Here is a 41,689-nt window from a genome sequence, read left to right on the forward strand (position 1 = left end):
TCCATTCTAGATATTTTCCTTTCCAAAAATTGACCTGATTATGGAGCAAAGGGCCATGACCAACAGCTATTGTTTTTAATTCAGGTAGTTTATCTATTCTTTTAATTGCCTGCATAACGCTTCTAGCGTTTGGACCCATGAGGCAATCGTAATAAAAACGGAAATCATCGTATATTTCTTTTTGATCAGTGTCAAAAAATTCGTCAGAACAATAATGGAGTCCAAAAGCATCGCATGTATAGAGAACATTTGTGCTGTGATCATATGAAAATATGGTATCTGGCCAATGCAAATTTGGTGCACTTATAAATTCAATATTATGTTCTAAACCACTATTAGGATTAGTTCCGAGATTTAAAAACTCTCCACTCTTAACCTCTAGACGTTTAAAGGGAATATGTATTTGGTCTTCAATAAATTTAAGAGCTAATTTTGATCCAACTACTGTGATATTTTGGTTTAATTCTAAAAGATTACCTATTAAACCAGAATGATCAGGTTCTGTATGGCTAGTAATTAGATAATCAACTTCTTGCGGATTTACCTTTTTCAGTAATTCTTCAAACCATAATTCTTCGAACTTTGCGTGACTAGTATCAATGATTGCTAGTTTCTCGCCTTTAATAATAAAACTATTGTATGTAGTTCCATTTCTTAAACCAAATTCAATATCAAATCTACTGCGATCCCAATCCAAAGATCTTATGGCACAAGAATCATCAGCAAAGTTTTGAGATTGAACCGTCAACTTGTTATTAGTTTGTGCCAATTTAGAATTACTTGTCTGGGCAGAGGCTATCATAGAATAATCAGCTTTATAAATTTACTTTAGTTATATAGAATATAAATTCGCGTGATTATCTTTGCGAAATAACCGAAATTACGCTTTTCTTTAATTTTTAATCTTCTTATTCTGGATAAATGACATCTCAATTAATTAAACAAATAGTTACTGGAGATGAGATAAGAAATGCTTTTTTAAAATTTTACAGTGAAAAATTACATAAAATCATTCCAAGTGCATCTTTGATTCCAGATGACCCTACGGTTATGCTCACAATTGCTGGAATGCTACCTTTTAAACCAGTTTTTTTAGGTTTAAAAGAAAGACCATCAAAAAGGGCTACATCTAGCCAAAAGTGCATCAGAACAAACGATATAGAAAACGTTGGAGTTACAGCTAGACACCACACTTTTTTTGAAATGCTTGGTAATTTCTCTTTTGGAGATTATTTTAAACGAGAGGCTATTCAATGGGCTTGGGAATTAGTTACTAATATTTATCAACTTTCTGTTGAAAATATAATTGTGAGTGTTTTTCACGAAGACGAAGAGTCTGTAAAAATTTGGAGAGATGAAATTGGTATCCATCCAGATAGGATAGTCAAACTAGGTGAGGAAGATAATTTTTGGTCATCTGGCAAAACAGGTCCATGTGGACCTTGTTCAGAACTTTATTATGATTTTCATCCTGAAAAGGGTCTGAAGAATATTGATTTAGAAGATGGAGATCGTTTTATTGAATTTTATAATCTTGTTTTTATGCAATATAATCGTGATCCTAATGGTAAATTGACAGATTTAAAATTTAAAAATATTGATACAGGAATGGGTCTTGAAAGGATGGCTCAAATACTACAAAAAAAGCAAAATAATTATGAGACAGATTTAATTTTTCCTATTATTCAAAAAATTTGTGAGATTGCAAATATTGATTATTTTTCTTCAGATGATAAAAACAAAATTTCTTTAAAAATCATTGGTGATCATACAAGAGCTGTTATTCATTTAATTTCTGATGGAGTATCAGCAAGTAATCTCGGTAGGGGATATATATTAAGAAGGCTTATTAGAAGAATGGTCAGACATGGCAGATTATTAGGTATAACAAATGAATTTTTACCTCATATTGCTACTGTCGGAATTAACTTAATGCAAAATAATTATCCTGATTTAAAAAATAATAATGATTTAATTTTGAATGAGATAAAAATTGAAGAAATAAGATTTAGGGAAACTCTTGAAAGAGGAGAGAAATTGCTAGATGAGTTAATTTCTTCAGGGCAGAAATTAATTTCTGGTTTTAAAGCTTTTGAACTTTATGATACTTATGGATTTCCTCTAGAACTTACTGTAGAAATTGCTGAAGAACATAGTATCAGTGTAGATGTAAAGGGTTTTGAAGAAGAAATGAATGTACAAAAAGAGAGAGCTAAAGCTGCTTCAAGTAATATTGATTTGACATTGGAGGGATCATTAGAGCGAGAAATAGATCTTTTTAACAAAACTGTTTTTAATGGTTATAAGTCACTCCTTTCGGAAGCTGAAATAAAGGGTATATTCTTGGATTCAACATTAGTTAAGGAAGCAACTGAAGGTCAGAAAGTTTTAATTGTTCTTGATCAGACAACTTTTTATGGAGAATCTGGCGGGCAAGTTGGTGATATTGGAACGATATTTTCAAACGATGTTGAGGTCTTGGTTGATAATGTCATGCGAAAGAAAAATGTTTTTTTACATTATGGAACGATCAAAAAAGGAAAATTAACTATTGGACAAAAAGTTAAGACTAATGTTAGCTCCTCTAATAGAGCTAAGGCTGCTGCAAATCATACAGCTACTCATTTATTACAATCTGCACTTAAATCAGTTATTAATGAAAGTGTTGGACAGAAAGGTTCTTTAGTAGCCTTTAATAAATTACGATTTGACTTTAATTCCTCTAATCCTATTTCTAAAGATCAAATTTCTAAGATTGAGACTTTAGTTAACTCTTGGATTATGGAAAATCATGCCCTAGAAATAAAAAATATGTCTAAGAGTGAGGCTCTTGAAAAGGGCGCAGTCGCCATGTTTGGAGAAAAATATGATGATGAAGTGCGCGTCGTTAATGTACCAGGAGTTTCAATGGAACTTTGTGGTGGCACACATGTTAAAACTACATCCGAATTAGGTTCTTTCAAAATAATTAGTGAGGAAGGAATCTCAGCTGGAGTCAGAAGAATCGAAGCATTATCAGGCCAATCAGCATTAGATTATTTCAGTGATAGAAATGCATTAGTAAACCAACTAAGTGATTTGTTAAAAGCAAATCCTAATCAACTTTTTGAAAGGGTTAATAATTTGCAAGCAGAGCTTATTAATAAGAATAAAGAGATACAAAAAATGAAAGATGAAATTGCATATTTTAAATACTCTTCTATAAAATCATCCGCAGAAATAGTAAATTCTTTTTCAATTTTAGTAAATCAGATTGATGGCTTAGATGGGAATTCTTTGCAATCTGCAGCACTTAATTTAACTTCTCATTTAGGAAATAAAGCAATAGTGATTCTTGGGGGAATACCAAATCCAGAAAATAGAAAGTTGTTATTTGTAGTTTCTTTAGGTGATGATGTAGTAAAAATAGGATTGCATGCAGGTAAATTAATTAATGAGATTGCAAGAATTTGTTCAGGAGGTGGAGGAGGAAAGCCTAACTTTGCTCAAGCAGGTGCTAAAGATATTGATAAGTTAAGTGATGCTTTAGATTATGCTAAAAATTATTTGCAAAAAACATTAGCTAATCATTCTGATAAATAACTACTTTTTCTGAGACTAATTTCGATTTGATCCATTAATTTCCTTGCTTCTTCAATAGTTAATTTTTTTTGATCAATTGCTGATTCAGTATTAATTCTTATAGATTCAACCAAAGAAGCTGAACTGTAATCTAATAATTGTAAAATTTCAGATTTACTGTCCTCTTTAATAATATTTCTGACTTTATATGAATTATCTTGATTTATGTCTATATGAACTACGTTGGTATTGCCAAATAAATTGTGCAAGTTTCCTAATGCTTCTTGATAGGCTCCAGTCATAAAAATTCCAATTAGGTAATCTTTATCTTCTTCTGGCTTATGCAAATTTAGTAGTGATTTAATTTTTCCATTATCAATAAAATTATTTAGTTTCCCATCTGAATCACAAGTTAAATCTGCAAAGTTGCCTTTGCAGAACGGCTCCTCTAAGTGCCTATGTATTGGTACTATTGGAAAAATCTGATTTATTGCCCAGCTATCAGGAATAGATTTAAAGATAGATAAATTTGCATAATAAGTTGATGCAAGAGTTTCTGTAATTTCAGATAAATCAGGGTGATTGATTTCATCATTATTCAGGTTATTAGAAATTTCTTTTGCACAAGCCCAAGTAAGTTCTTCGGCATAAGCTCTTTCTGCCAAACTTAAAAATCCTAATCTAAAAGCGACTAAGCAATCTTCTTTAAACTTTTTTGCATCATTCCATAGTTCAATTATTTGAGATAAATTTATTTTTTTATTTTTAAGTTTTTTTAATTCATAGAAAGTATCAAGTAAATTTGAAATTATTAATTGTTGATTTTTTTTATCAAAAATTTGTAGTTTGGAACTGACATGACTTGTTCCTAAGACATTAAAAATTAAAACTGAACAATGACTAATTATTGCTCTTCCACTTTCTGAGATTATGGTTGGATGCTTGATATTATTTAATTCACATGAATCCTTAATAGTTGCAATTACATCGTTAGCATAATTTTGGAGCGAATAATTAGTAGAAGTGTTGGAGGAGGTTTTAGTTCCATCAAAATCTATTCCTAATCCACCCCCAACGTCGATATATTGCATTGGGGCTCCTAGTTTGCATAGTTCAACATATATTTGACTCGCTTCTTGTAATGCGTCTTTGATCACAGCAATATCACTTATTTGACTGCCTATATGAAAATGGAGCAATTTCATTTCATTGATAAGATTTGCTTCTTTTAGTTCTTTTATTGTCAACATAATTTCTGGGATTGATAATCCAAATTTGGAATTATCTCCAATAGATTTACCCCACCTACCACTACTTTTACTTGATAACTTTGCTCTTATTCCTATCAATGGAGTCGCGTTAAGTTCTTGAACTGCTTGGATAATTCTTTTTACCTCGTCTCGTTGTTCAATAACTATTATTGGATTTTTGCCGAGTTTTCTGGCCAAAGTAGCAATCTCAATATATTTTTTATCTTTATATCCGTTGCATATCAATAATGAATTTTGGTTTTCAAGAAGTGCAAGGCCAATTAATAGTTCTGATTTACTTCCTACTTCTAAACCAAAATTCCATTGGCTACCAAACTCTATTATCTTTTCTAGGACATTTTTCTGTTGATTACATTTGACAGGAAAAACGCCTTGATAAATGTTCTTATATTTATAGGTTTTTATTGCTTTTAAAAAAGAGTCATGTAATGCATTAATTCGATCCTTCAAGATATCATTAAATCTTATGATTAATGGAGGATTTATTTCTCTACTCTTAAGTTCTTTCACAAGCTTAAAAAGATCAATCTTATTTTCAGATTTTATATCTTTAGTTACTGATATATTTCCTTTGGAATTTATAGAAAAATATTTATCTCCCCATTTGTCTATGTTATAAGTCGCAATACTATCTTCAATAGTCCAAATATTCTTTAATTTTTTCGGCTCAAAATTGGTCAATTTATGTCTTAGTGATTAATAAATGTTTTTGAAAATAACTTAAAACAATATCTTTTATTTTAATGATTACTTGCCAAGTTACCACCCAAAAGTTGAATATACATAGAGTGATTATTAACTAAATGACTAAAGAGAGAACCTTTATTGCAATTAAACCAGATGGAGTTCAAAGAGGATATGTTTCTGAGATTATTGGCAGATTTGAAAAAAAAGGATTTAAATTGGTTGGATTAAAGCAATTAATTCCTTCAAAAGAACTTGCTCAAAATCATTATGGAGTACATAGAGAAAGACCCTTTTTTGGTGATTTAGTAGACTTTATTTCAAGTGGTCCTGTTGTAGCAATGGTGTGGGAAGGCGAAGGAGTTATTTTGAGTGCAAGAAAACTAATAGGTGCAACAAAACCTCTGGAAGCAGAGCCTGGAACAATTAGAGGTGATTTAGCTATTGATATTGGGAGGAATATTATTCATGGTTCTGATGGAGAAGATACAGCAAAATTTGAAATTGATCTATGGTTTAACGAAGAGGAATTATGTGAGTGGGAAACTTCTGATTCGAAATGGCGATCTGAAAATTAAAATTTAAATCGCAAATCTATCTAAACTAAATTTTTCTAAAAAGCTTTTCTCTATTTCTTTGAGATTTTTATTTTGAACTATTTTCAAAAGAAGATCACTTGTTATTGCAGAAAATAAAACTCCATTTCTGTAATGTCCTGTAGCTATATAAAGATTTTCAATTTTTGATTTTCCAATTATTGGTTTTAGATCTGGTGTGCAAGGTCTAAAGCCCCACCAATGTTCCATTTGTGGCCAATTAATAGCTTCTGGCAATAAAGAGCGAATGCCTTCTTGCAGTTGTTTTATTCCATTAGGAGTATTACCTTGATTAAATTTTGAATCTTTTTCAACTGTCGCTCCAACTATAATAAGTCCATCATCACGCGGAACTAGATAAGTTTTTGGACCAAAAATAACCCTTTTCAAAAAATTTGTTGGACCTTGTATTGATAGCATTTGTCCCTTTACAGGAAAGACTGGAATCTTATTAAAAATTTTTTTGCTCCACGCACCGCTGCATATAATTGCTTTTTCGCAGTTAATTTTTTTTATTTCCCCAGTGGCACATAAAACTGTTGCACCTGTAATTTTGTTTTTTTCGAATGTCAAATCCTCTACTTCTGATCCCTCTTGAAATTCGACTCCATTCAAGGAGCATGCTCTCTCAAGAGCACGCATCAGTTTTCTTCGGTTATCTATTTGACCATCTTGTTCAAAAAGTAAACCATGTTTCCAAATAGAATTCATTCCATTGATTTCTGTTTGAAGATCTTTGTGATTTAAATATTTTCCATATTTATAAGTGGGAAACTCTTCAAGATCTTCTTTGTTTTTAAAAGGAACTACTATGCCACATTTTTTTAAACCGCATTTAATATTACTATCTTGTTCAATACTTCGTATCCACTTTGGAATTAGATTTTGACTTTCTTGGCCAAATTTTAGTAATTCATCTTCGAGCCCTTCGGCATGAGTAGCTAACATTCCTGCAGCAACAAATCCAGCTGATTCATTTCTGTTTTTGCTTAAAACTAAAACTTTGAAGTTATTTCTAGAAAATTCATAAGCAATGGATAAACCTAAAAGTCCACCTCCAATTATTAATATTGAATTTTTGGTTTCTTGTGCCATTTAAAAATTAATATTTTTATTTGTGTTTTGGTCCTCTTTTCCTTTATATCCAATAATATTAATAAAGAGACTTTTAATAATGAACAATTTGGAATCTTGGGAAGCTGTGATTGGTTTGGAAACTCATGTACAGCTTAATACGAAAAGCAAAATATTCACATCTGCGTCAACAGCTTTTGGTGATGCACCTAATACCCATATAGATCCTGTAGTTTGTGGGTTGCCAGGAACTCTTCCAGTTCTGAATGAGACTGTTCTTGAGTATGCTGTAAAAACTTCGTTAGCATTAAATTTAAACGTTGCAGAACATTGTAAATTTGATAGAAAACAATATTTTTATCCTGATCTTCCTAAAAATTATCAAATTTCACAATTTGATGAGCCACTAGCTGAAAATGGTTGGTTAGAAGTTGAAATAATTGAAAAGGACAAAGAACCTTATATCAAAAAAATTGGTATAGAAAGGCTACATATGGAAGAAGACGCCGGAAAACTAGTTCATTCAGGAAGTGATAGATTAGCCGGCTCTAAGTATTCTTTAGTTGATTATAATCGTGCCGGAATAGCACTTTGTGAGATTGTAAGTAAACCAGACATTAGATCAGGTAAAGAGGCATCTGAATATGCTTCAGAGATTAGAAGAACAGTTAGATATCTGGGGGTATCAGACGGAAATATGCAAGAGGGTTCATTACGCTGCGATGTCAATATTTCAGTTAGAAAAGGACCCAATGCTCCTTTTGGCACCAAAGTGGAAATAAAAAATATGAATTCATTTTCTGCAATTCAAAAGGCTTGTGATTATGAAATAGCAAGACAAATAGAAGTTTATGAAAATGGAGGAAAAATTTTCCAAGAAACTAGGTTATGGGATGAAGCTAAGCAATTAACGAAAAGTATGAGATTAAAAGAAGGTAGCAGTGACTATAGATATTTTCCTGATCCTGACTTAGGTCCAATTGAAATAACAAAAGCCCAACAAGAAATATGGTTTAAAGAACTACCAGAATTACCTTCAAAGAAAAGATATAAATACGTAAGTCAATTTGGGTTGTCTGCATATGATGCCAGGGTAATTTCTGATGAAATAAGCATGGCAAACTTTTTTGAACAAACAGTAGCAAATGGTGCTGAGGCTAAATTAGCTTCAAATTGGGTAACAAGTGATATTGTGGGCTATTTAAAATCAAACAAACTAAGTTTTAGTGAATTAAAGCTTAGTCCTGAAAATCTTGCTGAAATGATTAACATGATTTCAAAAAATATAATTAGTGGAAAAATTGCAAAAGAAATTTTACCTGAACTTATTCAAAAAAATATTTCCCCAAAAAAATTAGTTGAAGAAAAAGGGTTGGCAATGATATCTGATTCTTCAAGTATTTCACCAATAATTGATGAACTTATAAATGAACATCCAAATGAAGTTCAAGCATTTAAAAATGGCAAAACTAAGTTACTTGGTTTTTTTGTTGGGCAACTTATGAAAAGAACAAAAGGTAAAGCTGACCCTAAACTTGCAAATAAACTTCTTATGGAAAAATTAAATAGCTAAAGCTTAAAGAAGCTCTTTTATCGTATTGATCCATTTATTTTGATCATCTGAATTCTCTAAAATAATATCTGAGAATTTTCTTTTTTCTTCAAAACTTAATTGAAAATTTATCAATTCATATGCTTCTTTTTCACTAATTTTATCTCTTGTTATAAGTCTGTTTTTTTGTATTTCTTTAGGACATTTAACTAACCATATTTCAGTGCAAATATCTTCAAATTTTGCTTCAAACAATAATGGAATAGCCAATACTATAGTTTGATTATTTTTGTATTGACTGCATTCTTCTATCATTCTTTCTTTAATTAAGGGGTGAAGTAGTTTTTCAATCCATTCCTTGCTTGCTGAATGTTTAAAAATAATGTTCCTTAAAAGTTTTCTGTTTATTTCCCTTTCTGAATTGCTTTTATTATCAATAATTTTATTTCCAAAATAATCTAAAATTTTCTTATATCCATATGTGTTTGGTTTGATTAATTCTCTTGAAAAATGATCTGCATCTAATATTGGTATGTTTTTATGTTTTCTTATGTAATTAGTTATGGTTGTCTTACCACTTGCAATACCTCCTGTTAAACCAATCCTTCTTTGGTTGTTTTTTAATTTTTGAAGAATATCCATATAATTAATAATAATCTAATTACTTAGTTTCTTTAGTATTAAAGAGTAGTTAGTATGAATTAAAATACCAAAAAGCTTGAGCCAGTTAGATTCCAATTGGTCGTTTGTTGATGACAGTAAGGTGACACCCAAGGGGTTTCTTTTCGCTGGGATATCTGCTGGTTTAAAAGCTTCTAATAAAAAAGATTTAGCACTAATACTCGCTCCTGAAGGAAGTATTTTTAGTGGGATGTTTACCCAATCAATAGTTCGAGCTTCTTGTGTGGATATTTGTGAGGAAAGGATTAAAACAACTTCAGGTTTTGTAAGAGCAATACTAATTAATTCTGGTCAAGCAAATGCATGTACAGGAAATCTTGGTATTCAACATTTTCAAATTGCTACAGGAAAGATTGCGGAACTTTTAGGAATAAAAGAAGAAGAAGTTTTAATGTGCTCAACTGGTGTAATTGGTGTTCCAATAAAAATAAATGATTTAGTAAAAAATTTACCGAATTTAGTTAGTGATTTAAAGGGTAATAATTTTGAAAATGCAGCAGAAGCAATTTTAACTACTGATTTGACTTTGAAAAAAGTGTCAATAGAGACGATTATTCAAGGTAGAAAAATAAAAATAGCAGGATTTGCAAAAGGTTCAGGAATGATTTACCCCAACATGGCTACAATGCTTGCTTTCCTAACCTGTGATACGGGCATTCAAAAAGAAGAATGGGACAAAATGATTGCTATTGCGGTTCAAAAATCTTTTAATGCAATATCAGTTGATGGAGAGACAAGCACAAATGATTCTTTTGTTGGAATAAATGCAGGAGAGAAAATTGAAAAAAGGTTTTTTCCAATTATCCAACAAGGGATTGATATTGTATGTCAGAACTTGGCAAAAAATATTGCAAGGGATGGAGAGGGAGCAAATTGTTTATTAGAAGTTTTGGTTCAAGGAGCAAAAAATACAGATGATGCAATTATGCTCGCGAAATCTATTTGTAATTCTGCCTTGGTAAAAACTGCGATACATGGTTGTGATCCAAATTGGGGACGAATCATTTCTGCTGCAGGTAATTCTGGAGTTAAATTTAATTTAGATGACGTTGACTTGTATATAGGAAACGCTCACATTTTGGAAAAAGGCCAGTTAAATAAATATGATCCACAAAGAGTCACAGACTATATTAAGTCCAGAATGAAAGGTAGATATTTGGTAGATGATATTGTAAAAATTATGCTTAATCTAAATTCTGGCGAATCGAAAGGCACAGCTTGGGGATGCGATCTTTCTAAAAAATATGTTGAAATCAATAGCGAATACACTACCTAACCCCAAACTGTAGTCATAGCAATAGATTACAAGGATACTAAAAACCATATAACACCAATATAACACTAGATTTCTATTTGAAATATTCGTAAAGATTACGATTTAGTAGACTGCAAATTATAATGAAAATTTTTTATTAAACAATTTATATGAAAGAAGATTCATCTATTTTTTTAAGGAAAATACGCTCTTTAAATTTAAAAATGTGTGATATGTGGGTAAATGAAGCATTATTTGGTTTTTTTCATATAAAAGAATATTGTAAAAAACTTAAAAAAAATGATAATGTTTTAGAAATTGGTTGCGGTAGTGGCATACTGCTAAATTTATTATTAGAAAATTTTAAAGATATAAATTTTGAAGGGATAGAACCCTTTGGAGATGGATTCAGTTCTCTAACTAAATTGAATTCATTATCAAAAAAAAATGGAGTATCAATTAAAAATATTGGATATAAAGAATTATCCTATAGTCGTAAATATGATCTAATTTTTTGCGTCAATGTTTTTGAACATCTTTATGATTGGCGGAACTTTTTAGACAAGATTAGTTGTCTTTTAACACAAGATGGAAAAATTATAGTCCTATGCCCAAATTATGGTTTTCCATATGAAAGTCATTTTAAAGTTCCTATTTTATTTAATAAAGGAATAACATCCTTCATTTTTCAAAAATATATTAGAAGTTATGAAAAGAAAAACGAATGTATTGGCTTATGGAAATCACTTAATTTTGTAAAAAAAAGAGAGGTTATTAATCATATTAAAGATTCAATTCATACCAAAAATCTAAAAATTTATGATAATTTATCAATCTTAGATTTTTTGGTTGAAAGAATCATGAATGATCGAGAATTCAGAAAAAGACAAAAAATAGTAGGTGCAGTTGCAATTTTCCTTAAAGGTTTAGGGATATTGAATATTTTTAAACTTTTTCCAAATTTTATACCTTATATGAAATTGGAATTTTCTAAGAAATAATTCTTGGTTTAATTATAAGTTGTGTTGACTCCTGCTTGGCCTTTTTCGGTGTATAACTTCCGCATAATTCTTTATATCTTCTTCCGTTTGATTTATCTCTCTAAATGTAACTAACTCAAGAGGTCTTTATAACTTTTTTATAACACTACTCTAGTCATATCAGTGTGTTTTGTTAGTTGACTGAAACTTTGTAACACCTGTATAACACTAATTTTGTAGTAGTGATGCTAGTCATACCAATTGTTTTCAAGGTCAGTGGAAATCAATAGCGAATATACAACTTAACCCTAAAACGTAGTTATATTAATTGATTTGAAGATTATTAATATGTTGTTTACGGTCTGCTTACATTAAATTAGGACTTATTATTACTAATTTAATTTAGTCGCACTAGGTTAAACATATCCATTAACTATGGTTGGATGTTCTTTGTTTTTGAACATTTTTCTATAGTCATCATGCAATCTTTCAGTTGCCAATTTTCTTTTCTTCATTACATCTCTGATTAAATCTATCTCATTGAATGTACGATTGAGAATTGTGAATGGAGTAGTTAGTTTCATAAAACCTCCTTTTTTAATAAAGACTAAAAATTAATAACTCAGTCGCAGTAAATTAAACAATTTTGATTTGTTGGATGTTCTCTACATTCTTTCTCCCAAAAGTTTTGAAACTCAGGGGTGCATTTCTCAAGTTCTTTTGGAGTTTCGTTTAGATTTAATCCTGCATAATTAAATGCAGTTAAGTATCTTGGAAGAATGTTAAATTGATTGAATAGTTTCATAAGACCTCCTAGATCTATATCTATATTGTCCTCCTATTGACTTGAAATTCATAGAGTATTATTACCCGATTAGAAGTGCTTTGTGGTTGTCACGACTATCTTTTCTCGTTCAGTAGGAGTAGAAATAATTCAGGAGTCAAAAGCACTTCATCGACTTTGTGGACAGCGAGGTGCATACGACTCGAAGAGGGCAAACAAATGCCCTCTTATTTTATTTTTAGTAAACTTTTACTCATTCTTTTTGCTACATTTTATCGACATTAGTATTTAGGATATGAATGGTTAGATTTATCAAAATAGGAAGTAATTATGTTTGTAAGTATTGATTTATGTTTAGTCCCTATTGGAGTTGGAACTTCCCTATCTCCTTATATAAAAGAGTGTATTGAAGTTATCAAAAATGAAGGCCTTAACTATGAATTAGGAGCGAATGGAACTGCAATAGAGGGAGATTGGGATAAAGTATTTGAATGTGTTAAAAAATGCCATAAAAAAATTCATTCAAAAGGTGCGCCTAGAATTTATACAACAATGAAAGTAAATACTAGAACTGATAAAGAACAAAAATTCTCAGATAAAGTAAAAAGTGTATTAGATAAATAATGGAAAAAGAGCGAAATTAATATAATGATGGATAAAACTAACACTTGGTTAATAAGAGCATTTGCTGTTGTTCTTATTTGTGTTTGCCTTTTTGCATATCTAAATGCACAAGCGAACCAATCCTTACTCCGTTCAAAACCTAGCATTGAGAATTTGGAATATAAAGCATTCTTACTCCGTCCAAAACCTAGTATTGAGGATTTGGAATATAAAGCATTAGATAAGTTAAGGGGAAATGCTGAATTTGCTGCGAATAGAGATTATGCGGACTATGAAAAATTTGGAAGTATAATTTTTTGCAATACTTCAATCAATAGTCGAATTGAATCAGCAAACTATTCGAAACAAATGGAATTATATATTTCTGGGAAAGAAGCAGATTTATCAGAATGGGATACTGCTATAAAAAATTATGAAAACGAAAGGTCAAAATGTAGAGACTTTAATCCTTGAAACGTTGAAACTGCGCGTAATTTAAGTGTTTCAAGAACCTTAAGTTACAAGAAACAAAATATACTGATAAGAAATCATGTCAATATTTCACTTTTTAATTACCACTTACACTTTGCTTACAATCGTATTGACTTATAAAAAGTCAGTTGTTGCAGTCAATTTTGAGTGATTATCTTTGTATAGCAATGAATAGCTAATACTACTTAAGTTTTAGTAAATCTAATGGTAGATATTCATTAATATATAGAAACAGTATTGTTAAAGTTCCAATTACAGAGCCTATAAAACCTCCAAAAAAATTAACTAATAATCCAGATTGTCTAATTATAGCTTCTTCTTTTTTTTCTTCTTCAAAATTAGGAGAATCAACTACTTTTAAGCGCTGATTGGTTGTTGGTTGTTTAAGTTGTTGGTGTCGGATGAGGGCTTCGAAATCAGGCATGGAATTTGTGAGGCAATTGAACAATAAGCAGACCAGCCCGTCATTCGACGAGGATCTGATCTACCTAAATCGTCTACAGCTTCAAATACAGCATTGCCCGAGGCTTCTGCTTTATCAAATGCTGAAAGTAAGGGTATAAACTTATCAAAAACATACAAACCAAAATTTTCTAGAGCCGCTTTGGCTTGTTGCGCTGCTTTTTGCTGTCTGAAATCAACTTTTACAATTACTACTGCATGGTTAACTTTTAAGTTGCTTAATAAATTTGCTAGTTCAACAGTTAATTCTACTGATCTTGCTTTTGCAGTTGTAGGTAAGATAACTAAATCTGAACCATACGCTAAGTGTTTAAGTTCTTCTTGATCACTGCTAGCCTGTCCATCAGTTATTACAATTTCTGATGATCTTGATGCTTTAGCAGCAGAACTCACGGGGAAAACTGGAAATGGAAGATTGCCTCTTGATGCGTATGCTAAAGCAGATCTATTCTTGTCAGCATCGACTATGCAAACTTTTTTACCTTCAGAATGCCAAACGCTTGCAAGGTGAATACTTGTACAGGTCTTGGCCACCCCTCCTTTTTGTCCGCAAACGGTAATGAACAATTTTTTATTTTTATTTCTCTTACTTTGGAGAATAATTTCTTAATGTCAAGAGAAATTGATTTTTAATGCTTTAAAACTTATTTTTTGAAATATTTTAAAGAAGTTAATATTTTTAGATAACCTTATAAAGTTCCTTATTTAAATTGGCTAGTGAAGAAAAGAATTGGATTAGGTACGTGGTCTTGGGGGAATAAGCTTTTCTGGAATTACCAATCTACAAATGACGATGATTTACGTGAGACATATGATGAAGCGTTACGAAGAGGTTTCGATCTAATTGATACTGCAGATTCTTACGGTACTGGGAATCTTCAGGGCAGAAGTGAATTGTTGATAGGAAAATTTTTACTAAATACTCCTTCAGCAAAGAAAAAAAGAATTCAAATAGCAACCAAACTTGCACCTTATCCCTGGAGAATAGGTAACAGAGGCTTCAATAAACCTTTTTTGAAAAGTTTAGAGAGACTTAATAATAAATTAGATATAGTGCAATTACATTGGTCAACTGCAAAATACAATCCTTGGCAGGAATTAGGGCTGTTGAATAATCTTTGCGATTTAAAAGATGAAGGCTTTGATTTTCAAATAGGTTTATCAAATATAGGCCCTAAAAGATTGATGCAATTAATTAATTTTTTAGCAAAAAGAGATCAGCACCTAAAGAGTGTTCAAATACAGTTTTCTTTGCTTGCTCCCGATTTAGGAAAACAATATCAGGTAAAAAAAATTTGCGACGAAAATAATATTGATTTCTTTGCTTATAGTCCTTTGTCCTTTGGAATACTTTGTATTGATCCGGATAAAGAAGAAAATAAAGAAAAAAGTTTTATTCGTAATTCCTTATTTGAAAACTATAAAAAACCAACATATGAATTGCGGAGGTGTCTAAAAAGAATTGCGCATCAAAGATCAGTTTCCCAAGCGCAAGTAGCAATTAATTGGTGTTGTTATCAAGGAACTATTCCGCTAGTTGGAATGCGAAAAAAATCTCAAGTTATAGATGTATCTAATGTATTTAATTGGAATTTAAAAAAAAATGAATTTAAAGTACTTCAGGAAGTTTCAAAAAAATGTTTAAAAAAAATGCCGAAAAATCCTTTTTCGAGTAATTAATTAAATTTTTACCTAGATATGTTCTTATTTTTTTTGATTTGACAACCACTATTCCATAGTTCATTGGGAAATTTTTCACCAGTGAATCTAATAACTTTTGGTTTGAGATTTATTATGAAGTCATTTAGTTTTTTATGTGATTCCATTTTGCAAGATTGGATTTCTTAATAAGATAAATTAATTTAAAACTTATCTTCTCAGTATTTATACCTATAAAATGAAAAAAATTCTTTTTAATACAAGTAATTGCAGCAATATTTACATACTCATAAATTATCTACTACAACTTCTTAGTTATTTAAAAAAGTGGAGTCCTTCCAGACTCCTCGTATCATTTGGTTGATAAGGCTGATATAACCCCATCTCCTTTAGGGTCAAGCAGCAACTGGTGCTGTTTGACGGGAGAAACTAACGATTTTGTTAGCATTTGTGTTTTTGCTCTAACCGAGCCGGCTTCAGTCACCTTCCTTATGCCCCGTCGAAACCATTACAACCCCAAATAGTGGAGTTGAGCGGAATCGAACCGCTGTCCGAAACATCGGTTGAGATCACCTAGTCCAATTGGACATTTATATTCTGACAGGCAAAATGGTTATTGAATAGTTTTTTTACTAAGTTTTATCGTATATGAATGTAGTGGCATCATCTCCGGAGGGACTAGAGAAATCTTTAGCAGAAGAAATTTCAAATTTAGGCGGCTTTAATATTAATACTTATAAAAGATTTATTAATTTTGAATGTGATTTTGAAACTTTTTATAGAGTTCATTTCTATTCCAGATTAGCTTTTCGTTTTTATAGAGAAATTGCAAGTTTTAATTGCTATGACAAGCAATCTTTATATGCGGGAGTTAGAGATTCATTTGATTGGTTAAATTGGTTGCACTTTGATAAAACGTTTAATGTTCAAGTATCTGGGAGAACATCTTCTTTAAGTCATACTCATTTCACTGCTCTTGAAGTAAAAAATTCTATAACTGATTTGCAACAGGCAGTTTGGAATAAAAGATCAAATATTTCTCTAGATAATCCTGATTTTATAATTCATCTGCATTTAAATAATAATAAAGCAATTCTCAGTCTTCAAAGCAGTGTAGAAAGTTTACACAAAAGAGGCTATAGACCCGCAATTGGAAATGCTCCATTAAAAGAAAATTTAGCTTCTGGATTGATAAATATGACTCAATGGAATGGCAAAGTTCCATTAATAGATTTTATGTGTGGCTCGGGAACTTTTTTAATTGAGGCAGTCAACCAATTCCTTGGAGTTCCCATAAATATTGATCAAGTATATCTTTTTGAGAATTGGTTGGACTTTAGGAAAGATGTTTATCTTAATGAAAAAAATAAGGCAAAAAATAAAATTATAAATTATGAAAAATTACCAACAATAATAGGGTGTGAAATTAATAAAAAGGTTTTTGAGCAGGCGAATGTAAACATATCATTAGCTGGATTAGAAAATTATATTGAGCTTATAAATAATGATTTTTTAGCACTCCAATTAACTTGCACACCTGGGATAATCATATGTAATCCTCCATATGGCAAAAAATTAGGCGATGAAAATGAATTGATTTATTTATATGAGCAAATGGGAATCTTCCTAAAGAATAATTTTTCAGGTTGGGAATTTTGGCTGCTAAGTGGAAATCCAAAACTAACAAAATATTTGAAAATGAAATCTTCATTGAAAATTCCTGTTAGTAATGGGGGAATTGATTGTAGATGGATAAAGTATTTAATAAGGTAATTTATTTTTTGCCTAAAACGGCTTTTGTTGTCTTGCCTAAACCCTCTAATGTTTGAGGAAGATATGGTCCTTTGGCTAATTTTCCTCCAAGTTTTAAACTTAAGCCTGCAAGAACTAAATCGATAAATATTATGAGTAATAAATTATATTCAATATTCCAGTTATTATATTTTGTTAGAAAAAGGTAGAAAATAATATGGATGCAAATTAGTACTAATAATAATAATGTGCTGCCAATTGCCAAAAATATTCCACCACTAATTAATCTTCTTTTTTCTCTATCTACTTCTTGAAGAGCTATTCTTACATGCAAATCCATAACTGAACTTGCAATCGCTGAAATTCTTGAAGCGGTATTTGTAAAGTTTTTATTTTTTGGTTTTTCCATATTATTTTCTACCACTGTTTAGGAGCGTTCCTATTAGTAAACCAATACCAGCCGCAATAGCAATAGATAATAATGGTTTTTTTCTTATAGGACTTTCTATTTTTGGTCTAAGTGTATCATTAAGTTCTTCTAATAATTCTTCTAATTGACTTTCTATAGGCTCAATTTTTTCTGATATTTCCCAATTGTTTTCTCTTATTGAATCAATTATTTCAAATAGTTGGCTTTTTATTCTAATTGCTGAGGTTCCACTATGGCTTGCTATTACTTCAACTAAATCGTCAATACTCCCTTTTGTGGCTTCAAGGGTTTGTTGTGCAATGTTAGGCCATTTTTCTTTTATTAAAGGTATTAAACTGTCAATTTTTTCGAGTAACCATTTTTCCGAGAGAACCTCTCTTTCAGGAAGATCAGAGTTATTTTCTTTTTCTTCTACTTCTTTGGGAGGATGGTAAGTCTCCATTATTTAAACTTATTTATTTTAAGATTAGACCCTATTTTCTTAATTTGGAACCCTTATCTAAAGAATTGTTCTATTTATATAAAATAAAAACATATAAAAGTTTATTTACATTTTATTTATCTACTCTGTTCTGCAAGAAGGTTTTGTTAAGCTATTACTGAATTTATTAAATGAGTTTAAATTTCATCATGGCTATTACATTTGCATCATTAATTTTTGCATCTCGCACAATCCCTACAGATTTTGGATTAGTTGCTGCAGCTATCGCTGGAGCTGGAAGTTTGCTTTTCATTGCTTTAAGATTTGTACCTGATGCAAGTAATTAAATAACAGGAACTATCTTTAATAAAATATATCTTTATCTCAACTTTGTTTTGAAAATAGATTCAGTTTATTTATTAATTAGGTAATGAATAATTGGGTTTTGCTTGAACATAAAGTTTATTCTGCTAACTCGTTCGATATTCATTATGATTTTCTTGTTGAAAATGGTATAGATTGTTTAACTTGGAAATTTTTAAAACTACCTTTATTAAATCAAGCTTCTATAGAAATTATCAAGCAGCCAAATCATAGACTTGTATGGTTATCTAGGATAGAACATGAACTTTCTAATAATAGAGGGTTTGTAAAAAGAATTGATCATGGAATATTTAAAAGAGTTTCTGATAACTTGGACTCTGAACATTATAGATTCATCTTGGATGGTGAACTTCTTTATGGCTTGTTTGAAATTTCGGGTAATTTTTGCAGATTGAGCAAAAGTTTTTAATACTTATTTATAAATAAACGTAATATTCCTATTGAGAATTTTTGCAAATTAGTTATTCTTATTTAGCTATTGAGACTTGAGATTGGTACATATCAATCAGGTCGAGTTTGAGAATTTTAAATCTTTTGGGGGAAATGTAAAAATACCTCTTGAAGAAGGTTTTACTGTGGTTACGGGTCCTAACGGTTCTGGGAAAAGTAATATTTTAGATGGAATTTTATTTTGTTTAGGTCTAGCTAATAGTAGAGGTATGAGGGCTGAAAGATTACCAGATCTAATAAATAACTCAAAAGTTAAAGAGGGCAAGTCATCAGAAACATCTGTATCAGTAAAATTTAATATTCAAGATTGGTCTCCCAGAGAGGACCTTCCGCCTTTGGAACTAGAAGAAGATGAAATTGCCCTTAATAAAGGTCAAAAAGAATGGGTAGTTTCTAGAAAATTAAGGCTTATGCCAGGTGGTTCTTATGCTTCTACTTATACTTCCGATGGCAAACAATGTACCTTGCAACAAATACAGAGAATATTAAGAGATATTAGTGTTGATCCTGAAGGCAGCAATGTTGTTATGCAGGGTGATGTTACAAGAATAGTATCAATGAATAATAAGGAGAGGAGAAATCTTATTGACGAATTAGCAGGAGTCGCACTTTTTGATACAAGAATAGAACAAACTAATGCAAAATTAAATGACGTTTTCGAAAGACAAGAAAGATGTGAAATTTTAGAAAATGAATTGCAATCTAGTAAAAATAAGCTTGAAAAAGAATGTGAAAAAGCAAAGCGATATAAAGAGTTAAAGGCAAAACTATTACAAATAATGGAATTAGAGAAAGTTCTTATTTTTGAAAAACAAGTTAAACATGTTGAATCTATTGAAAAAAAAGAAAGTGAAATTGAAAAAAATAAAATTTTATTTAATAAACAAAAAGAATCTATTAGTAAAGAAATATTAGTCTTAGAAGATGCTTTGAAAATACTTGTTGATGAGCTTAAGGAGAAAGGCGAGGATAAATTGATTAAAGTGAATTCTGATATTGGAAGTATTAATTCTAGCTTGAGAGAACTTGATAGGATATCAAGTCTGAATAAAGAAGAAGGTATTAAATTACAAAAACAGAGAGATGAAATTGCAATTTCTAAAAGAAATATTGAGTCAGAAAAGATGAGAAAAGAAAATTTCGATGATAATTTTTTAAATCAATTGAACTTGCAAATTGATGATCTCACTCTAAAACACAAACTATCCAGGAAAAAACTTTCTGATGCGGCTGGAGAATCTGGAGAATTTTCAAAACAAAGTATCAAATTAAATGCTGAGCTTGAAAGTATAAAAAATCAAATTAATCCTTTGGAAATAAAAAAAAGGAAAATTGAAGAAGAAACTATTCAAAATAATATTCAAAAAGATGAGATATTGTCACAGATCGAATCCTTAGACTTAGAAAAGCAGAAACTTTTTCAGGTAAACCAAAGCAAAAAAGAGACATCCGATACAAAGAATAAAAATTTGAAAAGTAACAGCGCAGAAATTAATTCTCTAAAAAATGAAATTGATTTATTAATTAAAACTAAATCCAGGCTAAATAACGAGCAATTAAGGCTTGAAAAGGATTTATCTAGATTCGAAAGTAGAAAGGAAGCTTTAAATGAATCTAGAGGTTCATATGCTCTCAGAATTCTCTTAGAGGCAGGGTTAGAGGGTATACATGGTTATGTAGCTCAACTTGGAGAGGTCAGTGAGAAAAATAGATATGCATTAGAAATTGCTGCTGGAAATAGGTTAGGACAAATTGTTGTTGATAATGATCATATTGCTGCTAAAGCAATTGAAATTCTTAAAAAGAAGAAAGCGGGAAGATTAACTTTTTTACCTTTAAATAGAATTAAAAGTCAAAAAAAGAATTATGCAATTTCAAGATTTGAAAATAACAGGGAGAATGGATTTATTGATAAAGCTATTAATCTAATTACTTTTGATGAAGTCTATTCAGACGTTTTTCGATATGTTTTTGGAGATACTTTGGTTTTTTCAGACTTATCCTCAGCTAGGTTATCCACGCAAAAAAATAGGTTGGTTACCTTAAGTGGTGAATTATTAGAAGCAAGTGGAGCTATTACAGGAGGTAGTAAATTAAATAAAGATTTGGCTTATAGGTTTGGAATTAATAATGATATTGATGAATCCAGCCCTATAAAAGAAAGATTATTAGTTATCGAAGAAGCTTTAAAAGAGTCAAATAATGATTTGATAATAAAAAATAATAGACTTAGTAAATTAAATTCTAACCGCAGTCAAATTATTGAGGATTGTGCTTCATTTAATAAAGAAATTGAAGTAAATCAAGATTCTCTTAAAGTTGTCTCGCAAAGAATTGAAGATTGTAAATCTAGATTAAATAAACTTGATACTGCTAATAATTTATTAGTTAACGAGTTAGGTCATTTAAAAGATGAATTGAAGCCTTATCACGATAAGTTTAATCAATTACAAACCATTCAAAAGGCAAATTATGAAAAAAATCAAAAATCATCATTAATAGCTTTTAATGACGATTTTAATAATCTTGATAAAAAACTTGAATTACTTATTGAGGAGAGAAATACATTACTAGATAAAAAGAATCAATTTGCTTTAGATAAAGAGCGTATTAATAATTCATTAAAAATTATTTTACTACAAGAAAAAAACTTGCAGGAATCTATTAAACAACTCGCAATTGCTCATAGTGAATGGATAGAAAAAAGAGATGAATTTAAAAAAGAGCTTTTAGATCTCGATAATCAAAAAAATTCTCTAGAGAGGGATTTAGGTTTATTGAGAAGGAAAAGAGATGAATTAAACTCTTCAATTTCAAATAAAAGGCAAGAATATAATAACTATCTCTTAAAGCTTGAATATCTTGAGAGGGATATGCATTCTCTTAAAGAAGAAATGAGGAGCGAGAAAATAAAATTAGAAAATTATAAAAAAGATCTACCTAATCCATCCCCTCAGTTTGGAGAATATGAAGGGAAAAGTCTTGAATCTTTGCAATCAGAAATTTCGATCATCAATGCAAAACTGCAAAGCTTAGAACCTGTTAATATGTTGGCTCTTGATGAACTAGAAGAATTAATTGAGAGATTAAATGGTTTGCGAGAAAAATTAGAAATTCTTTCTAATGAAAGATCCGAATTATTACTGAGAATAGAAACCGTATCTACGATGCGTCAGGAGGCTTTTATGCAAGCATTTACAGAAGTTGATAAACATTTTAGAGAAATTTTTGCAAATTTATCTGATGGAGATGGATTTCTTCAACTTGAAAACCCTAATTCTCCTTTAGAAGGAGGATTAACTTTAGTGGCTCATCCTAAGGGGAAAAATGTCAGAAGATTAGCATCTATGTCAGGTGGTGAAAAATCGTTAACTGCTTTAAGCTTTTTATTTGCTTTGCAAAAGTATAAACCTTCTCCTTTTTATGCATTAGATGAGGTTGATAGTTTTTTAGATGGCATTAATGTTGAAAGGCTGTCAAAACTAATATCGAATCAGTCATCAAATGCTCAATTTATAGTCGTCAGTCATAGAAGGCCTATGATTAGTGCGTCTGAACGAACAATTGGGGTTGCGCAAGCAAGAGGTGCTAATACTCAAGTTCTTGGGTTACCAAATGCTGCATAAACACACTTTTTTAAATTTATACGTCAGAATGATAAAAAGAAATTTATGAGCTTGTCTAACACATCTGCTAATAAGAATCTCCCTAACTCGGTTCCTAGCGAACGTTTGTGGTTAAGGTCAGAATTAATGGGAACTCAAGTGATAACTACTGATACTGGGAGGCGGTTAGGTGTAGTTGGCGAAGTTGTTGTTGATATCGATAGAAGAGAGGTGGTCGCTTTGGGACTAAGAGATAATCCACTTACAAGATTTCTACCAGGTTTGCCAAAATGGATGCCTTTAGAAAGTATAAAGCAAGTTGGAGATGTCATATTAGTTGACTCTCTTGATTCTTTGAGTGAGAGTTTTTCTCCAGAAAGATATGGAAAAGTAATTAATTGTCAGGTTATTACAGAATCTGGACAACTTTTAGGAAGAGTTCTTGGCTTTTCTTTTGATATTGAGACTGGGGATTTGATATCTCTTGTTATGGGTGCAGTTGGTGTTCCGCTTTTAGGTGAGGGAGTTTTAAGTACTTGGGAAATACCTGTTGAGGAAATTGTAAGTAGTGGTACCGATAGGATTATTGTTTATGAAGGTGCTGAAGAGAAATTAAAGCAACTAAGTAGTGGTCTACTTGAGAAACTTGGAGTCGGTGGTTCTGCATGGGATGAAAGGGAAGCAAATGGATACACAGCAAATCTTGTACCTGTTGAGAATCAGTTACTTTCAGGTTCTGAATCAGAACAGCAAAACAATTTGATCGAGGAATATGAAGAAGTTGTTGAACAAGATGATTATGAAGATGATTATGAAGATGATTATGAAGATGAACTTGAATATGTTGAAATAAAGGGTTCTTCAGGGGAAACAAATAACACAAAAAAGCTATATATGGATAATGATTATTCTGAACGGATTGAGAATCAAAATAGTATTAATCAAATAGATGAAAAAAACAATATTGATTCTAAGCAAAAGAAACAATCAGCTACCAATTTAGCTTCGAAAAGACCAATTCAAAATGCAACTGAAACTTTAGATATTGAACCACTAGATGAACAAAATTTAGTTCAAGATAATAAAAAATCAGAAAAGTTTGAAATTGATGACCCCTGGTAATTGTTAAAGTTTTTTTACTGAATTAAGAATTATAGAAGCAAGTTTTTTTGCAGCACCTTTATCGCCTCTTTCTTTATTTAGATTTTCCCTAATAATTTTTAATTGATCTCTATTTTTAATAAGAAATAATACTTCTCTTGCAATTTTTATTGGTGAAATATTACCTATCCTTTCAGGGACAATCATTTTTTTAGCTTTAATATTTGGCCAAGCAAAAAATTTCTTTTTTTTAAAATAGAAATTTTTGATTATAAAGGTTAGGAATCTATTTATGAATGAAATTTTTCCAATTACTCCAAAAATACCATCCCAGGCATTCATCATATTTAAATGTTGAGTTGGCAGAACAACTAACATTGGAAGACTAATTGCTGCTAATTCTGCAGTATTTGCTCCAACAGTTGTAATTGCGAGATCACATTCTTTTAATATTTCATAGCAAGGATGTTTCTTGATTAGATAAATCTTTGTATTTTTTGATGTTTCAATTACATAATCAAAACGAGAGTCTTTGAAGTTTTTTATTGTTTTGATGTTTGATGAGTAATATTTAGCAATTGGATTTTTGTTGCTTTGAAAAAATAAATATTCACTTTTATCAGTTGTTGGGGCAATGGGAATTATAAAATTTATATTTTGATTTTCTTCAGCAATATGATCTGCAACTTCTAAGAAGAAAGGAATTCCAACAGAAAGCTTTGCTTTCTTAGAACCAGGCAACAATGCAATATGATGTTTTTCTTTATTTCTTAATGATATTGCGCTATTAAGTTTGATATCTGCCATCAAATCGCCAATGACCTTACATTTATATTTATATCTTTTAGGTATTGACTCTTTTACTTTTACATTCATAGCAGCAATTGCGTCGGTCCATTTAGGCCATCGCGAAACCCATTCAGCATATGTAATATTTAAATAACCTAATCTTTTAGCTAATAAAATACTCCAAAATTGATCCCCACCAAGAAAAATAACCACCCCTTTTTTTGGCCAATATGCAAAAGAATGTGGCTTTATTAATAATTTCCAAAAACTTTTGGATTTTGTAATTAATTCGAATTTATTCCATGAATTTGCAACTAAAAATTCTTTCCCAGTGGCATTTGGGCAAGGGACAAGAACTAACCTAAGAGTGAAATCGTTTTTATCGGCATCACTTAGTGATTTATTTACTTTGTTAAGCTCATCTATTACAGGATTTACCCATGTAGTTAATTCACCAGGACCATTGGAAATTATAACTACTGCAACTGATTTTTTTTTCATTGCAGTCAAACCAGAATACATTAAAATGCGGACGGCGAGACTTGAACTCGCAAGGCCGAAGCCACACGCTCCTTAGACGTGCGCGTCTACCAATTCCGCCACGTCCGCAAAGGGTTTTCAGCAACCGAGGGGATACCTAAACCTTAAAAATATAATACATTATTGGCTGAAATAAGCATGTAGTTAGAAAAGAGTATTTTGGAATATCATTAATAATTTTTCTATTGCATAAAACAAATATTTATACATATATAACGTTTTAGGTTGTATTGTAAAAAATGTCCTCTGATTACTAAAAAAATTTGTTGAATACTTTGGCAAATAATTTTTTATTTTAAGTCATTTCATTTCTTCAATTTTATTTTCATAATGGTTGAAAAAGTTTTAATTGCTAATCGTGGAGAAATAGCTTTACGAATTGTCAGAAGTTGCAGAGAACTAGGCATTGCAACAGTTGCAGTTTTTAGCACTGTAGATAAAAAAGCATTGCATGTTCAGCTTGCTGATGAGGCGGTTTGCGTCGGAGATTCATTAAGTAATAAGAGTTATTTAAATATTCCAAATATACTTGCGGCTGCTACATCAAGAGGAGTTGATGCTATTCATCCTGGTTATGGATTTCTTGCGGAAAATGATAAATTTGCTGAGATGTGCAATGATCACGGCATAGTTTTTATTGGCCCATCTCCTAAAGCTATTAGATCTATGGGAGATAAATCTACAGCTAAAGAAACTATGGAAGCAGTTGGAGTCCCAACAGTACCAGGTAGTAAAGGCTTGTTATCAAATGTTGATGAGGCTTATAAATTGGCAGATGATATTGGCTATCCGGTAATTATTAAAGCGACTGCTGGAGGAGGTGGAAGAGGTATGAGGTTGGTTGAAAACTCTAATAATCTCGAAAAAATGTTTAAAGCAGCTCAAGGCGAAGCAGAAGCAGCTTTTGGTAATGATGGTTTATATATGGAGAAATTTATAAAGAAGCCAAGACATGTAGAAATTCAAATTTTGGCCGACAGGTCGGGGAATGTTGTTCACTTAGGAGAGCGAGATTGTTCAGTTCAAAGAAGACATCAGAAATTACTAGAGGAGTCTCCCAGTCCTGCAATTAACCCTGAACTAAGAAAAAAAATGGGGAACGCAGCTATTGCTGCAGCAAAAAGTATCGGCTACGAAGGAGCGGGAACAGTTGAATTTTTAGTTGATGATGATGATAATTTTTATTTTATGGAAATGAATACTAGGATTCAGGTTGAACATCCTGTTACTGAAATGGTTACAGGGGTAGATTTAATAGCTGAGCAAATTAAAATCGCAAGCGGAGCAAACTTGGAATTTAATCAAGATGATATCCATTTAAACGGTCATGCCATTGAATGTAGAATCAATGCTGAAGATCCTTCTCACAATTTCCGACCATCACCTGGAAAAATAACCGGGTGGCTTCCTCCTGGTGGCCCTGGTGTAAGGGTGGATAGTCATGTCTATACAGGCTATGAAATACCTCCTTTCTATGACTCATTAATTGGCAAATTAATAGTATGGGGAAAAGATCGTAATACTGCAATTAAACGTATGAATAGAGCTTTAAATGAATGTGCGGTCACTGGTATTCCTACAACAATTAACTTTCATCTAACTTTACTGAATAAATCTAAATTTAAGCAGGGTAAGATACACACTAAATATGTAGAAGAAGAATTATTGCCAAATTACTGAGAAATAGTTAATTATTGCTATGAAATATGTGTATGTAATGCAAGTTTTATAAGCCCTTGTTGACCGACTAAAATTTCTCTTAAAAAGCTTATAACTCCGATCCAAATTACGGGTCCAACATCAACACCTCCAATAGGAGGAATTAGCTTTCTTGTTAAATTAAGAATTGAACTTGATGGTATTGAAATTAATAACCATAAACCTTTACTTAAATCAATTTTTGGGTACCAAGTAAGTATTAATCTTATTAAAAAAACTATAGTTAGATATGAAAGAGAAATTCCTAAACTAATATCTAAAATTTTAAGAGAGTTAACAAGCAAGAAATCACAATTATTTAATTCATCTTAATAAATAACCCATTGAAACGTATTTAATTCGTATTATAAATTGAGAATTTAATATTTAAAAAGTGTTTCAAATCTCAAATTTATTAATAGCCGCAGATTTTTCTGCTGAAGTTGCAAATAATTCCGCAGTGGGAATGATAGGTAGTTTTATTGCTGCTGCCTTACTTATCGTTATTCCAGCCACTGCATTTTTGATATTTGTCAGCCAGAAAGATTCCCTCGATCGTACTTCTACTGGAAGACGCTAGTTTTTGTAGAAGTTTTAAGTACACTATATATATAGGGGATATAAGTAACCCTTAAAAAATAAATTTTTGGAGAAAGAATGTGGTCAATGCTAGTCTCAATTGGGCCAGTATTGTTGGTATAGTTCTCGCCGTATGTGGAGGAGGCCTTTATTTCTTGAGGTCCTTTAAGCCTGCCTTGGCAAGGGATTATGATGTTTTCTTCGCAGCAATTGGACTTTTGTGTGGAGGAATATTATTTTTTCAAGGCTGGAGGTTAGATCCTATCCTTCAGTTTGGTCAGTTTTTACTTGCAGGAACTACAGTTTTTTTCGCATATGAAAGTGTGCGATTGAGGGGAGTTGCTACTGATCAAGCTAGAAGATCATCTTATTTTGATGATGATCCTATTTCTGATGGTCCCAGAAATTCTAGAGGCCGATTTAATGATGATTATGATAGCTTTGAAGAATCTGAAAGACCATCCAGAAGATTTAAACCTCAAGAAGATGAATTTGAAGCAGACTATATGGAGGGGAGATCTCGTAGGAGGAATGTTTCAAGAGCGATACCCTCTGCTGCAGCAAGTAGAAGTAGGCCATCTACAAGGGAAATAAGTCAGTTTGAAAATGACGAACCTATGAGAAGGAGAAGACAGACTTCTGAAAATAGAAATAGTAAACAACCAGAAACAAATAACTTTGGTGAAAGAAGAAATTTATCTCGCGATGAAGTTAAAACAGGGTCTAGACCCAGAATGAATCGTACAGTTTCTAGACAAGATAATATCTCTGCTCCTAGTGATTCTTCTCCATTAAGAAAGAAACCTACTAGATCCTCTATTAGGCAGCAAACTTCAACAACTCAAGTAGAAGATGCTTCATTTAAAGATGCTAATCAAGCTAAAAAACCGCGTGAGACTGGTAGAGTAAGCTCTTCAGCTAGATCAAGTTCAAAAAATCAAAATAGTAGATATAGCGTTGGAACAAATAAGAAGAAACCAAGAGATAACAGTTCTAGATTTGATGATTAATTATAGAATTCCTGCCCATGTTAAAAACGATTGTTTACTAAATAATTCAATCAATACTATTGCTAGGAAGCCAATCATGGCAAACCTTCCATTAGTTATTTCAGAATAACTACTCCATCCAAATTTATATTCATCTTTAATTTCTATAGATTTTTCTTCTAATTTATTGTCTTCAATTTGTTCATTGATCTGATTCGGATCTTTTTGCTCTTCTATAAAACTCTCATTCTCTAAATTAGTGACTTCTGAGTTAGTTTGTTCTTCTTTAGAATTCATTTTTTTTGTTAATCCTTAAAATTATACTTATCAGAAGTCAATAATTTCCAGTCTCCTTGTCCATTTAATTCTAAAATATTTTCGTGAAAATCTTTTAAGCTAGGTCTATGTCCAACACTTATTAGAGAAAGTTCTCGTTCCTTTAGTAAACAATATAGTTTTTTTTCAGTGTTAATATCTAAAGCACTTGTTGCTTCATCAAGTACTGCAAATCTTGGAGAATTTAGTAAGAGTCTTGCAAAAGCTAATCTTTGTTGCTCCCCTAGGGAAAGAATTCGTGGCCAATCTTGTTTGATATCAAGATTAGGATACCGATCCACTAAAGTTTTTAAATTTACTTCATGTAGTACAGAAGTAAGATGTTCATCACTAAATTTCTTAACTTCTGTGGGATAACATAATTGTTCCCTTAAAGAACCAAGTAACATATATGGTTTTTGAGGTATGAATAATAATTCCCCAATTTTTGGTTTTTTAATTACTCCCTGATTGGGTTCCCATAAACCACTAATCATTCTTAGTAAAGATGTTTTTCCGCACCCAGATGGTCCTACAACCAAAAGTGATTGATTATTTTCGATGCTTAAATTTAAATTTTTAATTATTGTTTTATTTGATCCTGGTGGGCAAAGGTCAGCATTATTAATAAGAATTGAGGGGTAATCTGAAATAACGTTTTGATTACTTGTTGGGTTGGTTTGACTAATGGATTCAACTTTAGATTGGAATCCTTCTAATCTGCCAATACCAGCAGTAAATTTTGCAAGTTCTTCGATTTGATTAACAATGAAAAATAACGAACCTTCAACCATTCCAAATGCAAAGCTTGCCTGAATAAAGCGTCCATAATCAATTTCACCTTTAAAGTAAGGGATTGCCATTATTAAATATGGAAAGAAATTGCCAGCATAATTAATGGATCTTCTCATGACGTCAATTATTACTCTCCATATAATTAGTAAATTAAAGTTTCTCACCACTTCTCCTAAGCGTCTTTCAGTTTCAGTTCGTTCAGGATTCTCTCCAGAGTAAAAGGCTATTGATTCAGCATTATCTCTAATATGTACTAAGCCGTATCGAAAATCTGCTTCATATCTGAGTTGATCAAAATCAATCTTTACAAGATTTTTTCCAGCGATTAAAAGGATAGAAGTTGCAAATGCAGCATAACCAAATAAAGAAAAAGTAAGAGTTGTGCTAATACTCCACAAAATAAGAATATTAAGTGAAAATGTTAGTAGGGCATCAAAAATACCTAATGTGAAAGAGAGACTTTGCCCGGTAAAAGCTCGGGTATCATCTGTGATTCTTTGATCAGGATTATCTACATCGGTTTGTTCTTCATCATTGGGATTTAATTGGTAATAAGCTTTATTAGTCATGTAATCTTTGACTAAACTTTTTGAAAGCCATTCTCTCCAAATTATTCCTAACTTATATGTAAAAAATATTTGGGAAACACGTATTGGTAAAGCCACAGCAAAACAACAAGCGTAAATCCCTAATATCCTGTAAAATCCATCTTCTTGTTTTTCTACCAAAGCATTCGTTAAATCTCTTGCAATGAATCCAATACCTGCGTTTATTCCGTTTACCGCTAAAAGCATTAATACAATTATCGCAAGGAATAACCAATGTAACCATCTACGGTTTTTTAATTGACGTCTTAAGCTAAAAAAGCTCCCTGATCCAATTAAAAATAAAGCAGAGAAAAGTAATCCCCAGCTACCGGCCCATATTGAATTGACAGTACTTACTACACCTCCGAAATATTTTTCAAGAAAAATTGGTTGAAAGCTTTCAAAAAAACTGATTATTCCTGTAAGACCAACAAGTACTACTCCACCAACACAAAATAAAAGAGAAACCAAAAGCCATATGAATTGAAATCCATTACATTGATCTATTGGAAGAAAAAACGGCTGAGATAGCTTCCTTAATTTTTGTAATTGGTACAGTATTTTGGATTTATTATTAACAGCTTTATTCATTACTCGACTAGTGTTATGAAATAAATTATAACTTTTAGCAGTCTATTGACCAAAGCCAATAAATGAAAGTGCCCAGTCAGGTAAATTCAAGTAATTCAAGATTGTTGCATCAAATTCATGAACTTTTGGAAAAGATTTATCTAATGCCCACCATAGTAGGAAAGGTAAATTAAATAAAATTTGGAATTGCCATTTATAAGTTAAAACGTTCCAAATTTTTATTAACTTAGTTTTGAGTGAATCATCTAGCTCTTCCCAATTTTTTAAAATTAAATTGAATAAATTTCTAGATTCTGTATTTAAGGACTCTGGAGTATTCATTTTGTTTTTATTTATTTATAACCCATTAATATTTCTTTCGAGAGTTTTAACCTGGAGGCCAATTCATTTTTCTTCCAGATAAAAAATGAATATGTAAATGAAAAACTGTTTGTCCAGATTCTGCTCCAGTGTTAATTACTGTTCTCCAGTTAGTTAAATTTTTTGATTTAGCTATTTTGCTACCAACAAAAAGTAAATGCCCTAATAAATTTGCATCTTGCTCAATACACTCTAATAAACTGATTATTGGCTTTTTAGGAATCACTAAAAAATGTACTGGAGCTTGTGCCTGGATATCATTAAACGCAATACAAAACTTATCTTCGTAAAGCTTATCGCAGGGTATTTCTTCATTAATGATTTTTTGAAATATTGTTGTTTCAGTCATTAAATTAATTAATTGAGATAACGTCTTTTTCGTTAAACCCTTCTTTTAAAAGTTCTTTGTTCAAATCATCTTTTGATGTAACTCTATCTACAAATAATATTCCATTTAAGTGATCCATTTCGTGTTGAATACACCTCGCTAGAAGTCCATCTGCTTTCATTTTACGTGGTCGTCCCATTTCATCTCTAAATTTTAATTTTATAGTTGATGGTCTTACTACATTCAAATAGACGCCAGGTATACTCAAGCAGCCTTCTTCGTATGAATTAAGGGTTGTTCCAAAGTCTGTAATTTCTGGATTGATTAATATTAAAGGTTCTGCTGCTGAATCTTCAAAATTTACGTCTATGACAAGAAGCTCTTTGTTGATTCCAATTTGAGGTGCAGCAAGTCCAATTCCTTTAGCTGCATACATGCTTTGAAGCATTTCTCTAGCAAGTTTTCTAATCGATTCGTCAACTTTAGTTATTCTTTTGGAATTTTGTCTTAATACATCATCACCAAGTTTATAAATGCCTAGAGATGGCTTATCTGTTTGTTCTTTTGCAATTTTTTCTGCGTTTCCATTTGTTCTTGACTTTTTTGCAAGTTGTGAAAAATGGTTTGCCACGTTAAAAAAAGGTTTTTACTTAAGAGTTTAGCTATAAAAATACTAGCACTTTAATTTGTATTCTTTATAGTTTTTTTACATGAGTAATGGTGATAAGTTAAAAGTTAAGCAAACTGTATCTAAAAAAAAATCTTTTAAGGAATTAACTATTGTTAGAGATATCATTTTTTGGATTGATTTTGTTGGTGAAGGTCAAAATAAAAATGCTATTTTTGCAAGGCCATTTAATGAAAAAGAGGCGTTTCCTCAGAAATTAACAAGTAAAAAATATAATATTAAAAATAACTTTCATGGATATGGTGGTAAATCTTATAAATGTATCTATTTAAAAAATAATTTTTATTTGATATGGATAGATCAGATTACCAAAGCAGTGTGGTTTCAAATTTTTAAAGAGGTAGCATCAAATTATAGAAGTCAAAAAAGTTATCTCGATTCAGTTCAAGAACCGAGACAACTATCTAAATCAATTGATGGAAATTTCGATTCTTCATTTGTTATATCTCAAAAAAATTTTTTATATGGTATCTGTGAAATTAATAATAGAGATTACTTATTTTCTTTAAACTTAAAAAAAACTAAACAAGATATTTACCGAATAAAAAAATTTAAAAATTTCGCTGGAGAATTATCTTCTAATACTTCTGTTAGCTTACTTTCTTGGCTCGAGTGGGATTATCCATACATGCCCTGGGAGAAAAATGATCTTTGTTTTGCGCAAATTGAATTAGATGGAGAGATAACAAAAATAAAAAAATTTTCAGATAAGCTGATTAATGCCAAAAAAAACGTTTCTTTTTTTCAACCTTATTGGATAAGTGAAACTCTTTTAGTATGTTCTGAAGATAGTTCTGGATGGTGGAACTTATTGTTTTTAGATGCTAGTAAAATTGAGAATATTTTTATTAAAAAAAGAGTAGAGAGAAATTTTGTTGAATATGGAGTACCTCAGTGGGTCTCAGGAATAACATTTTTTTCAGGTGATATAAAAGATTTATTTTGTTTAGCAAAAAAAGAAAATAATTTAGTATTTGAACAATATAAAGATCTTCAATTCGTTAAAGAATTTTCTACTCCTTTTTCCTCAATTAGTGATTTTAGTGTTTTTGAGAAGAAAGTAGTTTTGAAAGGTCATGGATCTGATTTTCTTGGAAATTTACTTGAAATTGATTGTAAAAACGAAGTTTTATTAAATGTTTTTGAGGAAATAAATGCTGAATATTTAAAAGATTGTTCAAAACCTGAATCTTTTTGGTTTAAAGGTTTTGAAGATAAATCTACTCATTCTTTTTTATATAGGCCGCTTGTTGAAAAATTTAGAAAACCACCCCTTTTTGTTAGAGCTCATAGTGGACCAACTTCATTTTTTGATGGATCATATAATTCTGAAGTTCAATATTGGACGTCGAAGGGTTTTTTTGTTGCTGAAGTCAATTATGGAGGATCATCAGGATTTGGCAAAGCATATAGAGAGAGGTTGAATTGTAAATGGGGTATTGTTGATTCTTATGATTGCAAAGCACTAGCTCTTGAATTGATTAAATCAAATCAAGTTGATAGTGAAAAAGTAGTAATTTTTGGGAATAGTGCTGGTGGGTTAACTGCCTTGAATTGCTTATTATATGGGTCTATTTTTACAGCAGCAATTTGTAAATATCCTGTTATTGATTTGAAGGATATGCATTACAACACTCATAGGTTTGAAAAAGATTATTTAAATTCTTTGGTAGGAAATTATGCAAAAGACCATGCTGACTATATCAATAGATCACCGATAAATCATATTCACAAAATAAAAAAACCTGTCTTATTGTTTCATGGAAAAAAAGATACAGTTATTTCTTATAAACAAACTTTAAAAATTCAAGAAATTTTGATTCAGAATAATAAATATTCAGAAGTTATTTTTTTTGATAATGAAGGGCATGGTTTTAGAAATATTGAAAATAAAGAAGTAGTAATGCAAAAATCTCAGGAATTTTTAAAAAATGCTTTGAATATTTAAGAATTGATGTTTAGAAAATCAATAGTATCTTTTAATTTTTCTATAAACATATCAATTTCTTCCTTATTTGTTGTGAAATTCATGCTGATTCTAGCTGTTGATTTAATTCCAATGTATCTGTGAAGAGGTTGACAGCAATGGTGGCCGCTTCTGATGCAAATCCCTTTTGAATCAAGAATTTCGGCAATATCGTTTGAATGTATATTTTTAATATAAAAGGTGGCAAGTGAGGCTCTATCAGGATCTATCTCCGGCGATGGACCTATGATTTCAATATTTTCTATTTGATTTAATTTTTCAAATAAATATTTAGTAATAGTCTTTTCATATTCATGAATTTCATTCAATCCAATATTTTTAATATAATTAATTGCTTCTGCAAGACCTATCGCTTCTGCAATGGCTGGAGTTCCAGCTTCAAATTTGTGTGGTAACTCTGCCCAAGTACTTGTCTCTTCAAAAACATCTTGAATCATTTCGCCACCTCCAAAGAGAGGAGGAATTTTTTCTAGAATTTCTTGTCTTGACCAGAGGAAACCAATACCCGTAGGACCGCATAGTTTATGTCCTGATCCAGCTAAAAAATCTATGTTAAGATCAATCACATCTAGTTTTTGATGAGCCAAACTTTGGCATGCATCTATTAACACTAAAGAACCTTTTTGTTTGGCTAATTTAGTTATTTCTTTGATTGGATTACAGCAACCTAGAGTATTACTAACATGGACTAGGCTAACAAGTTTAGTTCTAGTTGTTAGTTTTGATTTAAAGTCGTCTATATCTAATTTCCCATTTTTATCTAAACCTATAAATTTTAATTTGCATTTATTTTTTGCTGCAACCATTTGCCATGGAACGATATTGCTATGATGCTCCATTATTGATAAGAGAATTTCATCGTTTTCTTTTAATGAATATTCGCCCCATGATCTAGCTACTAGATTGATTGCCTCAGTAGCATTTCTTGTGAAAATAATTTCTTTTGCTGAATTCGCTTTTATATATTTGCTAATTAAATATCGTGCATTTTCAAATTCTTCTGTTGCTTTAGCACTTAATTGATGTGCCCCTCTATGTACATTGGCATTAAAGTTTTTGTAATATTCATCAATTTTTTTTAAGACTTGTATTGGTTTTTGTGTGGTTGCAGCATGGTCTAAATAAATAATTTGCTCGTTACTTTTTAAGTTCTTATTTAAAAGAGGAAAGTCTTTCTTCGTTTTTTCAGGAAAATTTTGAGTCGTTTCCATTAATTCTCATTTAAAAGTTTATCAAGCAAATCCCATTTATCTTTTGAAATGGGAATAAAAGAAATTATTTCTTGAAAGTAAGAACTCAATTGTAGTTTACTTGCTTCTGTTAATGTGATCCCTCTTGTTCTCATATAAAAAAGTTCTTCCTCATTTAGTTGCGAAATTGTTGCTCCATGTTTGCATTTGACATCATCAGCAATTATTTCTAATTGAGGTTTGGTATCTATTTGTGCGAGATTTGATAAAAGTAAATTTCTGCTTAATTGGGAAGCATCAGTTCTCTGGGCAATTTTCGGAACTATTATTGAACCTTCAAATATTGCATGTGATTTATCATCAGCAAGTGATTTATTAATTTGATCTAGAAATCCATTTGGTCCATTAAATTCTATTTTTGTATAGGTTGAAATTTGCTCATCTTTTTTTGTTATTTGCATACCTTTGATATTTGTTTTAGCGTTTCCTGAAGATTGTTTAATACTAATTTCAAATCTCGCGTAATTGAATTTGAAATGTAAAGATCCTAAGTTGTATGCACTATTTTTTTGTTGAATTACATTGAGAGAATTTAATAGATTGGATCTGTTTTCACCGTAAGAGACAACACCATGATTTACGGAACTATTTTCTTTCAAGCAAAAGAAAGTTGATTGAGATAATGAAGAGTTTTCTTTACCAAGATTCACTTGTAATAATTCAACATCACAATTCTTTTCTAAAAATATTACGAGGGTTTTTGCGTTTAAAGAATTACTTGATGCATGACTAAAAATTTCAATAGGAGGAATTTTGGATCCATTTATTTTTAATCCCAAAATATTATTTTTACAACTTAAAGACAGATTTAGTAGGTCACTCCAATTTTCGTTTTGCTTAAAAAAAGATATCTGTTCCTTGATATATTTTTGTATTTCATCCTCACTTAATTGCTGTATTGAATAATTTTTTTCAATTAATTTAATTTGGCAATTCTCACCAATTATTAATCTAATAGTACTTGCAGAATTTTTCGGATATGGCATATCAAATTGTGAATCTTTCTCATTAATTGAGTAATCTAAAAAGTTTGACAATTTTGATTTATTTGAAAGTCTCCATAGTTCACTTTTAGGATTAGGGAGAGGGCTTGATTGTAATTTATGAAGACAGATTTTTTGTATTTCTGTTTGATTATCAATCGATTTATTAGTTTTTATTTTTTCAATTATTTCCATTTGTTTAGGTCTCTTTTATAAAGTTATCAGTCCATTCATAACCTTTTTCCTCAAGCTCTAGAGCAAGATCACTCTCACCAGTTTTTATGATTTGTCCGTCTGACATAACATGGACATAATCTGGTTTAATTTCATCTAATAATCTTTGATAATGGGTAATAAGTATAATTCCAGTTTGTGCATTAGATATTTTTTTAATTCCTGATGCCACTATTCTTAGAGCATCGATATCTAGACCAGAATCGGTCTCATCTAATATTGCTATCTTAGGTTCAAGCAAAGCCATTTGTAGAATCTCATTTCTTTTTTTTTCACCTCCGGAAAAGCCTTGGTTTACACTCCTTGATAAGAATGCGTGATCCATTTTCACAATTTCTAACTTTTCTTTAACTAATTCTTCAAAATCAAAAGTATCCAATTCTTCTTTGTTGAGGAATTTCCTTCTAGCATTAGTTGAAACTCTAAGAAACTCAAGATTACTTACACCTGGAATTTCAATTGGATATTGAAAACCAAGAAAAATTCCTGATTGAGATCTCTCTTCAGGTTCTAGAGAGTTGATGTTTTCACCTAAAAATTTTATGTCGCCATTTGTAATATTATACGAGGGATGTCCCGCAATGATTTTCGAAAGAGTACTTTTGCCACATCCATTTCTTCCCATAATGGCATGGATTTCTCCAGGATAGACAGTTAGTGAAACCCCTTTTAATATTGGAAGATTATCAGTAGATGCAGAGAGATTGTCAACTTCTAAAATTGGATCTGATTCTTTCATTTTACTTTGCATTTCAGTTCAGAAATTGATTAATTAACCTACTGATCCCTCTAGTTTAAGTGCCAGTAACTTATCTGCTTCAGCAGCAAATTCCATAGGTAATTGATTAAATACATCTCTGCAAAAACCGCTGACCATCATAGATACTGCCTCCTCAAATTCTATACCTCTGCTCTGGAGATAAAAAAGTTGGTCTTCTGAGATTCTACATGTGCTTGCTTCATGCTCAATTTCAGAATTGGGTTGTTGAGATTTGATGTAAGGGAATGTATTTGCAGAAGCTTGATCCCCTATTAACATTGAATCACATTGACTGTAATTTCTTGATCCTGTAGCTTTTGTTCCCATTTTGACAAGACCTCTGTAGCTATTTTTTGAGTTACCTGCACTAATACCCTTGCTAACAATAGTTGATTTGGTCTTAGGGCCAATATGGATCATTTTTGTGCCGGTATCTGCTTGCTGAAGATTATTGGTGAGAGCAACTGAATAAAATTCTCCTACAGATTCTTCCCCTAAAAGAAGACAGCTAGGATATTTCCATGTAATTGCAGACCCTGTTTCAACTTGAGACCAGCTAATTTTACTTCTCTTTCCTAAGCATTTTCCTCTCTTGGTGACAAAATTAAAAATTCCGCCAATACCTTCTTCATCACCAGCATACCAATTTTGCACTGTTGAATATTTTATTGAGGCGTCGTCTAATGCTACAAGCTCTACAACTGCTGCATGTAGGGTATTTGTATCAAACATTGGAGCTGTACAACCTTCTAGATAACTTACAGAACTTGATTCTTCAGCAATGATTAGTGTTCTTTCGAATTGTCCTGAATCTCCACTATTAATTCTGAAGTAGGAAGATAGATCCATAGGGCAGGTAACACCTTTTGGGATATAAACAAAAGAACCATCACTAAAAACTGCAGAATTTAGTGCTGCAAAATAATTATCATTAGCTGGGACCACTGTACCTAAATATTTTTCAATCAAATCCGCGTGATTTTTTACAGCTTCACTAATTGAGCAAAATATAACTCCATGTTCAGCAAGTTCTTCTCTAAAAGTTGTGGCTATAGAAACACTATCAAAGACAGCATCTACTGCTACATTTGTGAGTTTTTTTTGCTCCGTGAGGGGTATTCCTAATTTGTCAAAAGTCTCAAGAAGTTTGGGATCAACTTCATCTAAGCTAGAAATTTTCTCTTTTTGCTTGGGAGCAGAGTAATAAATAATATCTTGATAATCAATATTTTTATATCCTAATGCTGCCCAATCAGGCTCTTTCATTTTTTGCCATTTTTTAAAGGCTTTTAATCTAAAATCAAGAAGAAATTTTGGCTCTTCTTTTTTCTGTGAAATTAATTTTATGATATCTTCATTTAATCCCTTTTCTATTTTTTCAGTTTCAATATCAGTAACGAAACCATATTTGTAAGGCTCTTTTACTACATCTTTAACTAAATTTTCGTTGACCATGTTATCAAAAATAACCTATTACAATTAGCTTTATATACTTTAACGAAAGATACCCCCAATATTGAGTTTTTTTCCTTTATTAAAACTAAAAATTAATGTCTAATCATTTTGATCCCTTGTCTAACCCATTAAACATAGAAACTATACAAGAAATTGATAATCTTGATCTACCCATAATGCAAAAACATCATTTAAGAATACTCGCTCATTGTCTTCAGATTTTAAAAATTATCAATGTAGATAATAGTTTGGAATATCAAAATAAAAATCCCTTGAGAGAATGGTGTGATAAACAATCCAAAAAATTTGATGATAAAAAATTTAGTGATCTTTTTTATGAGCAGTTAGAATCCACCTCGAAAAAATTAAGTACTTTTTCAAAAAAAATAGGTAAAAGTATTGAGGATTTAGAGATAGATGATTTATTACTTCTGGTTGAACAACAACGATGAATTCTCTTTTATCTAAATGATCCCGAAGAAAAAATATATTTTTGTTGAGTCGTTAACAAATTTAGGTAATAAAATTTAAAAAAAAAGAAAATTAATTTACATTGCAAAAGGATCTGAAAATTAATTAATTTCTGTGATACCAACTGTTTTGAAGAGAAATATCAATTTTGAAAATTTTTTAGTAGTCAGAGGATCCTGACGACAGGTCAAAAAGACACACAATTCCTAAAAAAAAAGAACATACTGATCCCAAGCAAAAACGGAGAATTTAAAGTGGCTGACGGGATCATTAATAAAGATCAATTACTCTCACTAACCCTCAGACAATTACGTCAAGAAGCAAGTAAACTATCGGTTCCGTTGTACAGTCGCAAAACAAAAGCTGTTTTAGTTGATTTAATAATTAAATATCAAGAAAAATCTACAAAAAAAACATATATTTCACCTCCTGAGCCAAAATCTGAAGAAACTTCTAAGCCTAATGCTTTCAACAGTAGTGAAGAAGTTAAAACAAATGTAGTTTTCCTACCCCGAGACCCAGATTGGGCTTATGTTTTTTGGCAAATTTCTGATGCAGATAGAGAAAAAGCACAATCTTTGGGAGCCAATAAATTATGTTTACGATTATTTGATGCATCTGGTTCTGAAGGAAGCAATTTAAATCAAGGTACCCTAAGGGAGATAGCAGTTGATAGTTATAGCACTGAGTGGTACTTGCCAATTCCACTTGCAGATAGAGACTATAAAGTTGAATTAGGTTACAAATATGGTTTTAACTGGATGTCATTGGCATTTTCTTCGATAAGCCATGTTCCTGGGTCCCATCCTTCTGAGCAAATTCTTGATAAATTTGTACCTTTTAATCTAGATTCTACTTCTGAGTCAATCCCAGATATTTCTAATCCTGTTGTTTCAGAACAAAATGGCATTCATGAAAGGTTATACCAAGCAGCAACTAATATTCCTCTCAGAAGAAAAGTTGGTTCTGAAGAATTTATGGAAAATGTAAATTCAACAAACCTCAATGATAATCTTACAGATTCAGGTGCTGGTAAATGGTCATCAGGTTTAAATGATTCTGGAAGCGGAATTGTTAAAAATAGATCTTTTTGGCTAGTTGCTGATGCTGAATTAATTGTTTATGGAGCTACAGAGCCTTCTGCAAAATTGACAATAGGTGGAGAAGATGTACCACTTGCTGCAGATGGTACTTTTAGAATTCAAGTTCCATTTAGAGACGGGACTCAAAAATATGATATTAAAGCTGTTGATGTATCCGGTGAGCAAGAAAAAAGTATTTCAATGAATTTTGATAGAACTACACCACTTGACGATACTAATGAAAAAGATAATGCTGAGACTGAATGGTTTCAATAAATTAAATTAATGCTGAAAAAAATTGTAGCTTTTACTCCAATGTTTGGGGCATTAACGTTTCCACTAATAGTTCCAATTACAATTTCTAAATTTGGTGTTAACTATGGAATTCTTTGTGCATTATTAATTTCTTCAATATGGTTTATCGCTATGTTAAGAACATCCGAAATGCCTCATTAATTTAGTTAGATTTTTGGAAGTTTCTTAAAAATATGAATAAAGTTAGTGTAATTAATATTAATTCTCCTTTTCTAGATCAAAAACCAGGTACCTCTGGATTAAGAAAAAGTACTTTAAAGTTTCAGGAAGAACATTATCTAGAAGTTTTTATTGAAGCAATCTTACAATCATTAGAAGATTTAAAAGGTTCAACATTAGTAGTTGGTGGTGATGGGAGATATGGCAATATTGAAGCAATAGAAAAAATTGTTCAAATATGTATTGCTCATAAAGTTCAAAAGGTTATTGTTCCAAAATATGGTTTATTATCTACTCCTGCTACATCACATTTAATTAGAAAAGAAAATGCGATTGGTGGAATTATTCTTTCTGCAAGCCATAATCCTGGTGGGATTAATGGCGACTTTGGAGTGAAATTGAATATCTCTAATGGTGGCCCAGCTCCTGAGATAATTACCAATAAGATTTTCAAGGCTTCACAATTACTTACAAGTTATAAAATTTGTAAAATTAAATTACCTGATTTTAGTGAATATGGAACTTATCCTTACGACGAAACTACCTTAGAAATTATTGATGGATTAACAGATTATTCTAATTTGATGGAGAAAATTTTTGACTTTGATCAAATTAGTGATTTTTTAAAAAAAGACTTCTCGTTAATCTTTGATGCAATGAATGCGGTTACAGGCCCATATGCAAAAAATATTTTTGTTGAAAAAATGGGTCTTGCTCCTGATTGTGTAATGAATGGTAACCCGTTAAAAGATTTTGGAGGTTTACATCCTGATCCTAATCTTACTTACGCATCCCACTTGGCTGATTTAATATTAAATAAAAAATCTTATAATTTTGGTGCTGCATGCGATGGAGATGGAGATAGGAATATGATTTTAGGAAGTGGATGTTTTGTAAATCCTAGTGATAGTCTTGCAGTTATCACTGCTAACACAAA

41 protein-coding genes and 1 tRNA gene are annotated in these 41,689 nt (G+C 31.1%); 21 read left to right on the plus strand and 21 right to left on the minus strand.

Annotated elements, in window-relative coordinates:
• The coding region (locus tag EU98_RS0108860; protein ID WP_032515458.1) for an FprA family A-type flavoprotein at positions 1–802 on the minus strand (802 nt) is incomplete at its 3' end.
• Between the two features lie 119 nt (positions 803–921).
• Between EU98_RS0108860 and alaS the strand changes: the two genes are divergently transcribed.
• On the plus strand, positions 922–3,582 hold the full coding sequence (gene alaS / locus EU98_RS05960; protein WP_032515459.1) for an alanine--tRNA ligase: 2,661 nt from the start codon (positions 922–924) through the stop codon (positions 3,580–3,582).
• Here the strand turns inward: alaS and speA are convergent.
• Entirely contained in the window at positions 3,567–5,513 is a 1,947-nt protein-coding gene (speA, locus tag EU98_RS05955) for a biosynthetic arginine decarboxylase (protein ID WP_032515460.1), read from the minus strand. The genes alaS and speA overlap by 16 nt on opposite strands.
• A gap of 122 nt (positions 5,514–5,635) precedes the next feature.
• Between speA and ndk the strand changes: the two genes are divergently transcribed.
• Complete coding sequence (ndk, locus tag EU98_RS05950) at positions 5,636–6,094, plus strand: nucleoside-diphosphate kinase (protein WP_025932884.1); 459 nt, start codon at positions 5,636–5,638, stop codon at positions 6,092–6,094.
• Between the two features lie 3 nt (positions 6,095–6,097).
• Here the strand turns inward: ndk and thiO are convergent, their stop codons facing one another.
• Positions 6,098–7,207, minus strand: coding sequence for a glycine oxidase ThiO (gene thiO, locus EU98_RS05945; RefSeq protein ID WP_032515461.1), 1,110 nt, complete (start codon positions 7,205–7,207; stop codon positions 6,098–6,100).
• A 79-nt stretch (positions 7,208–7,286) separates the two neighbouring features.
• Between thiO and gatB the strand changes: the two genes are divergently transcribed.
• Positions 7,287–8,759, plus strand: coding sequence for an Asp-tRNA(Asn)/Glu-tRNA(Gln) amidotransferase subunit GatB (gene gatB / locus EU98_RS05940; RefSeq protein WP_032515494.1), 1,473 nt, complete (start codon positions 7,287–7,289; stop codon positions 8,757–8,759).
• A 3-nt stretch (positions 8,760–8,762) separates the two neighbouring features.
• On the opposite strand, the gene coaE is transcribed toward gatB, so the two are convergent.
• Positions 8,763–9,380 (minus strand): dephospho-CoA kinase, encoded by a 618-nt coding sequence (gene coaE, locus EU98_RS05935; RefSeq protein WP_032515462.1) that lies wholly within the window; start codon positions 9,378–9,380, stop codon positions 8,763–8,765.
• Between the two features lie 76 nt (positions 9,381–9,456).
• On the opposite strand from coaE, the gene argJ reads away from it, so the two are divergent.
• Together argJ and EU98_RS05925 are read left to right on the plus strand one after the other, a co-directional pair.
• The gene (argJ, locus tag EU98_RS05930; RefSeq protein WP_032515463.1) at positions 9,457–10,695 is read left to right on the plus strand and encodes a bifunctional glutamate N-acetyltransferase/amino-acid acetyltransferase ArgJ; all 1,239 of its coding nucleotides are present in this window, start codon (positions 9,457–9,459) and stop codon (positions 10,693–10,695) included.
• A gap of 149 nt (positions 10,696–10,844) precedes the next feature.
• Positions 10,845–11,675 (plus strand): class I SAM-dependent methyltransferase, encoded by an 831-nt coding sequence (locus EU98_RS05925; protein ID WP_032515464.1) that lies wholly within the window; start codon positions 10,845–10,847, stop codon positions 11,673–11,675.
• Positions 11,676–12,070: 395 nt separating this feature from the next.
• Here EU98_RS05925 and EU98_RS09820 read toward each other — a convergent pair whose 3' ends face one another.
• Both EU98_RS09820 and EU98_RS05920 read right to left on the minus strand, forming a co-directional pair.
• The gene (locus EU98_RS09820) at positions 12,071–12,238 is read right to left on the minus strand and encodes a hypothetical protein (protein WP_193743003.1); all 168 of its coding nucleotides are present in this window, start codon (positions 12,236–12,238) and stop codon (positions 12,071–12,073) included.
• A gap of 38 nt (positions 12,239–12,276) precedes the next feature.
• Positions 12,277–12,459 (minus strand): hypothetical protein, encoded by a 183-nt coding sequence (locus EU98_RS05920; RefSeq protein WP_025934672.1) that lies wholly within the window; start codon positions 12,457–12,459, stop codon positions 12,277–12,279.
• A gap of 309 nt (positions 12,460–12,768) precedes the next feature.
• On the opposite strand from EU98_RS05920, the gene EU98_RS05915 reads away from it, so the two are divergent.
• On the plus strand, positions 12,769–13,062 hold the full coding sequence (locus EU98_RS05915; protein WP_002808254.1) for an MTH1187 family thiamine-binding protein: 294 nt from the start codon (positions 12,769–12,771) through the stop codon (positions 13,060–13,062).
• Positions 13,063–13,089: 27 nt separating this feature from the next.
• On the plus strand, positions 13,090–13,515 hold the full coding sequence (locus EU98_RS0108865) for a hypothetical protein (RefSeq protein ID WP_032515465.1): 426 nt from the start codon (positions 13,090–13,092) through the stop codon (positions 13,513–13,515).
• Between the two features lie 375 nt (positions 13,516–13,890).
• Here EU98_RS0108865 and EU98_RS0108870 read toward each other — a convergent pair whose 3' ends face one another.
• Positions 13,891–14,562 carry a ParA family protein gene (locus EU98_RS0108870; RefSeq protein WP_032515466.1) on the minus strand — a complete coding sequence of 224 codons (672 nt, stop codon included), beginning with the start codon at positions 14,560–14,562 and terminating at the stop codon, positions 13,891–13,893.
• Positions 14,563–14,712: 150 nt separating this feature from the next.
• Here EU98_RS0108870 and EU98_RS05910 point away from each other — a divergent pair, with 150 nt between their 5' ends.
• A complete protein-coding gene (locus EU98_RS05910; RefSeq protein WP_032515467.1) occupies positions 14,713–15,675 on the plus strand; it encodes an aldo/keto reductase in 963 nt (320 codons plus the stop codon).
• Positions 15,676–16,302: 627 nt separating this feature from the next.
• Positions 16,303–17,427 carry a THUMP domain-containing class I SAM-dependent RNA methyltransferase gene (locus EU98_RS05905; protein WP_032515468.1) on the plus strand — a complete coding sequence of 375 codons (1,125 nt, stop codon included), beginning with the start codon at positions 16,303–16,305 and terminating at the stop codon, positions 17,425–17,427.
• A 1-nt stretch (position 17,428) separates the two neighbouring features.
• Here the strand turns inward: EU98_RS05905 and EU98_RS05900 are convergent, their stop codons facing one another.
• Complete coding sequence (locus tag EU98_RS05900; protein WP_025946546.1) at positions 17,429–17,815, minus strand: phage holin family protein; 387 nt, start codon at positions 17,813–17,815, stop codon at positions 17,429–17,431.
• A gap of 1 nt (position 17,816) precedes the next feature.
• Positions 17,817–18,278 (minus strand): DUF883 C-terminal domain-containing protein, encoded by a 462-nt coding sequence (locus tag EU98_RS05895; RefSeq protein ID WP_032515469.1) that lies wholly within the window; start codon positions 18,276–18,278, stop codon positions 17,817–17,819.
• 188 nt (positions 18,279–18,466) lie between these two features.
• Between EU98_RS05895 and EU98_RS09655 the strand changes: the two genes are divergently transcribed.
• From EU98_RS09655 to EU98_RS05880, 4 genes are all read left to right on the plus strand, one after another.
• Positions 18,467–18,604: a hypothetical protein gene (locus EU98_RS09655; protein WP_072165447.1), complete on the plus strand. Its 138-nt coding sequence runs from the start codon at positions 18,467–18,469 to the stop codon at positions 18,602–18,604.
• Positions 18,605–18,687: 83 nt separating this feature from the next.
• Positions 18,688–19,050, plus strand: a complete 363-nt coding sequence (locus EU98_RS05890; RefSeq protein ID WP_032515470.1) for a hypothetical protein — start codon at positions 18,688–18,690, stop codon at positions 19,048–19,050.
• A 76-nt stretch (positions 19,051–19,126) separates the two neighbouring features.
• Complete coding sequence (gene smc, locus EU98_RS05885; RefSeq protein WP_032515471.1) at positions 19,127–22,717, plus strand: chromosome segregation protein SMC; 3,591 nt, start codon at positions 19,127–19,129, stop codon at positions 22,715–22,717.
• Between the two features lie 45 nt (positions 22,718–22,762).
• Positions 22,763–23,818, plus strand: coding sequence for a PRC-barrel domain-containing protein (locus tag EU98_RS05880; RefSeq protein WP_032515472.1), 1,056 nt, complete (start codon positions 22,763–22,765; stop codon positions 23,816–23,818).
• A gap of 3 nt (positions 23,819–23,821) precedes the next feature.
• Here the strand turns inward: EU98_RS05880 and EU98_RS05875 are convergent, their stop codons facing one another.
• Entirely contained in the window at positions 23,822–25,108 is a 1,287-nt protein-coding gene (locus EU98_RS05875; protein ID WP_032515473.1) for a hypothetical protein, read from the minus strand.
• 5 nt (positions 25,109–25,113) lie between these two features.
• Positions 25,114–25,195 (minus strand) — tRNA-Leu (locus EU98_RS05870).
• A gap of 261 nt (positions 25,196–25,456) precedes the next feature.
• Here EU98_RS05870 and accC point away from each other — a divergent pair.
• Complete coding sequence (gene accC / locus EU98_RS05865) at positions 25,457–26,806, plus strand: acetyl-CoA carboxylase biotin carboxylase subunit (RefSeq protein ID WP_025923813.1); 1,350 nt, start codon at positions 25,457–25,459, stop codon at positions 26,804–26,806.
• Between the two features lie 17 nt (positions 26,807–26,823).
• Here accC and EU98_RS05860 read toward each other — a convergent pair whose 3' ends face one another.
• Positions 26,824–27,129, minus strand: a complete 306-nt coding sequence (locus tag EU98_RS05860; RefSeq protein WP_032515474.1) for a YggT family protein — start codon at positions 27,127–27,129, stop codon at positions 26,824–26,826.
• Between the two features lie 89 nt (positions 27,130–27,218).
• Here EU98_RS05860 and psbX point away from each other — a divergent pair, with 89 nt between their 5' ends.
• Entirely contained in the window at positions 27,219–27,404 is a 186-nt protein-coding gene (psbX, locus tag EU98_RS05855) for a photosystem II reaction center X protein (RefSeq protein WP_032515475.1), read from the plus strand.
• A 79-nt stretch (positions 27,405–27,483) separates the two neighbouring features.
• Positions 27,484–28,413 carry a Ycf66 family protein gene (locus EU98_RS05850; RefSeq protein WP_032515476.1) on the plus strand — a complete coding sequence of 310 codons (930 nt, stop codon included), beginning with the start codon at positions 27,484–27,486 and terminating at the stop codon, positions 28,411–28,413.
• Here the strand turns inward: EU98_RS05850 and EU98_RS05845 are convergent, their stop codons facing one another.
• Genes EU98_RS05845 through def form a run of 5 tightly spaced genes read right to left on the minus strand, consistent with a single transcriptional unit; the run spans position 28,414 to position 31,999 of the window.
• The gene (locus tag EU98_RS05845) at positions 28,414–28,689 is read right to left on the minus strand and encodes a chlorophyll a/b-binding protein (protein WP_032515477.1); all 276 of its coding nucleotides are present in this window, start codon (positions 28,687–28,689) and stop codon (positions 28,414–28,416) included.
• A gap of 8 nt (positions 28,690–28,697) precedes the next feature.
• Positions 28,698–30,680 carry an ABC transporter ATP-binding protein/permease gene (locus EU98_RS05840; RefSeq protein ID WP_032515478.1) on the minus strand — a complete coding sequence of 661 codons (1,983 nt, stop codon included), beginning with the start codon at positions 30,678–30,680 and terminating at the stop codon, positions 28,698–28,700.
• A gap of 42 nt (positions 30,681–30,722) precedes the next feature.
• The gene (locus EU98_RS05835; protein ID WP_032515479.1) at positions 30,723–31,001 is read right to left on the minus strand and encodes a hypothetical protein; all 279 of its coding nucleotides are present in this window, start codon (positions 30,999–31,001) and stop codon (positions 30,723–30,725) included.
• A gap of 46 nt (positions 31,002–31,047) precedes the next feature.
• Positions 31,048–31,389, minus strand: a complete 342-nt coding sequence (locus EU98_RS05830) for a histidine triad nucleotide-binding protein (protein WP_025905813.1) — start codon at positions 31,387–31,389, stop codon at positions 31,048–31,050.
• A gap of 4 nt (positions 31,390–31,393) precedes the next feature.
• The gene (gene def / locus EU98_RS05825) at positions 31,394–31,999 is read right to left on the minus strand and encodes a peptide deformylase (protein WP_032515480.1); all 606 of its coding nucleotides are present in this window, start codon (positions 31,997–31,999) and stop codon (positions 31,394–31,396) included.
• A 79-nt stretch (positions 32,000–32,078) separates the two neighbouring features.
• On the opposite strand from def, the gene EU98_RS05820 reads away from it, so the two are divergent.
• Positions 32,079–34,004, plus strand: a complete 1,926-nt coding sequence (locus tag EU98_RS05820) for an alpha/beta hydrolase family protein (RefSeq protein ID WP_032515482.1) — start codon at positions 32,079–32,081, stop codon at positions 34,002–34,004.
• On the opposite strand, the gene EU98_RS05815 is transcribed toward EU98_RS05820, so the two are convergent.
• Genes EU98_RS05815 through sufB form a run of 4 tightly spaced genes read right to left on the minus strand, consistent with a single transcriptional unit; the run spans position 34,001 to position 38,725 of the window.
• The gene (locus tag EU98_RS05815; RefSeq protein WP_032515483.1) at positions 34,001–35,254 is read right to left on the minus strand and encodes a SufS family cysteine desulfurase; all 1,254 of its coding nucleotides are present in this window, start codon (positions 35,252–35,254) and stop codon (positions 34,001–34,003) included. The two genes, EU98_RS05820 and EU98_RS05815, sit on opposite strands and share 4 nt — an antisense overlap.
• On the minus strand, positions 35,254–36,471 hold the full coding sequence (locus EU98_RS05810; RefSeq protein ID WP_032515484.1) for a SufD family Fe-S cluster assembly protein: 1,218 nt from the start codon (positions 36,469–36,471) through the stop codon (positions 35,254–35,256). The genes EU98_RS05815 and EU98_RS05810 overlap by 1 nt, the downstream gene beginning before the upstream one ends.
• Positions 36,472–36,475: 4 nt before the next feature.
• A complete protein-coding gene (sufC, locus tag EU98_RS05805) occupies positions 36,476–37,261 on the minus strand; it encodes a Fe-S cluster assembly ATPase SufC (RefSeq protein ID WP_032515485.1) in 786 nt (261 codons plus the stop codon).
• 21 nt (positions 37,262–37,282) lie between these two features.
• The gene (gene sufB, locus EU98_RS05800; protein ID WP_032515486.1) at positions 37,283–38,725 is read right to left on the minus strand and encodes a Fe-S cluster assembly protein SufB; all 1,443 of its coding nucleotides are present in this window, start codon (positions 38,723–38,725) and stop codon (positions 37,283–37,285) included.
• 95 nt (positions 38,726–38,820) lie between these two features.
• On the opposite strand from sufB, the gene EU98_RS05795 reads away from it, so the two are divergent.
• The 4 genes from EU98_RS05795 to EU98_RS0108875 all read left to right on the plus strand — a co-directional run.
• Positions 38,821–39,177, plus strand: a complete 357-nt coding sequence (locus EU98_RS05795) for a hypothetical protein (protein WP_032515487.1) — start codon at positions 38,821–38,823, stop codon at positions 39,175–39,177.
• Positions 39,178–39,450: 273 nt separating this feature from the next.
• The gene (locus EU98_RS05790; protein WP_032515489.1) at positions 39,451–40,554 is read left to right on the plus strand and encodes a DUF4912 domain-containing protein; all 1,104 of its coding nucleotides are present in this window, start codon (positions 39,451–39,453) and stop codon (positions 40,552–40,554) included.
• A 9-nt stretch (positions 40,555–40,563) separates the two neighbouring features.
• Complete coding sequence (locus tag EU98_RS09660) at positions 40,564–40,734, plus strand: hypothetical protein (RefSeq protein WP_032515490.1); 171 nt, start codon at positions 40,564–40,566, stop codon at positions 40,732–40,734.
• A 32-nt stretch (positions 40,735–40,766) separates the two neighbouring features.
• A partial coding sequence (locus tag EU98_RS0108875) for an alpha-D-glucose phosphate-specific phosphoglucomutase (protein WP_032515492.1) occupies positions 40,767–41,689 on the plus strand: 923 nt, incomplete at its 3' end.

The organism is Prochlorococcus marinus str. MIT 9314, from assembly GCF_000760035.1.
GTDB classification, from domain to species: Bacteria; Cyanobacteriota; Cyanobacteriia; order PCC-6307; family Cyanobiaceae; genus Prochlorococcus_A; species Prochlorococcus_A marinus_B.

Coding starts and splice junctions, on each gene's coding strand:
- alaS (WP_032515459.1), top strand. CDS start 922: ATGACATCTCAATTAATTAAACAAATAGTTACTGGAGATGAGATAAGA.
- ndk (WP_025932884.1), top strand. CDS start 5,636: ATGACTAAAGAGAGAACCTTTATTGCAATTAAACCAGATGGAGTTCAA.
- thiO (WP_032515461.1), bottom strand. CDS start 7,207: ATGGCACAAGAAACCAAAAATTCAATATTAATAATTGGAGGTGGACTT.
- gatB (WP_032515494.1), top strand. CDS start 7,287: ATGAACAATTTGGAATCTTGGGAAGCTGTGATTGGTTTGGAAACTCAT.
- coaE (WP_032515462.1), bottom strand. CDS start 9,380: ATGGATATTCTTCAAAAATTAAAAAACAACCAAAGAAGGATTGGTTTA.
- EU98_RS05925 (WP_032515464.1), top strand. CDS start 10,845: ATGAAAGAAGATTCATCTATTTTTTTAAGGAAAATACGCTCTTTAAAT.
- EU98_RS09820 (WP_193743003.1), bottom strand. CDS start 12,238: ATGAAACTAACTACTCCATTCACAATTCTCAATCGTACATTCAATGAG.
- EU98_RS05920 (WP_025934672.1), bottom strand. CDS start 12,459: ATGAAACTATTCAATCAATTTAACATTCTTCCAAGATACTTAACTGCA.
- EU98_RS05915 (WP_002808254.1), top strand. CDS start 12,769: ATGTTTGTAAGTATTGATTTATGTTTAGTCCCTATTGGAGTTGGAACT.
- EU98_RS0108865 (WP_032515465.1), top strand. CDS start 13,090: ATGGATAAAACTAACACTTGGTTAATAAGAGCATTTGCTGTTGTTCTT.
- EU98_RS05905 (WP_032515468.1), top strand. CDS start 16,303: ATGAATGTAGTGGCATCATCTCCGGAGGGACTAGAGAAATCTTTAGCA.
- EU98_RS05900 (WP_025946546.1), bottom strand. CDS start 17,815: ATGGAAAAACCAAAAAATAAAAACTTTACAAATACCGCTTCAAGAATT.
- EU98_RS05895 (WP_032515469.1), bottom strand. CDS start 18,278: ATGGAGACTTACCATCCTCCCAAAGAAGTAGAAGAAAAAGAAAATAAC.
- EU98_RS09655 (WP_072165447.1), top strand. CDS start 18,467: ATGGCTATTACATTTGCATCATTAATTTTTGCATCTCGCACAATCCCT.
- EU98_RS05890 (WP_032515470.1), top strand. CDS start 18,688: ATGAATAATTGGGTTTTGCTTGAACATAAAGTTTATTCTGCTAACTCG.
- EU98_RS05880 (WP_032515472.1), top strand. CDS start 22,763: ATGAGCTTGTCTAACACATCTGCTAATAAGAATCTCCCTAACTCGGTT.
- EU98_RS05875 (WP_032515473.1), bottom strand. CDS start 25,108: ATGTATTCTGGTTTGACTGCAATGAAAAAAAAATCAGTTGCAGTAGTT.
- accC (WP_025923813.1), top strand. CDS start 25,457: ATGGTTGAAAAAGTTTTAATTGCTAATCGTGGAGAAATAGCTTTACGA.
- EU98_RS05845 (WP_032515477.1), bottom strand. CDS start 28,689: ATGAATTCTAAAGAAGAACAAACTAACTCAGAAGTCACTAATTTAGAG.
- EU98_RS05840 (WP_032515478.1), bottom strand. CDS start 30,680: ATGAATAAAGCTGTTAATAATAAATCCAAAATACTGTACCAATTACAA.
- EU98_RS05835 (WP_032515479.1), bottom strand. CDS start 31,001: ATGAATACTCCAGAGTCCTTAAATACAGAATCTAGAAATTTATTCAAT.
- EU98_RS05830 (WP_025905813.1), bottom strand. CDS start 31,389: ATGACTGAAACAACAATATTTCAAAAAATCATTAATGAAGAAATACCC.
- EU98_RS05820 (WP_032515482.1), top strand. CDS start 32,079: ATGAGTAATGGTGATAAGTTAAAAGTTAAGCAAACTGTATCTAAAAAA.
- EU98_RS05815 (WP_032515483.1), bottom strand. CDS start 35,254: ATGGAAACGACTCAAAATTTTCCTGAAAAAACGAAGAAAGACTTTCCT.
- EU98_RS05810 (WP_032515484.1), bottom strand. CDS start 36,471: ATGGAAATAATTGAAAAAATAAAAACTAATAAATCGATTGATAATCAA.
- sufC (WP_032515485.1), bottom strand. CDS start 37,261: ATGCAAAGTAAAATGAAAGAATCAGATCCAATTTTAGAAGTTGACAAT.
- sufB (WP_032515486.1), bottom strand. CDS start 38,725: ATGGTCAACGAAAATTTAGTTAAAGATGTAGTAAAAGAGCCTTACAAA.
- EU98_RS05795 (WP_032515487.1), top strand. CDS start 38,821: ATGTCTAATCATTTTGATCCCTTGTCTAACCCATTAAACATAGAAACT.
- EU98_RS09660 (WP_032515490.1), top strand. CDS start 40,564: ATGCTGAAAAAAATTGTAGCTTTTACTCCAATGTTTGGGGCATTAACG.